Here is a 53,000-nt window from a genome sequence, read left to right on the forward strand (position 1 = left end):
GAATCATACTCACGACCGCCCCGCATCGATTTCAATATTCCCATGATACGGCTAGCCCGATCCGGGTAATGCATGCGTAACCATTCTAGCCATAAATCTTTGATCTCACCCGGCAGCCGTAACATCACATAACTACAGGAAACTACGCCCGCCCGCGCGGCCAGACCCAGAACACGTTCTATTTCATGATCATTCAACGCTGGAATAATTGGCGCCATGAGCACCGACACAGGCACGCCAAGCTCCGTAAGCTGCCGAACGGCATCCAGTCGTTTAGATGGTGTGCTCGCCCTGGGTTCCATCGCCCGCGCCAACTTCCGGTCCAAAGTTGTTACAGATATAGCTACAGATACTAAATTCTTCTGCGCCATACGCTGCAAGATATCTGCATCGCGCATCACCAGATATCCTTTGGTGATAATACCCACAGGCTGATTAAAAGCTTCACAGACTTCTAAAGCTTGCCGGGTAATTTTCTGTTCCCGCTCTATGGGTTGATAAGGATCAGTATTCGCACCAAATGCTATGACTTTGCATTCATATGTTTTTTTTGACAGCTCTTTGGCCAGCAACTCTGCGGCATCATCCTTCACATAGATCAAACGCTCAAAATCCACCCCCGGCGAATGCCCAAGATAGGCGTGCGTTGGCCTGGCAAAACAATAGATACAGCCATGCTCGCACCCCTTGTAAGGGTTGAAGGATAACTCAAAGGGAATATCCGGCGAACTATTCTTTGATATTACCGAACGACTTGGGTCTGGCGAGATCTCTGTTTGTAGCCTCGTCCCTTCGTCCAAGCTGCCCCAACCATCGTCAATCCTTTCCCGTTCATGCGTTTCAAAGCGTCCGACACGGTTTGTTATTGCTCCCCGCCCCCGAAGCGCATCGGGATGAAGATGCCCCTTTTCAAGCTTGTTCTGTTTATCCGATATTTGCTCTGTCTTTTGATCCATAAACAAGAAATACACCATCAAGAACAAAAAGAGAACAAAAAGAGAACAAAATCATTTTATTAATAATATAATTACAAAATAATTATTATAAATTAGATAATTAGGAAAAATAATACAATGAATGAGAGCTTTAAATTTTCAGCGAATCGCGTTCACTTTTACCGATAACATCCAGACGATAACCTTGCCTGAACTGCCATTATTTTCTTTTCAACAAATACCCGTAAAACAGACCACCTACGAGAGGTGTTAAATATATGGGCACCTGATACAGCGCCAGAAAGGGAAGTATTTCCTGTAGGAAAGCAATCGGAATAACGGCCGCAACAAGACCCAAATTTCTGTTCCCGGCAACCATGGAAAAGGATAAAATGCTTTCCGTTTGCATACTTCCGACAGAGCGAAACAAATGACCTATTCGCCGAATAAAAAGTCCATTGATTGAAAAAAAGAATTGGGATCCAAAGTTTGCGATGGTCACGACAATTAATAGCAAGACCATATACAAGGGATCATTTTCAATAATTTCTGATACCCCCGCCATCGCCGTTGCCACAAACAGCACCATAATAAGGGTACTTATGCCATCCAATTGGGTACTGCTTCTTTTAATGCGTTCTCGCCCCAATATTTTGCGGACAACAAACGCAAGTAAAAATGAACTGCCCACAGTGATCAGTAATTTTTGAAACAACGCCCACTGATCAAAAGTCATTTGATCCCCCAGCGTCATTCCAATAACCCATGGTGCTGTCAAAGGTATAATTGCAGTACCAGCCAAGGTGATATTAAACACCAATTCCCCATCAAGCTTTAGAAGGTATGCGAGATTTGGCGCAGACCCTAAAGGTGGGGCACACGCAGCCAATACCAACCCAATATGTATCGGAGCAGCAAGGGAGAAATAACGTGCTATCCAGTCAACACTTAAGGGAAATACAAACATCAAGCCGACAAGGAAAAGCACCAGAGAAATCGGATTTTTTAAATGACCAAAAACACGCGCCAAATCAACCCGGATCATGGCCAAAGTTATAAGGCCAATGATAATAAAGCTCATATATGGCAGAAGCACTTTGCTAACAGAAGCAGGTAGATAGGCACAAAGCGGTAGGCTAAGCGCCAAAATAATCGAAGCTCTGTTCCCAATACTCCCAAGCAGTACGGATAGTGCTCCCATAACCCTTTTTACCTTACCTCGTAAACGTCTGACAATGAGCCTGTTACTGAGACGAAACCACCACCGGCTTTCGCTTTTTTCGAACAGACAGCCAAACACCAAAGCCAATCAAAACGGCCCCGACAGCGTGATATACTTCAGGCGTTTCCCCAAGCAAAAGGATGGCCAGAGATGCCGCAAAAACGGGCAACAGATGGATAAACTGCCCCGCTAAACTAGCGCCGACGTGCTTAACCCCTTCGTTCCAGCAGATGAAGGCAACAATAGAAACTGGCACACCCGCATAGAACACAGCCAACAAATTATTACGTGTCATTTCCAGCGGGGCCGCTTCTATCCAACCGGGCAAATAAAGTGTCGCTAGGGCAACTTCGCCAATAAGCACACTCAACAGTATGAAAGAAAAAGGTGACGCCCCAGCAGGTTTCCATCTAAGCAAAAGTGAATATAGCGACCAACTCAACACAGCCCCCAAAACAAACAAATCACCGCTGTTCAGGGTCAAATTCATCAGGTTTTCCGGATGCCCTCGGACAAGAAGGGTTAGAACACCACAAAAAGAAATAACAATGCCGACAACCTGTATTGAACGAATTCTGTCGCCAAAAACCACAAATGACAGGCCTATAATAATAACCGGGATCATAGAGTTAAAAAGCGCCGCATTGGTTGCCGGGGTTGTCTGTAACCCGAAATAAAGAAGCGTGTTAAAGCTCGCGACGCTCAACAATCCCAAGATAATCATCTTGCCAATAACAGGTCGGTATAGATGCCAATCTTTCTTTAGTGAAAAGATTGTAAAAGGAAAAAGACAGGCAAGTGCTAGCGTCCAACGCCAGAAAGAAAGCGTCAGAGGTGCTATTTCTGTTGAAATGGCTCGACCAACGATAAAGTTCCCGGCCCAAAGTAATTGCGCCGTTATCAAGAACAGAACTGCCCAGCGTTGAGAAGACATGCCAACCTCATTTTCAGGCGATATTAGGGTTTATCTTCATCAGCTTTGTGGATACCGTGAAGACAAAGCGAAGCTAAGGCATAGGATCTGGTTCAGCAAGACTTGAATCAAATGAAGCAGTAATTAGATCTGACAGACTATAAATACCCAAGAAATAATCTCATGGTTCGCATCGTTTTTCCAGATTATAACAAGCCAAATTCTGTCAGAGTTCTTTCGCTGGTTTTTCGAATATCTGATGGTGAATACCCCGATTTCACCATAACACGAAGGCCGTTATAAGCGACGTTCAAGCTCATTGCCCTTGTTTCTAAAACCTCTTCATCTTGACCCTCAGGATCTTCAAGATCCTTCAAGGCACAATAAAATCCCTGCACCATTTCCCCCATCATTTGCTGACAAGCTTTCCATACATCAGGATCATGAGAGGCCTGATCAACTGCCGTATTACAAAGAAAACATCCCCGTCGATCGTTATCATCTTCGACGGCAAGAATAATCGTCTCAAACAGCATTCGAATTCGCTGTCCTCCATCTGATATTTCTTTTCCTCGAAGGAGTTGGACCGCAGGCTCAATACAGTTTTTTTCGTATTGCTTTAAGGCAGACAAATACAAATTTCTTTTATCACCAAAAGCTTTATAAAGGCTGCCCCTGGCAATTTGCATTGCCTCTAGAAGATCAGTGATCCCCGTACCTTCATAGCCTTTAGTCCAGAAGACCTGCAACGCGCTATTCAAGGCGTCCTCAACATCAAACTCTCGTGGTCTGGCCAACTTTTGCATCCCTTAATCTATGACAGGTTTCCAAACAGAATAGAGTGGGATGATCTATTCAGCTGCCAATCCAGCAGTAACAAAATCATCACGCCTTTGTGTTTTTGACTGATTGGTTCCCAACCCTATATTAATCAGGAAGCAGGATCAACACTCCATAAAAGTGCAGGCACCTTTAAACCGATTATGGCCTAGATCAGCTCAAACAATTGAACGGATCCTTCCGGAATCGTTCAGCTATTTCTTAATTGTGGAGACAAAAAGTGAACCGTATATTCAAATTTCTTGCGATAACATTCTTGGCTGCGACAACCTTCTCGATCACATCAGCACATGCAGGTGGCATCGTATCAAAAGGAACGTTTGAAGGCAGAAGCGACCATATCACCACTGGTAATGTAGAAATTAAAAAAGCAAGCGATGGCAGTTACATCGTTATTCTAGCTGATAATTTTTCTCTTGATGGTGCCCCAGATCCAAAACTTGCCTTTGGTAAAGATGGTGTCGATAAAAGCACTATCTTTGCGCCCCTCAAAAGTAAAACGGGTAAACAGGAATACAGCCTCCCCGCAAGCATCAACCCAGCGAACTTCAATGAAATCTATGTCTGGTGTGAAAAGTTTGATGTTCCTTTGGGTGTCGCCAACTTGAAATAATCCTCTGAATATTCAGAAGATAATTTTCTCCCTAGAACAGGTTGTCACTCCCCCCGAGGCAACCTGTTCAACAAACGGCTAATCATTTTCATGGTTAGCCGTTTCCTGTCTTACTAGGGGTAACCGATCAGGTGAATTAAAAAGAGGTTAGTGAGGCGTTGCCGCCACAAACCAGAACACCAACCTTCTCATTTCTCTCTGGAACATAGGCACCAGACAACAACCCGGCCAACGCCGTCGCGCCACCTGGTTCAGCAACCTGGCGGTAACTGTTCCAGAGGCAATCCTGTGCAGATTTCACATCAGCATCGTCAACTAAGACAGACTGATGAACGAAATTCTTACTGGCCTCGAAACCAAAATCGCCAATCGTACTTGCCCCCAAGGCATCAGCGGCCAGACCGGAAACAGCAACCCCAACCGGATGACCAGCATCCAAGGCTGTATGTAATGTGGCTGTTCCTTTGGTCTCGACAGCAATAATCTTGATTCTGCCACGATACCACGACGCCACACCACCAATTAAGCCCCCGCCGCCAACCGCAACCAACAAACTATCTATCTCTGGCGCCTGTTCTTCGAACTCAAGACCAACAGTTCCCTGCCCTGCAACGATTTCTTGTTGATCATAAGCATGAAGTAATTTAGCACCTGTTTCCTTTTGGCGCTCAAGGCAAGCCGAAAAGGCTTCGGAGAAGTTTTCCCCGACCACATTGATGCGTGCACCATACTGTTCCAGCTTGGCTAGTTTTGCCGGAGATACAATTTCAGGGACAAAAATTTCAGCTCTCACCCCAAGTTTGTTTGCTGCATAGGCAACTGCCGCCCCATGGTTTCCACCTGAAGCTGCGATAACCCCAGCCTCAGGAATATTCCCAGACAAAAGAGCATTGAACCCGCCTCTCGCCTTAAAAGAGCCGGAATGCTGCATCTGCTCAAACTTTAAGGTAACAGGAACATCATCAACAAGCTCACCAGCAGGGGTTCTTAAAATAGGGGTACGGCGTACGTGTTCTCGGATTGAGTCGTAAGCATTTAAAATCGTCGATTGCGTAATATGTCCGGACACAGTTTCCACCAACAAAAAATAGAGAAAGAGAGATAAGGATTTCACCTGATCACGCGTAAAAATACAATCTAATACATTATGATTCCTGAGTTATTTTTCAAGTCGCCAATCAGAATAAACAAGCACTATGACACCATTCCCCACATTGCATCTAAAGACCTGATCGTTACCTATACCTCCGCGTACGGATTAACGATTACAAACCCAATGACTATTCTCGTCTTTTTGGCAATTTTTGCGGAACTGAGGGGGATGATATTTCAAACAACGGCGAGAGGATCGTCGCCACAGGAATGTTTATGGGCTCCCTAGGCTGGTCGATTATTATTGCACTTATTGGCAACATTTTACGCACACGGGTACAGCCCAAAATAATTACCGCGATCAACATCATTTCGGGCATTATTATAGGCGAATTTAGATCCTATATTCTTTTGCCGTCATAATCACGTGCCGAGCAACTGATCAATTTAGTTGGACGGGGTGCTATCAGCAGGGCGGTATTTTTCAAGAAGCTCTTGATATTTTTGGCTTTCTGAAACCCTTGCCAACGCCAAATTAAAACTTTCGACAAAGTCAGAGGATACTGATTTCTTACTCAACATAAAATGTACTGGATCAGAATTTAGTAAATGAGGCAAAGGCCGAATAGAATTTAATCGACGAGCCTCTATTGCGTGGTGATATCCAACATACAAATCAGCAATGACGATATCGACACGATCATTCAGTAACTGTTGAATACGAGCTTCGGTCTCAGCATTTAACCTCAACACCCCAGCATCCAAAGCCCTCTGTTTTTCCTTACCGTACTCGGGACCGTACCAACCGCCCAATCCGGCTGTAAGACTCAACCTTTTATCGACTGCCTTTTTCAGAGCGTAATCTTTGTATTTTTCGTAGTCTGATGATCGAACAAACATCGCCACAGCCTCATCACGATAAGGATCAGAGAAATATGCATATACTGAGCGTTCCTCGGTAACAGATGCAGCAGGCATAATATCAATCACCCCACGTTTCAAAAGCACCTGCGCCCTCTTTGAAGGCGCCAAAACCAAGTTATATTTACAATCCAGCTCTGACATTATTGATTTCACAATATCAATATCCAACCCTGTTGGGCCTTGGTTTACAGACATAAATTGATAGGGAATATAATTGTCAGAATATGCAATTGAATATGTTTTCTCGCAACCTGCCGCCATGGTTATTTGCGACCCAAAGCATGCAAACATACCTATAATAAAAACTGAACTTACACGAGATTTCATCGCCAACCTCTTTCATCTTGATCTGCCGTACAGGCGGTTGAACCCTCTCGCGAAAAAGTATACCACAAATGGGTACCTACTTTTCGTTATTTTTAACCTGATTAACACAGTTACACACCCAAACGGGAAAAGACAATGACAACCAATGCCTTACCTTTTGAAGACTATAGTTATCGTGATGATATCCAGGTTTCAGATTTTAACGACGAAAATCCGATCATTGTTTTCGATGGTGAGTGCGCTCTGTGTTCTTCCTTTATTCAGTTTGTTATTAGACACGATAAGCCTGAAGAATTTCAATTCACGACAGGACAATCCCAATTAGGCCAAGCTCTTTTTCAACACTACGAGCTAGATAACGTTAATTTTGAAACCAATCTTTTGATATCAAAGGGCAGAGCCTATGCCAAGATGTCAGCCTTTTCCCAAACCACGTCCCTCTTGCCTTATCCGGCCAAGTTTCTCAGCCTAACCAAACTCATCCCCTCACCGCTGGATAATTGGCTTTATGACGTAATCGCAAAAAACCGATACCGTTTATTTGGACACGCTGACAGTTGCCTGTTACCGGATAGCAACATCAAAAAACGTTTGATTGAATAGCTTCTCAAAGCATCAGACCTTCAGTTCCTCTATTTTACAAAATGTCCATTGTTTTAACGTGAGCGACAATCAACTAACTCATGGTCCCCAAAAAAAGAAACACCTATGAACCTTAAACCTTAGCCTCTTTTACTTACCTTCGCCCAGAAGGCTTATTCCCCTCGATAACAGCTTTATAGCCTTCCATCGCTTCATAGAGAAAATCAAGTAAAACTCTTACGCGACGATTTTCCTTTATGTCGGCATGGACCAAAACCCACATTGTATTATCAGAAATCAGCTTGGTATCCGGAACGCGAACCAAATGAGGATCTGTATCCCCCATGTAACAGGGAAGCATGCCGATCCCCATACCATTCCTCAACATAACCTGCACAGAGCTCGCAGAAGTTGCGGTCGCAGAAATACGTGCCGGGATGACAGGTTTTGCCGCCCCTTCGTAGCTTTGTGAAATCCAACGATCCAGCTTGGGACGGTCCGCCAAATACCCTGAAGAGGCGTAACACCCCAGAGGACTCTCGGCAATTCGGCGTCCGACGGCTTCCGGTGGTGGATTACGAGTGATACGGATGACAACATCGGCTTCACGTTGCGAGAGCTTTGCCATTTGGTCAGAGCTTTCCAACACCAGTTCCACCATGGGGTAGATCTCTTGAAAAGCTGCTATGTTTAGGTGCAACAAACTTAAGAAAAGTGTTTCTGACATTGATAGCCGCACTTTTCCCGCGATTTGAGTATCTCGCGCAAAAACCCTGCGATCCAGTTCTTGCATAGAAGCTTCGGCATCTTCCGCTGCTGATAAAATTTCCCGCCCGACATCACTTAAATGCAGTCCAGTTGTGACCCGCTCAAACAAGGGAACACCAATACCTTCCTCCAAGATCCGTAATCGTCTGGAAACCGTCGCATGCGTAACGTTTAACCGTCGGGATGCTTCCCGAACGGAACCTGATCGGGTTAAGGCTAGAAAGATACGAATATCATCCCAATTAAATGACTGGATCATTTTTCATCCATAGCGGTTTAATTTTGGATAATTTCACATCCACTTACTTCATGCCATCTTTTTCTTATGCCTACTCACACAAACACAAGATGGATAGAAAAATGAAATACCAAGTAACACTAATTGAAGCCGACATTCGCGAAGCCATGAACGGCGAAATGAGCTTGGTGATCAGGGCAAATAACGAAACCTTAGCCACTCTTGATTACTTCTGGACACCAGAGCATTTCACTGCACGCTTTAATGGTTTCGCGCCCACCATGCCCAAGCCAGCCCACCCCATGATCTTCCTCGGCAAGCCGATTGAGTGCATCAATGCACTGAAACCAACACCAGAAACATCCCCAGTTGATGTCTTTAAAAACAACATCGTCGAGTTCGAAGTCTAATCACTGTCCTTCGTGATTTAACGCACATCAAATATGGAGAAAAAAATGAAATCAATGACATTACTACTCACAGCAACAGCCATTTTTGTTAGCAGTAACTCCTTGTCCTTTGCGGAAACATCCAACAAAGGTGTTCTCGCCCTGATCAATACAAACGATACCGCTGCCTATGATAGTAAACTGGAACACTTTGAAACCAAGGTTAATACCCAAGGCTGTAATATTTTGCGCGAGGGTCCGGTACTTGCTGAAGATGGTGATATAGATCTGGATCAGCCCAATCGCTTTATCTACATGGCTTGCACATCTTCATTACTGGGGCGTCCAGATGGCAGAGCGTTAATATCGGAACTGAACCAAGGTATTGAATATGCTGTTGCCGTAGAAGGGGTATCCATTTTACACGACGATACCTCTTTCAAGAAAACAGCAACGGCCCGCTCCTATATTCTCAAGGTTAGTCACTACAATAATACGGCACCCACCCAAAGAGATCAGGATTTAACAACCCTGGGGGCGCTTGTTCGCCCAAGGTCGGACACCTACAAAACAGAAGCCTTTGTCGGGGTCTCACAAGCCTATGGTATGCCCACCCCTGACGAAGCGGTTGTTATCTATTACGACAGTCCAGATGCAGGAGACCGTTTCCGTAAAAACAACCCGGATATTCTGGAGAAAGTTGTCGATTTCAACGATAAGCATCTCAACGATTTTGTTTACTACGTCGCGCAAAGCAGACGCTAATCGGAAATAGCTATTTTTCTGTTCCTCTAGGCTGTGTCTCAGCTCTTTAGCTGCTGCATAGCCCATTGGAACAAAGGGCTTTCTTTTTGTGCCAATTGAGCAACAACAGAAAGGTGATGACAATTCGCTGCGTTCATACGATCAAGCTGTTTGAGCTTAACTCCCCACACCTTCGCCAGATTATCAGATTGTTGATGAAAACCACTGCTTTCATCACCGCCAACAACGAGAAGAAAAGGGCAGATATTTTGAGGTTCAACAAACATCGGACTTAACGATTTTGCCTCATCCATATCCAATTCCAGTTTGGTATTAATGGATGTTGGAACCAGCTGCGTAAGATCAAAAAGACCGCTAATTGCGATGGCACTGTGTATTGGGTTCACATCAGCAGGCAGACCGTAGCTTGGCCAGTCTGTGGCTAATAACATGCCAACCAGATGTCCCCCTGCCGAATGCCCACTTATCTGAATTTTGCGCTGATCATAGCCATGTTCACCCGCATGATGCCAAAGCCAGACAAAAGCCTGTCTGATTTCTTCGGTAAGTTCTCTCAATGTTACTGCCGGACACAAATCATAACCAAGCATCGCAACATTCACGCCCGCATCCAGAAAAGCATCGGCCAGAAAACTTGACTGGCTTTTATCCATTGCCTGCCAATAACCACCGTGAATAAAAACGTGCAACGGCGCATCTTTATTCTCACCCAGATAAAGATCCAGCTTTGCCCGCTCTCCAGTCCCGTAAGGAAGATCCAGTATTCCAGGAACAGTCTGACTGAATCCAGCCGCACGGCGTTCCCATTCTGCAAAAATATCCATGTGGTCCGGTATCGCCGCACGGACGTTGTAAAGTTTGTCTAACTCAGGATCTATCATCACAGCTACACCCCCAGATAACGATGCTGCATATCTTCATTTGCCAACAAGTCTTCTGAACTTCCTGACCAGACAACTCGGCCCTTTTCCATCACGTAATGTCGATCGGCAATCCGGGCCATCGCCTCGGGGTGTTTATCAATCACAAGAATAGCCTGCCCCGATTTCTTGAGATTATGTTCCAGAACATGCCAGATTTCGTCGCGAATAATCGGCGCGAGCCCTTCGGTCGCTTCGTCTAGAATCATGAAGCTCGGGTTGGTCATCAAGGCACGACCAATCGCCAACATTTGTTGCTCGCCCCCCGAAAGTGTCCGGGCGTACTGTTTGGCTCGTTCTCTAAGCCGGGGGAACAGATCCATGACCATATTAACGGACCATGGATCATCAACACCTGCGTGGTTGGCTGCCGTGGCGATCAGGTTTTCAAGCACAGTCAGATTTGAAAAAACCTGCCGACCTTCGGGAACATAGCCAATACCCAACTGCGCAATATTATGACTTCTGAAGTCCTGAATAGCGACGCCACCAAAAGTGATCTCGCCCCTTTTCGCAGGTGTAAGCCCCATGATTGAACGAACGGTAGTGGTTTTCCCCATACCATTCCGCCCCATAAGGGTCACGACCTCTCCGGCCTTTATTTCCAGATCAACGCCAAACAGAACCTGACTGGGGCCATAACTGGTTTCAACGCCTGAAAGCTTCAAGTCCCCCATTTAATAGTCCCCCAGATAAGCACGTCGCACTTCGGGATGGTTCTTAATCTCGTCAGGAGCCCCCGTTATCAGAACCTGTCCTTTAACCAAGACGGTGATCATATCGGCAAGGGCAAAAACAACATCCATGTCATGCTCAACCAACAGCATGGTTACATCGCCCTTTAAAGGGCGTAAAAGTTCCATCATTCGAAGAGATTCCGACTGTCCCATCCCCGCCATAGGCTCATCCAACAACAACATGGACGGGGCTGTCGCCAAAACCATGGCTAGCTCCAATTGCCTTTGTTGCCCATGAGCCAGATCCATAACCGGACTATCGGCAAAATCAGAAAGCCCGACACGTTCCAGTATTTTCCGTGCAGGGATGCGTAAACTGTGATCTTTGCGCGCGTTATCCCAGAAGCGAAAACTGTGTCCCTGTTGGGACTGTATTGCCATCGCCACGTTATCTTCAGCGGTAAATTCAGGCAGCAAGCTTGTGATTTGATATGACCGCTGCAAGCCCGACCTCGCACGTTTATCCACGGGCCAACGGGTTACATCCTGCCCATCAAAACGAACACGCCCTGTATCGGATTGCAGTTCACCGGACAGCTGAGCAATAGCCGTGGATTTGCCCGCCCCATTCGGACCAATTAATCCGTGAATAGTGCCACGCTTCACCGAAAAAGTGAGACCGTCACTTGCAGCAATAGCCCCAAAACATTTGGTCAGACTTATGACTTCAAGAATAGGATCAGCCATTATCTGCTCCTTTTCCGATCAACAGGCCATAAAGCCCCTTACGAGCGAAAAGCACAATCAAGACCAGCATCGGCCCCAGAAAAATCATCCAGTGCTCCGTCCACCCCGCCAAAACTTCTTCCATCATCAACAAAGCGGCAGAGCCAAGAACCGGACCGATGAGCGATCCCATACCGCCGAGAATAACCATAATCATAATTTCACCAGAACCGGTCCAATGCATCAGACCGGGGCCGACAAACTCGGTATGGTTCGCCAGTAAAGCGCCTGCAAGCCCGGCGATCATGCCTGACAATACGAATGCAATTAGCTTGTATCGATAAACAGGATATCCCAGCGCCTTCATTCTAACTTCGTTCTGTCGACAGCCGCGCAGAACCATGCCGAAACGACTTTTGACAATCCGAGAACAACACCACAGACACAGAAGCAAGAGAATCAGGCAGGTGAAGTAAAAGCTTTTGGCATCATAAAGATCCAACAGGGGAATTTCACTTCTCTCCCAGATATTAAGACCGTCCTCGCCGCCATAGGTAGGAATAGAGATCATGAAAAAGTACAACATCTGGGCAAAAGCCAGCGTTATCATAATGAAATAAACGCCTGTTGTTCGCAGGCTTAATGCCCCGATAATTAACGCCAGCAAACCACTAAAAATCATTGCAAGCGGCCATTGGATAAAAGCCTGTGTTGTCCCTTGCCATTCCCCGGGCAAAAAGGCCACAGCGGTGCCTTCGTAGCTGTGATGGGTCAAGATGCCGACGACATACGCCCCCAAACCAAGAAACGCACCGTGTCCAAAACTGACCATCCCACCATACCCAAGGATGAGGTCCAGACTGACAGCCACAAGCGCATAAATCAGAATACGGCTAGCGATATCAACCAAAAAAGGCTCATCAAAGAGGTTGGCAAGAAGTGGAACAGTAAAAAGAATCAAAAGCCCAACCAGAGAAACAATCTTTGTTCTTAAGCTGGCCTCAGCACCTATAATTTTATTCAGAAACATATGCCTGCTAGCTCCCGTATGCCTGGAACAAACCACGTGGTTTCCAGATCAACACCACAGCCATCAGGACATAGATCGCAACAGACGATACGGAAGCAGCAACAGTATCAGCAGATGCAGGATCAAGAAGTTCGCGCATGATGGTTGGTAAAAAAGCACGCCCATAGGTATCAACCATCCCCACCAGTAATGCACCAACTAACGCACCACGGACAGAGCCAATCCCTCCAATAATAATAACCACAAAGGTAAGGATCAGAATTTTCTCGCCCATCCCGACCTCGACCGCAAGCATCGGCCCAGCCAAGGCCCCGGCAAGACCGGCAAGCATCGCCCCCAAACCAAAAACAATTGTATAAAGCTGGTCGATGTTCACCCCCAAGGCACCAACCATTTCACGGTGTGTTGCCCCTGCCCGTATTAACATGCCAACACGGGTATGAATAATCAGATGCCGTAGTAGTAGTGCAACGACTAGCCCCGCCCCGATAATAAAGAGTCTATAGGATGGATAGGGTGCGCCGGGAATAAATTCCAATGTTCCAGAAAGAAGTTCCGGCGTTGACAGAAACAACGCCTGAGGTCCCCAGAGGATTTTAACCAGCTCATTAAAAAACAGGATCATGCCAAAGGTCGCGAGCACCTGATCAAGATGATCGCGGTTATAAAGTCTGCGCAAGGCAGAGAATTCCAATAGCATGCCAGTCAGTCCCGCCGCCGCCAAAGCAGCAAGAATACCAAGGGCAAAGCTGTCGCTCGCCTGTGTCACACTGGCAGCAACATAAGCCCCGATCATATAAAGAGACCCGTGAGCAAGATTAATGAGGTGCATAATGCCAAAAACCAGCGTCAAACCCGCTGCCATCAGGAAAAGCATCACCCCCTGTTGCAGCCCGTTCAGCGACTGTTCCAGAAACAGCTCAATCGTTAACATGAATACATTCCATACACACCAAGTTAGGCCAGACACGCCAGAGCCGGTTGCTTTACAATTCCCGGAAAGAAAAACCTTTTCCAAGAGAAGCAACCGGCCCTGTCTATCAATTAAGGGCCTATCAAATAAGGCTTACTATATTTAAAGCTTACACTCGGCTGCATAAGCATCCTGATGAGCTGTAAAAACTTTGCTCACAATCTTGTTCGTTACGGTATCCCCGTCTTTATGAACAATGCGGACATAAATATCCTGAACCGGATGTTGGTTTGATCCAAATTTGAAATCACCCCGCACAGAGTCAAACTCAGCTTTTCGAAGTGCATCGCGGAATTTATCGTCATCGGAAAGATCACCGCCAACTGAACGCACGGCAGAATCAATCAAAAGCGCAGCATCATATCCCTGACTTGCATAAAGGGATGGGTTGCGACCGTAGGTTTCCTTGAAGGCCTTCACAAAAGATGCATTTGCCGGATTATCAATGTCCTTATTCCATTGCGATGTGTTGTAAACACCAATTGCTGCATCACCAACGGCTTTCAAAATCCCCTCATCGAAAGAGAACGCCGGACCGAAAAGAGGTGTTTCTCCGCTGAGGCCAGCTTGGGAATATTGCTTCACAAAATTGATGCCCATCCCGCCCGGTAGGAAGAAATAAACCGCATCCGGTTTCGCCGCGCGCAGGTTCGCCAGCTCCGCAGCATAATCGACCTGACCAAGTTTCGTATAAACTTCCCCTGCTACGTCACCTTTGTAGAACCGCTTAAAGCCTGCAATTGCATCTTTACCCGCAGGATAGTTCGGGGCCATCAGGTAAACGTTTTTCAAGCCTTTATCGGTCACATATTGCCCCGCAGCCTCGTGGAGATTATCGTTTTGCCACGCCACATTGAAATAATTTTTATCGCATTTTTTACCAGCCAAGGCAGATGGGCCTGCATTCGGGCTGATGTAAAACTTACCTGCTCGGGTCACACTTGGAACAACGGCCATTGCGAGATTAGACCAGACAATACCCGTCACAATATCAACGTCGTCCTGCTTGATCATGCGGGATGCGATTTGCTTCGCGTTACCAACCTTACGTGCATCGTCCACTTCAATTACTTGTGTTTCGACACCGCCAAGCTGACCATCTTTCATTTTCAGGCCAAGCATAAAACCATCGCGAATATCAATGCCAAGACTGGCACCGCCCCCGGAAAGTGTTGTGATCATCCCAATCTTCAAAGGCTCCGCAGCCTGAACGGCAGAAGATGCAAAACCTGCACTTAGTGCCATCGCACCAGCCATAAACAATGGTAACAGATGTTTTTTATTTTTCATTTTTCACCCCTTGAAAAACGAGCCAAGAACTTGTCTCGTCATTACGGCCCAAAGCCTATACAGCCCGGAACCTCCCTATATTATTATGGCGAACACCGTAATCTAAGGGGTCAGAACAGGCAACTTTTTATCACCAAGACCAATAGATACGCAGCTTTACTCCCCAATAAACGCTCTCGTTCAGGTATTGACCTGTGCCACTTTATTTATAAATGTATAGTTACAACGCATAGGGGCCATGCAAAAGATATCGGTGGATCGGGCTTGACCCAACGAGAGCCTTCCTATAGTTAAACGTCACTTCGCGAAAAATCGAGGTGTTTCGGCACGTGTTTTTTCGCTCTGATGGGATTGCGTAATAATCCCGCCTAGATCGATAGCGCTTATCCTTGTGTTGGACATTGATGTCTCCAAAAGTGCGGCGAAGAGCTAGATTGATCCAGGTATAGCCTTCACCATGCTTTTAAAGGAACTTTCCTGCATGACTCAGTTTTCCGAGCTCAATCTGATTGAGCCGCTTCAACGTGCTATCGACGCACAAGGTTTCACCACGCCGACTGCTATTCAGTCCAAGACTATTCCTGCCCTTATGGAAGGCAGAGATGTTATTGGTCTTTCCCAAACAGGTGGTGGTAAAACAGCAGCCTTCGTTCTTCCGCTACTACAGCGCCTGTACGAACAAAAAGAGCGCTATGTTGCCAACCATCCCCAGGCTTTAATACTTGCGCCAACACGTGAAATTGCGATGCAAATCGGTCACGTTCTTCGCGATCTGTCCAAGTTTTTGCCTATCCGTTACACAACGGTCACGGGTGGTGCACCAATGTTCCCACAGTTCCGCGATCTTAATCGCGGCGTAAATATTCTTGTGGCAACACCTGGCCGTTTGATCGACCACGTAAAACGTGGATCTGTTAAGTTCGATCACACAACAACCCTTATTCTTGATGAAGCAGATCGCATGCTCGATCTTGGTTTCTCGGATGAAGTGATTGAAATCGCAAACAGCCTGCCAAAAGAACACCAGACCGTTCTTTTCTCTGCGACAATGCCAAAGTCTGTTGATCGCCTGATCAAGCAGCTTTTGACAAATCCTGTTCGTATTGAAACAGCAAAAGAATCAACAACAGCCGCGAACGTTACCCAACGTGCGTTTTATGTTCACGGCGGGCAGAAACAAGCGCTTTTGAGCCACATTCTGGACAAAAATCCGGGCGAACGCGTTCTTGTTTTTATGCAGACAAAAGCAGAGTGTGACCGCTGGTCCGACGCCCTTCGCGAAGATGGCCGTCGTGTGGATGCAATTCACGGTGACAAGCAGCAACGCATTAGAACCAAGGTGATGAATAAATTCCGTCGCGGCGATATTGATGTGCTTGTTGCAACCGATGTTGCAGCCCGCGGTATCGACGTACAGGGCATTAAGATTGTTGTGAATATCGACCTACCTACTGACCCGGAAAATTATGTGCACCGTATCGGCCGTACAGGTCGTGCCGAAGCGACTGGTGATGCCTATTCATTTTGCTCACCAAAAGAAATCGGCACTCTGAAACGCATCGAAAAATCTATCCGTCAAGATATCACCGTTGAAAAGGATCACCCTTTCCACGTTGAAATCAGCATGCGCGATGCAAATTCTCAGCGACCAAATAACCGTCGTGGCAAGAGCTTCGGCAAACCCGGCGGCAACCGCGGTCGTGGTGGCCCGGGCCGTAGTGGTCCTGGTCGCAATGGTCCAGCACGTGGTCGTACAGGTAACAACGAAGGTGGATTTGGCGGACGTCAGGCTCAAAATGCCAATGGTGAAAACAGATCCCAAAAAAGATTCACCAAACGTCAGGCCGCATAAAGTACCCGGCCAAACGGTACACGAACACAAAAAAGGCTGCTCATCGAGCAGCCTTTTTTGTGTGTAGAAATAACAAAAATATTTACTTCAAGTGAATAAAATCCGTATAGGCCACAACCATATTAACGGTTTCACCATCATCCGACAGCGGTAACAAAAGAGCATCCCCTTGCCACAAATTCGGGATATCTGACGGGACACCTTCGCGATCATAAACCGGGCACTTCTTTTCAGATACAATTCGATAGTTAGTCAAAACTTCTTCAATCGTTGCACCAAAGCTTCCCTTTGCAACAGATTGCCCGGTCGGATCAAATCCGCGTGCTTCGACCTCTTTGGTGCCAACAAGACGGTATATAAAATCAAGTGGCTGTCGTTTTACGTCCACCAAAATAATGCTCGAAAGAAACGCTTTCATTTCAATGGGGTCAAGATCAGCACGCGAAGGCATCACACGCCCTTTGCGCTTTGAATCCCAATACCTATAGAATGCCCGGATAGTTTCCGGACAAGAGTCCAGAAAATCCAGTGTTGTTAATCTATCGTATTTCGGTTTCATTCTTTTAACTGGCCCATCAACTGGCACTGCAACTGCAGCTATCCATCCTGTTTCAATTCTATGCCCTGTTACATTATTGTTCATGCAACCAAACCATTATCTTTACTGAACGAGAGCAGGTAAAAATTTCAACCAGTTAACCTGCGTATCGTAATTTTATACTTACATATAGATTTCATAGCTATTCGCAATAGTACCTAGAGAATAATTTCCCAATTTTCCAAGAAGCCCTCTCCAAAAGATAAGATATTGAAATAACAAGTATATGACGGTAAAAAATTGTAATCACTCACGATTAGGGTAGCGCAAAACATGTCTCACAAAATCCCCTTACTATACAGCTTCAGACGCTGCCCTTACGCCATGCGGGCGAGACTCGGCTTACAAAGCAGCCGTCAGACCTGTGAGTTACGAGAGATTGTTTTGCGCGACAAGCCAGCTGAAATGCTTCTGGCCTCGCCAAAAGGGACAGTTCCAGTTCTTGTACTTCCAAATGGCGACGTGATTGAAGAAAGCCTGGATATTATGCTTTGGGCTCTCAATAAAAATGACCCCGAAAACTGGTTATCGCCACAATCTGGTACTCTAGAAAATATGCTGGATCTCATTAATCGGTGTGAACGCGAATTTAAGGGACATCTTGATCGTTATAAATATGCCCCGCGTTACGAAGGAGCTAACCCAATTTCCCACCGTACTCTCGCTGAAAATTACTTGAATGAATTAGATACCATGCTCACAAAAAGTAATTTTTTGTTTGGCGCGCAAAGATCTCTTGCAGATATAGCCATTGCGCCTTTTATCAGACAGTTTGCCAATGTTGATCGCACATGGTTTGATCAGACAGATTATCCGCAACTGAAAACTTGGCTCACTGAATTTCTAGACTCGCCCAGATTTAAAAGTATTTTGACAAAATATCCGCTCTGGACTGCAGGAGATCCCGTGACCTATTTCCCAGAAGAGCACGCTCTGTAAGATATCTGGATGGCGAGCTTCTAAACATTCGATAACCTTCCATAGGCTTTCATGCTTAAAATAACAAACACCATCCAGATCGCCGAAGAAGAGCTACAGGAAACCTTTATCAGGGCCTCTGGCTCTGGCGGCCAAAACGTTAACAAAGTTTCTTCGGCAGTCCAGTTACGGTTTAATGCAAAGCATTGCCCAACGATTTCGGTATTTGTCTTCAACCGTTTAAAAAGTCTCGCCAGCCACCTGATGACCCAAGATGGTGAGATCCTAATTACGGCAAACAGCCACCGTACTCAAGAACGCAACCGCCAAGATGCGCGCGACAGACTTACCGATTTAATCAAAAAAGCCACCGTTCAACAAAAATCGCGCCGCCCGACCAAACCGTCAAAATCTGCGAAAACCAAACGAACGGACAAAAAGAAACAACGCGGTGCGATCAAAAAAGACCGCGGCAAGGTTTCCAAATCAGACTACTAGCCCGACCTTCTCTTTGTAAATTATTTCAATTTCTATCAGTCTCATCGTCTTTTAACATCGGGACAAAAGTCGTTGCTTTCACGCGGGAAACGGCAATTGATGTTTGGAAGCGCCGTACATTACTGTCATTAAAAAAGAAACGATGGGTGAAAGCTTCGTAATCTTTCATATTCTTTGCGATGACAATAAGTACAAAATCAGAGCCTCCTGCCACGCAATAACAATGCTGAACCTGCGGTTCTTTTTTTGCGCGTCGTTTAAAAGCATCCGTCTCGTCAATTCGGTCACGTTCGAGATCGACAGAGATTACGGCCGTCACCTCATAACCAACAGCTTCGGGATCAACAATCGCATTTTCTGATTGGATAACCCCGCTTTCACGCAAGCGCTTTAAACGTCGCTGAACCGATGCAGTCGATGCATTTGCCTTTTCCGAAAGCAGAGCTATTGGCGTACGCGCATCCAACTGAAGCTCTTCCAATATCCGCTTATCAACATTATCCATAGCATTACAATCATAATTATGAATTATTAGATTTTATTTAATCACATATATACATTTAATGATACAAAACAATCTTTCTATCTTGATACCTTTGAAACCTCTGTAAACACTTTTTGGTAATTTTAATGAAACAAGGCTTTATAAGTATTTTGCCATTAGCTGCTGGTGCTGCCGCCTATGGATTTGTCTTTGGCGTTATTGCCGCACAACTTGATTTCCCGTGGTGGGGCATCGCCTTAATGAGTGCCTCGGTACATGCGGGCTCATCCCAGATTGTCGCGGTAGAGCAATTCGCATCAGAAGGATTTGTGATTGGTGCCGTCCTTGCTGGCTTGGCGCTGAATATGCGATATCTCGGCATCATAGCCTCACTCAATTCAGTCCTCAAAGAGGTTCCCCTTCTTCAACGCCTTTTTGCCATTCACATTACAAGTGATGAAAACTGGGCTTTAACTTTTGCCAAGAAAGCAAAAGATCCCTCAATTGGCGCCCCCTTCTTGATTGGGTCAGGCTTAACGATGTTCGTCACATGGATTGTTTCGACAACAGGCGGCGCTTTACTCGGACAATCGATACCTAATCTCATTGAATATGGCCTGGGGTTTGCCTTCACAGCGGCCTTTATCGCCATGGCCCGTGCGATGTGGCGTAACAAACAAGACACCCTGCCCTGGATTATAACGTTCATCGTAACGGTTGTTCTTATCCATCTATCCCTAGGGAGTGCCTTTGCCATCATTGCGGGCAGTATCGCTGGTGTCATTACAACAGGCCTCACACAACAGATAATGAAAAAGGTTGCAGCATGACTGACGCACAATGGCTTTTGATCGGAACACTGGCTTTTGGTGCCTATTCGATCCGATTTTTGGGGCTGGTAAGCGGGCAACTGATAAGTGAGCACAAATACCTGAGCAAGTTCCTCGCCGATTTGCCTGGCTGTTTGATTGTCGCATTGATCGCGTCCTCTCTCGCAGGGGAGAATACGATCACCTGGATAGCAGCGGCGATTACCTTGGCGATTGCTTTAATGACAAATCATGTCGTGATGACTATGGCTTTCGGCTTTATCACAATATTCACTTTAAACCATTATTTTGTATAGCTGACTTTAATATGGAGCTGGGAAAATCAAGACGACAAAGCCTCGTGTCTAGATATCCAGCTTCATAAATACCTCGTCATTTAAAGCTATAGCCCCTAGATTTTTATAAAATTTTTGAGCTGGGGAATTATTGGCCCAGACAGTCCAGACAAGGAGATCACAGTCATTCTCTCGACCAACTTGACGAAGCTCCTTAATCATCATTTTCCCAATACCCTTCGACCGCCATTCTTCACGTACGAACAAATCAGTCATGAAGATCATGCTTTGAAAACTATCAGCCCAAAATCCGAAATTGTAGATCGCATAGCCTACAGGCTTCCCCCCATTCTCTGCCATTAATGCAGAAAAAATCGGCTTATCCCCAAAGCCATGTTTTAAGAGCTGTGCGAGACTGGCCTCAGTATCAAAGCCTGATCGATCTTCTCCTAATGCGGTAAGATGGCGTGCAAATTCTTCAGCCATACTCACAAGCGCCAACATATCATTACGATTTGCTATGCGAATAAAAACACTCTCGGATACCATCTCATCTGTCCTTTTAATGGCTGAGAAAATGACGACAGAAATATTTCATATAATTAAAAAGATAGCTTTTAACACGAATTGCACAGTACAATTCATGCAGTTGACATTTTAAAGCTTGGTTATTACGCACAATGCCATCAAAAATATGCGTTAGAGAATGTATATCCCGCAGGACAAGCAGGGTTCTTTTTTTCTTTATAAGTATTTTTATATTCTTTATTTCAGTAACAAACACGCAAGCCAATGTTAAAACAATCAAGATCGGCGTCAGCCATTTTCCTCCCTTTTTTACAATAGAACAAAACCATCCCCTGAGTGGTCTTGGTATAGACCTGATCGCAGCGATGAACGACATCCAGACTGGCTATCGATTTGAAATTGTGGAATCAAGCCCACGCCGCCGTCATGCGATGTTTAAAAAAGGCTTGTATGATATCTCTTTATTTGACCATTTAAAATGGGGGTGGAACCCTGAAGAAGTTGATGCGACAAAAGTATTCCTTAGGGGCGGCGAACGTTATATCACCGCAGGCAGCCCTAAAATTACCCAAAATTTCTTCACTGATGTTTCTTCAAAAAAAATCGGTGCCATCCTAGGATATCACTATCGCTTTGCAGACTTTGAAACTGATCCGGAGAAGCTAAAAAAGCGTTTTGATATAAACTTGGTCACATACCAAGAACAGATAATCAAACAAGTTTTATCTCATCGCATACAAATTGGCGTTATCACGGAAACTTTTCTCAAAAAATATCTAAGAGAAAATAGTGAGGATCGGGAAAAAATCACTATTTCTGATACTTACGATCAGGAATACAACTTTGTCGGTATTGTCAGAAAAAAGGCTCTGATATCAGCTTCTGAGCTGGAACATATTATTATATCCGTTATTAAAAGCCCTAAATATCAGTGGGTCGCCGATCAATACGGTATAAAGTGGCAAAATTGAAGCGGAGGAGCTTAAAGAAAGCCCTAGAGTTTGTGATAGTCCCTGAGCTTCTCGTAATCACCTTCACGAAGATACTCAAACAACGTACGTCTTTCTTCTTCTCCAACACCTGCAGCCTCTAACGCCGACGCCCCCAACCTCAGACTAGCTTCAACTGTTTCCGGTATCGCGTGCGACGCACCAAGCTTTGTAAAGTGGTCGGCATCAGGCCAATCCCTGACCCTGACATGTAACGGTACATCAGGATAGAGACGCTTCATTGTGCGCACGACACCTTCGGCTGCTTTATAATTATCCAGTGTAATTACAACCAAACGCGCCCGTCCAGCCCCAACAGACTTTAAAATCTCGGGACGACTGGCATCACCAAAAAGAACATTATAACCCAGCCGACGTCCACTCGCGACTTTTTTGGCGTCCATGTCAATTGCAACCGTCGCGACATCAACCTTCCTCAGCATCCCTGCGATCACTTCACCAACGCGTCCAAATCCAGCGACAATAACGGGGCGTTCAGGTACAGGTTCCGAGACTTCCATCGCGTCTGACGCGGGGGATTTAAGCCATTCAGCCAATAGCTCCCCGGCTTTGACCATCATTGGCGTTGTCACCATGCTCAAAACGATGACAGCAATCAGGGTTTCCATCATACCTTCTGGTAATAGATTCAAGCTTTCACCCAGCGTGAACAACACAAATCCGAATTCCCCCGCTTGCGAAAGCAAAAACCCACACTTAACTGCGATCGACAATGGGGTTTTCCATATCTTTGCCAACACAATAATGACCAAGGCTTTGACAATGATGAGGGCAAGGGCACCAAGGATCACAACTTCCAGATTATCAAAGACCGTTCCCGGCACAAATGACATGCCCACGCTCATAAAAAAGAGCCCGAGTAACAAACCACGGAATGGCATGACATCTGCCTCGATCTGTTGCTTGTACTCTGATTCTGAAAGCAACACGCCCGCAATAAAAGCGCCCATCGCCATGGAAAGCCCAACCAGTTCCATAATCCAGGCAAACCCCAGTACGAGCAAAAGGGCCGTTGCGACAAAAACATCGCTATTCTTGCTATGCGCGATGGCATGTAACATCGGGTTGATTGCGTAACGCCCGGCAATCAGGACAGAAATAAAAATGCCCACCGACTGTAAAAGCGCAAACCCCATGGAAACCGAAAACCGCATCTCGCCATAGGACAACAATGGCAAAAGGATCAACAGAGGGACAACTGCTAGATCCTGAAAAAGAAGAATAGAAAAACTGGTTCGCCCCCAATGGCTTGTTGTCTGATGCTGATCCGCAAGAATTTGAACCCCAAAGGCCGTGGAAGAAAGCGCGAGACCAAAACCAACGACCAATGCTGTTTCCCGCGCAAGGCCAAAAGCAAAATAACTAAAGACCGCAATAAGCAACCCCGAAACAAAAACCTGTAGGCCACCCAAGCCAAATACCAGCTTCCGCAAAACCCAAAGACGTTGGGGTTTAATTTCGATTCCAATTAAAAACAGAAGAAAAACAACACCGAACTCACCGATATGAAGCATGTAGTCAGCATCGTTTACAAGGCCCAAACCTGCGGGACCGATAACTGCCCCTGCTGCGAGATACCCAAGAACGGACCCAAGACCCAGTCGGCTAAACAACAAAACCGCCACCACGGATGCTGCCAGCAACGATACGATCTCGATCATTCTTCTCCCTCTCCCCCGACACAAATTTATTGAGTGCTATTCATACCGGTATAATCAATTTGCGTTCAATTTTGACAAAGCGCTTTTGTCTGATTTTCTTATCATATCGTCAGAATAAATATATATGGTTAATTTCAAGAATCGGTGTTCTTTCCCTCATTCTGCCATCTGCAATTTTTTGTCAGAGCAAACCTTTGACCTCTTCCCATAAAGCCGCCAGAATAGTGGTCCAACCAAAATCGCCTTCCAAAAATCCATATAATTTACACCTAACGAGTACGCGTCATGTCACATAGTTTTTCCATTTCACAATCCGTCAAAAAACCAGCCATCAAGTCAGCGGGCGGTGTTGTTGCAGCACAACACATAACCGCAGCAAAAATAGGAACAGAAATTCTTGAACAAGGGGGTGACGCTGTTGATGCAGCCGTCGCCGTTTCTTTTGCTATGGGGGTTTTAGAACCCTGGATGAGTGGCCCTGCTGGTGGTGGCGCCATGATGATATGGCGAGAAGAAGAACAAAAAGCTTACGCACTAACCTATGGCATGAAATCACCAAAATCTCTGAACCCTAGCGCCTTCCCACTATCAAAAGACGGTAAAGCCGCCGACCTTTTCCCCTGGCGGGCTGTCGAAGGTGACCTGAATGTACAGGGACCACTTTCCATTGCCGTTCCCGGCACTGTTGCTGGCGCAGGAAAAGCCCATTCTGCATTTGGTAAAATGCCATGGAAAGACCTGTTACAACCAGCCATCAAAGAAGCAAAATCAGGGCTACTTGTTGATTGGTATGCCGCCCTTATCATTGCCTCGGCAACGCGCGCACTATCAAAAGATCCGCATGCAGCGGCGACTTTTCTCGAAGATGGCCAATGGCCAACCATCGCTGGCTGGACGGCTCTATCAGAAAAACGAATAGATCAATCCCTATTTGCCAGCACGCTCAGCCGTTTGGCCGATCAAGGACCGGACGATTTTTATAGCGGCGATATTGCGGAAACCATGGTCAAAGATATTCAAGACAAAGGTGGCTTTCTATCATTAGATGACCTTGCCTCTTATGCCATTGAATTTGAAGATCCACTGACAATCCCTTACCGAAACAGTCGTGTATTCGCAACACCGACATTGACTGCGGGGCCCACCCTTGCGGATACACTTGGGCAGATGGAAAAACTATTTACTCCGGGCTCCACACCATCACCGGAAAGCTTCAATGCCTACGCCGAAGCTTTAAACAATGCCTATAAAAGAAGACTGACATCCATGGGGGATCAGGATGCCCCCCATGCGCCATCATGTACCACACATTTTTCCGTGGTAGATCGCCACGGCAACATGGTTTCCATGACCCAAACTCTACTGTCTCTTTTCGGGTCACGTGTCGTGTCCCCCAACACAGGACTGCTGATGAACAATGGCATCATGTGGTTTGATCCTGAACAAGGGCACCCCAACTCTTTGGCACCCAACAAACGCTGCTTGATGAATGTTTGCCCGGTAATCGGCGAACAGGGTGATCGACGCTTTGCTATTGGCGCTTCGGGGGGGCGAAAAATCATGCCCGCTGTTATGCACCTGACCTCGTTCATGACCGACCATGGCATGAGCTTAGAGGAAGCCTTTCATCACCCCAGAATGGATGTGTCCGGGGGGGACGTGATCATTGCCGACGAAGACCTCGATCCGGAAATCATTTCAGCGCTATCTCAAAAACACGATGTAACGACAACAAAACGAACTGTATTCCCCTATGCCTTTGCCTGCCCCGCGGGCGTTTCCAGAGAAAACGGTGTGAATTCCGGATGTACCGAAATTATGTCGCCGTGGGGTGATGCTGTAGCAGAAGAAGGTGTGAAATAATGTCCACACGTGACGCAACCATCAAAAGGGCAGAAAGCTATTATGATGATGGTCAATTTCTCACAGATTTGGAACGTCTGATTGCCGTTGAAACTGAAAGCCAAAACCCGGATCAATACACAGAACTTCACAGGTACCTGAACGAAGCGATAACACCGCTACTCAATAAGCTGGATATCATCAGCAAGATATACGAAAACCCCGCCCCTTCAGGGGGACCTTTTTTGGTCGGTGAACGGATCGAAGCACCGGATCTGCCAACGGTTCTGACCTATGGCCATGGGGATGTCATTCGCGCACAAACAGAGCAGTGGCAAGATGGATTACATCCCTTCAAGGTAATTACGCGGGGTGATAAAATTTATGGCCGGGGAACCGCAGACAACAAGGGGCAGCACCTGATTAACCTTACTGCCTTGTCGTGCCTTCTTGAAGAAAAAGGATCACTTGGTTTTAACTTAAAAATCATCATAGAAACATCGGAAGAGACTGGCTCTGCTGGCCTCGCCGACTTCTTTGAAAGCCACAAAGAACTCCTAAAGGCCGACGTTTTGATTGCGTCAGATGGTCCAAGATTACAACCAGATACGCCAACGTTGTTTATGGGCACCCGTGGGGCAATTAATTTCGATCTATCAGTCAACTTGCGGGAAGGCGCCAACCATTCCGGGAACTGGGGTGGGTTGCTGGCTGATCCTGCTATAATATTATCCCACGCAATTGCGTCCATCACAGATGCGCGGGGTCAGATACAAATTCCTGAATGGCGGCCAACAAGCTTGACCGAGGACATAAAAAACACTCTTCAAGGCTTACCAATTGATGGTGGCCCAGAAATAAATCACGACTGGGGAGAAGAAGGACTTGATCCGGCACAACGGGCTTTTGGATGGAACTCATTCGCTGTACTTGCAATGAAAAGCGGTGTTCCCGAAGCCCCAGTTAATGCCATATCAGGTCAGGCAAATGCCCATTGTCAGCTACGGTTTGTTGTCGGAACCGATACTGATAATATATTACCAGCCTTACGGCGACACCTCGATGAAGCTGGATTTTCTGCTGTAGAAATCATTCCCAGTAAGGAAGCATTCTTTAAAGCAACCCGGCTTGATCCAGACCATCCTTGGGTTAGCTTTGCAGCAAAATCCATAGAAGAAACCAGCGGAAAGAAAGCCCACATTCTCCCAAATTTAGCTGGCTCTCTTCCCAACGAAACCTTTAGCAAAATTCTTGGCCTCCCGACGGTATGGATCCCACATTCCTATGGTGGCTGCTCGCAACATGCTCCCAATGAACATCTACTCCAACCTATTGTCAAAGATGGCCTTAGAAATATGGCAGGGCTTTTTTGGGATCTATCCGAGGCAGACTTATCCGGAGCAAACAGGGATAGCTTCTAGCCAGAAATATCTGTCCTAGGCCAGATATCGGTACGGGCATACTTGTAGTCTGTGGTTTTGGGATCATTTGGGTAAGGTCCCTCAACACTGGCATAGAGTATGTCCGACGCCACAGGCTCAAAACCATCATAAAAGTGGTTGGTGGATTTGATCGCCAAGATCTTTTTTGACTTGGGATCAACACCAAGATTTCGAAATAAACTCGGGTCAAAGCTCTGGCTGCGGTTGGAATTAAGGATAACCGTAATCCCCATATAATCAATCGCAACGCTATCCCCCAGCGGAACAATAGATTCACCAAAATCCTGTGTCGCATCCAAAACGATTTTGAGGATCTTTACATCCCCATCAATCGGCGGGCCAGCTGTATCCGACATTTTGCTACCGAAGCGTAGTTTAAGCGTCGCCCCTTCACCCGCAGAAATACACGTTTTCACAGCCATCGGATCCCAGATGGTGCCGACAGCGGCATCAAAGGCTTCCTGTTCCACCAATGTGCGGAGAAGAATTGTTGAATCACCCGGCACACCGCCCCCTGGATTATCCCAGACATCAGCAATGACAACGGGGCCATTCGGGGCTGTTTTAGCCCGAACAACAGCCTCGGTAGGTGATAAAAATTCAGGACGGGTTGTTCCGCGGAATGAAAACAATTCCCGGCTGAGATCATAAGCCAACGTTTGGGCGAGGTTCTTTTCACGATCCGCGACGATTAGTATTTTCGTCCCCATATCCGGCACATCACCAGCCATAAAACCATGAATGACCGAGATCGAAAGAATACCCTCTTTTCCTTCTAGCGACTTTATCTTGTCGACAAAGCCCCGCATAGGCTCCCGACTTGTCGGCAGCACTTCGATCATGTTGCAATCAGCCACATGAAGTTCGGGGGAAACCTGTTTCTTTACAGTTCGAACCACCAGATCAACACAATCTTCAGCACATTCGACAAAATCTGTATGTGGAAATTCCTTAAAAGCGACCAGTACATTTGCGGCATCCGTTCGCTTTTGCGAAAGATGGCTATGAGGATCAAGTGTCGCACCAATAATGACATCTGGGCCAACGATTTCCCGAACAGCCTTTAGTAGTGTTCCTTCACAATCCTGACAGTTCTGCGCCACCATTGCCCCGTGCAAACCAAGAACGACGGCATCAACAGGAAGCGCAGATCGTAATTGATCCAAAACCTCTTCTCTCAAGCCATCCCAGGTTTTTGAATTAACAATTCCTCCCGGCTCTGCCCAAGTTGCCGTTCCTTCGACAAGATCCCATCCCTCTTCCTTTGCTCGACGGCGGCAGACAGGAAACACCGCACTACACAAGGTTGGGGTTTCAGGATGATCCCCCGGTCCAGCATAAAAGCTTTCCTTAAAGTCACTGAGATCAGCACGCAGAGGAGAAAAGGTATTTGTCTCAGTCGCGATAGATGCGCAAAATATCCGCACAGGAAAACCTCTTAAATTAATATTTGAAAATACTCTAAAAGAAACCCGGGGGAAAAGCCCCCCGGATCAATCGGTAATTATTTCAGATAATTACGTGTATTGGCTTTACCCAGTTCTTCTTGAAAAAGGTCCATAAGAGTAACACCTTTTTCACCAAGCGTTTCTTCGACATGCTTCAACACAACTGGCTGTGCGGCTGCTTTAAACTCACTACGAGCTTCAGCTGATAAAGCTGTCACATCGATTTTATCTTTCAGACCGGCTAAACCACGATCAGAAGCCTCAATCACTCGACTTAATCCACGGCTAGCAACAACACAGGAATTCGCAGCATAATTAAGGACACGCTGCTCATCGGCACTCAAATCATCCCAAAATGCTTTTGACACCATAAAAGTATAAGGCGCAAACAGATGATTGGTCAGTGTCATGTACTTCTGAACTTCAGCAAATTTGGCGAATGAAATAATCGGCACTGGGTTCATCTGACCATCGATAACCCCAGTCTGCAGGCCGGAATAAACCTCGCCCCATGCCAGTGGATAGGCTTCACCACCAAGCGATTGAATAATTTTCTGATGCGAAGGCAAGGTCATTGTACGCACACGAATTCCCTTGAAGTCTTCAAGGTTTTCAATTGGGTGTTTAGAGTTCGTAACCGCAAAGAAGCCACCTGTATCCGGAAAGCCAAGTACCTTCACGCCGCTAACAGTTTCTTCGATATCCTTGGAAAGTTGTGCACCAAAAGGACCATCAAAAACATCATACGTTGCCGCGTTATGATCAAAAGCAAAAGCCAAGTTCAGAACATCGATACGCGGATAATAAGACGAAATAGCACCTGTTGAAGTCAGGGTCGCCTGAATAACGTTATCCCGTACCAATTGAACGTGTTCTTTCGCAGAACCAAGCTGGTTTGAAGGATACACTTCAACTTCAATTGAACCATTTGTATCAGCTTCGACAATGTTGGCGAAAACAGCTGTACAAGCGTGCGCAGGATTTTCAAACGGGTCCATTTTGTTGTCATGGCCGAACTTTAGAACTTTTGTATCAGCCATCGCCCCGGTGACACCGGAACAAAGCAATGCACCAACAGCAACAGAAGTTGCAACTTTTTTCAGTAATTTCATCTTATGTCTCCCTTAAGATTATATTTCTTTTTCCCAAACGTGCGTCTGTAATTTCAAAAAGGTGAAGGAGCAGTCGCCACTCCTTATCTCGCAGGATCAGGCGAACCCCAGTAATCGCGGAAGAGCCAAGGCTAGGCCCTCCCAAAAAGCAAAAATGAACAGAATGACTACTTCGGCAATCAAGAAGGGCCAAAGTTTTGCGGCAATACGCTCTAACTTCTCCCCCGTCACAGACGACAGGACAAAGAGGCACGCTCCCACAGGCGGCGTCATCAAAGATATATTCAAGGCCAAAACAAAAATGATCCCCGCATGAATAGGCTCCAAGCCTATTTGTTCCGTCAAAGGGACAAGAACGGGGGCAAGCAAGATCAATATGGCCGTGATATCCATGATCATGCCGATTGCCAAAAGCAGCACGATAACCAATGCGATAATGATGTAAGGATTGTTCGATATAGATAATATCGCTTCGGCAATTTCCTGTGGAATGCGATTAAAGCTCATCCACCAACCAAGGATCGCTGCAAAAGCAATAATGACAAAGATCACACCCGTAATTCGGGCTGTGCGTATCAACATCCCAATAAAGTCAGGAACTGTAATCGCCCGATAGACAACGACACCGATAAAAAGTGCATAACCAACAGCAATAGAGGCAGCCTCTGTCGGCGTAACAATGCCGCCTAGAATACCGCCTAGAATGATAATCGGCATAAAAAGTGCCAGAATAGAGGATTTAAAGATCTGCCAGAGTTCTTTCAGGCTGGATCGTTCCTCTGCTTCGGGAAGGTTATTCGCTTTAACTCCAACAGCAATCACAATCATACAAACAATACAGATCAATAATCCCGGTAGAATTCCCGCTGCGAACAGTCCTCCGATAGACACCCCCATCAAAGAGCCATAAACAACCATTAACCCAGAAGGCGGAATGGTTGGCCCAATAATTGATCCCGCCGCAGTCACCGCACAGGCATAATCCCGGCTATAGCCACGCTTGACCATTGCGGGAACTAACGTTTTACCAAAGGCGGCTGCATCCGCAGTCGCCGCCCCGGTCAACCCGGCAAAGAAAACAGATGCCAACATATTGGTGTGCGCCAGACCACCACGGAAATGGCCAACCAACGCCTGAGCCAGATTCACCAAACGATGGGTAATGCCGGTATGATTCATAATCTCACCCGCAAGGATGAAAAAAGGCATCGCCAAAAATGGGAAGATATTTAACCCGTTAAACATTTTACTTGGGGCAAGCGCAAAGAAAGCACCACCGCCCATGTCAATCAAGCCAATCACACCAGCCAGTCCCAGGGCAAAACCAATTGGCATACCAATCAAAACTAAAACAACAAAAGCAATCCCGACAATCATTGTACTGCCCCCGCCCCAGATGACAGGCTATCATTCGGATCAATAATCACTTCACCTTGGTCCCTCATCGCGACCAACAAAACCTGAACGGCTGCAACCGCAGAGGTCACTGGTATGGCCGCAAAGGGCATTGCCAATGTCATGCCGAAAATCATTGCTTGTCGATTACCACCCCCGATGGCGAAATCAATTCCGTACCAGCAAAGAAAAGCAAACAAAGCAAAAGTTATGACATCCACAAGAACAAGCAGTGGTCGACGAATGCCTTGGGGTAATCGATCAATTAAAATAGAGAGGCCAATGTGTTCACGCCTTGCAATACCCGCAGATATTGCTAACAGCGCAGCCCAAATCATCAGATATCGGGCTAAAACTTCCGGCCAAGGCAGTTGCCAATGGAAAAGGTAACGATCAACAACACCGAGCCATACATCCAAAACCAATAACAGCATCAGTAAGGCGACAATGCGTTCAACCGCCCAGTTCAACCTTTTGCTGGCTTTTGCAGCGAAAGCTTTCATCATTCCTCCCAGAAATGTAATTTAACTACATCTACTGCTCAGAATCGGTATATGTAAAGTAAAATTACGTAAATAAACTTCATATAGAGTCAATTTAGCGTAGTTTTATAGATATTTCCTGATATTATTACAAAAAATGATTATTTGTGTAATTTAACTACGTAGTATATTGTTTATGAACAATACGACTAGATACAAAGCAATTACACTCAGTTTACGCACAAGAAACTTAAACACGAACAACCAAGGACATACCATTGGCTGCTACTTTTGATCTCATAACTAAAATAAAAAAAATGGACGGTAGTTTTAAAGCACGCGAACAACAAGTGGCCACCTATGTACTTAATAACTTAGAAAGTGTTAGCCAAATAAGCGTTAATTCACTGGCCAAATTTAGTAACGTCAGCGAACCAACCGTTATTCGCTTCTGCCGTAAGCTAGGCTGTGATGGCTTCAAGGATTTCAAAATTCAGCTGGCGCAGAACGTTGCTGTCAGTATGCAATACCTTTCGCGCTCGGATAAAACCGTAACGTCAACAGACAGCACTATTGATCAGGTCCTTGATGCCCTAATATCAACAACTGAAGTTGCCAAAAACCAAATTAATCCAGATGAAATATCGAACGCTGTCAATGCCCTTGCTCGTACAAAAACACTTATTTTTTGTGGTGTCGGCGGCGGATCAACAACAGTTGCTTTTGACGCAGCAAACAGGTTTTTCCGTCTTGGCATTACCGCCCTATCCCTTAATGACGCCTATTTACTTAGAATGCACGCTGCAACACTAGGCCCCGATGACCTTATGTTTTTCATTTCATCAACAGGCACCCCTAGGGTTCTTATAGATACCGCAAAAATTGCCAATCAATACGGTGCCACAACCATGTGTCTGACAAAGCCAAATTCAGAACTGTCGCAGGTTTGCTCTCTCACAGTTGGTCTGGAACTTCCTGAAGACCCTGACATATATAAACCAACTGCATCTCGCCTGGTTTTTCTTGCCGTCATTGATGTCCTCGCGGCCTCTGTTGCACGTAAAATGCCCGAAAAAACCAAAGAAAAGCTACGTCGAATCAGGGCATCACTTACAGCTTTGCACGGCAACACAGACCCACAGCCAATCGGGGATTGATGGAATGGATTACTCTGTCGATACAAAACCATCAATGATCGATGAAATTTCAACACCCGCCGTCTTGATCGACGTTGCGATTGCCCAAAAGAACATAGAAAAGTTGCAAGGGCATTGTGATCAGCACGACATTCTATTACGCCCTCACATCAAAACACATAAGCTACCATGTATGGCCAAGCGTCAAATTAAAGCCGGGGCAATTGGCATCACCTGTCAAAAAATCGGTGAAGCTGAAATCATGGCAGCATCAGGCATCGATGATATTCTCATCACCTATAATATTGTTGGAGATCAAAAATTAAATCGACTGGCTCAACTCGCTCAAAAATGCACTTTATCAGTGGTTGCCGACAATGAATATGTAATTGAAGGGCTAGCAAGAACCTTCGCCACAAATCAACATACCCTAGAAGTTTTAATCGAATGTGATACCGGGGCAAATCGATGTGGCGTACAATCTGCTGAAGAGGCACTTCACCTCGCCCGCCTAATTCACAATGCAAGCGGTCTCTGCCTTGGCGGTCTGATGACCTACCCCCCTATGGGTGATCAAAGAGAAGTGAATAATTGGCTCAACAAAGCCAAAGATCTGATAGAAAATAATGGACTTCCTTGCCCCAAGATAAGTAATGGCGGAACACCAAATATGTGGCGGTCCCAAGAAGTATCTGTCGCAACAGAACATCGATCAGGCACCTATATCTATAACGATAGATCCCTGATCGAAGCTGGCTTGTGTGCGATTAGTGATTGTGCGGTTACCGTCAAAACAACCATCGTCAGTAAACCAACAAAAGATCGGGCCATCATTGACGCAGGCTCAAAAATGCTGACATCCGACCTATTGGGCATGGAGAGTTTCGGTTTAATCAAAGAAGCACCAGATGCAAAAATCACCAGCCTTAGCGAAGAACACGGCACCCTTGACCTTAGTAACAGCTCATGGTCACCCAAAGTTGGGGATCAAGTTCATATCATCCCCAACCACGTCTGCGTCGTGTCCAATATGGTTGATCATGTATATCTGTTAGAGACAGGAAACATCGTAAAAACACCCGTCCTTGCTCGCGGCTTGGTAACTTAATCAAAATTCCACCCAAATCCTACGGAACACCACAACAAGTCTCTTGAGACGAAAATACTATTGATTGACACACGGATAACTTTAGCATACCAGATATAGATATCGAGGTTCTTTCGAAATTCATTCGGAAGCTAAGAGGGAATTCGGTGCGTGATACAATCGCAATCCCGAAGCTGCCCCCGCAACTGTAAGCAGTTAGCTACTGTCATTTATGCCACTGATGTCATTTTTTGCATTGGGAAGGCGGACAAAAGCATTGATCTGCAAGCCAGGAGACCTGCCCCGATAAAAGTCAATTCCGCGGGCGGGGTGCTCCGATGGTGTTGCTGGCATCATGGACTCTCTGTTCATGTTATCCGCAAATCATTTGGCCCTGTCCTTACACAGACAAAAAAGGCCAATGCATGTCTCTCATAGAATCAAACGAATTACCGGGTGAGGTAATTTCCAGCGCCAATCAAGACACTCCTGTTACTTCTGGTACAGACTACAAAGTGATCCGCCGGAATGGGAAAGTCTCCCCTTTTGAACCCGAAAAAATCACCACCGCGATCACCAAGGCATTTATCGCCATAGAGGGCTCTAATGCTGTTGCCTCCCCTCGGGTTCACGATACCATTCACACCCTCTCGGAAGAGATCACTAGGTCCCTTACTCAAAGAGACACCTCGGGACGTACCTTTCACATCGAAGATATTCAGGATCGGGTCGAGCTTGCATTAATGCGCGGCGGCCACCAGAAGGTTGCACGGGCCTACGTTCTTTATCGTGAAGAAAGAAACAAGGACCGCCAAACTGAAAATAACGCCCCGTCAGAATCACAACTAGACTTTAGTGTCACACAACCAGATGGATCAAAAGTTGACCTAGACCAAAATCGCCTAGAGACCATCATGGCCGAAGCTTGCGATGGATTAAAGAACACCTCTAAAGAAAAGATTTTATCGGAAACAAAACGGAATATTTATGATGGCATCAGTTCTTCTGAACTGGCACTTGCACCAATCCTCGCAGCAAGAACCCTGATTGAAACAGAACCTGAGTATAGCTATGTTTCGGCAAGGCTTTTACTCGACAAACTTCGCACAGAGGTTTTGTCATTTATCTTTGAGCGAAATCAAACAGCAACCCAGAGCGAAATTGCCGATATTTATCCAGATTACTTCCGGGCATATATAAAAAAGGGGCTGACATCAGAACTTTTGGACCCTGAACTCGCTAGATATGACTTAGACCGCTTAAGCGCAGCAATAAAACCAGAACGAGACACGCTCTTTCAATATCTGGGCCTACAAACCCTCTATGATCGTTATTTTCTTCACCAAGATGAAAACCGCATTGAATTGCCACAGGCATTTTTTATGCGGGTCGCCATGGGCCTTGCTCTGCGCGAAACAGATAGAGAAGAAAAAACTATCGAATTTTATGACCTCTTATCCTCGTTTGATTTCATGTGTTCAACCCCCACACTCTTTAACTCGGGCACACAACACCCCCAATTATCATCTTGTTTTTTAACAACCATCTCAGATGACTTAGGGGATATATTCAAGTCGATCAAAGATAATGCACTGCTGGCAAAGTATTCTGGCGGCCTCGGAAATGACTGGACTTCTGTGCGGGGTCTCGGTGCACACATCAAAGGCACAAACGGCGAAAGTCAAGGTGTGGTGCCATTCTTAAAAGTTGCCAATGACACGGCCATTGCTGTGAATCAGGGGGGAAAGCGTAAAGGAGCAGTTTGCGCATACCTTGAAACATGGCATTTGGATATAGAAGAATTTCTCGACTTAAGAAAAAATACCGGAGATGATCGTCGCAGAACCCATGACATGAATACCGCCAACTGGGTCCCCGATCTTTTTATGGAACGTGTCAGGGAAGACGCCTCATGGACTCTTTTCTCGCCTGATGAAACACCGGATCTCCATAATCTCTATGGTCGAGACTTCCAACAAACCTATGAAAATTACGAGACAAAAGCCGAAAACGGGGAACTTCGTGCCCACAAAAAAATACGTGCGATAGATCTATGGCGCCGGATGTTAACAATGCTTTTTGAAACAGGACATCCTTGGATCACCTTCAAGGATCCCTGTAACATTCGGTCACCTCAAAATCACATTGGCGTCGTCCATTCGTCAAATCTTTGTACGGAAATTACACTTAATACTTCCAATGACGAAGTTGCCGTTTGTAATCTGGGTTCTATTAACCTTGCCGCGCATACCACTAAAAACGGTATCGATCATAGCAAGCTAGAGAAAACAACAAAAACAGCGATGCGCATGCTCGACAACGTCATCGATATCAATTTTTACACCATCCCGGAAGCCCGCAAATCAAATTTGAAACATCGTCCCGTCGGCCTTGGACTAATGGGCTTTCAAGATGCATTGCAAAAACAACGAATTCCATACGGTTCTGATGCTGCAATTACCTTCGCTGACGAAAGTATGGAAGCAATATCCTTTCACACAATAACAGCATCAAGCAATCTTGCTGAAGAAAGGGGAAGCTATGCGAGCTTCAAAGGTTCTCTGTGGTCAAAGGGTATTTTACCACTAGATTCCATGAAACTTCTAGAAGAACAACGCACCAATTTTCAATACGATACCAGCAGCAAACTTGACTGGGAAAAACTTCGAAAGCGTGTCAAAAAAATAGGAATGCGTAATTCAAATACAATGGCAATTGCGCCCACGGCAACAATCTCAAATATCTGTGGCGTTTCCCAATCAATTGAACCTTCCTATCAAAACCTTTTCGTAAAATCCAACATGTCAGGTGAATTCACCGTCGTTAACGCATCTTTGGTAAACGACCTCAAAGCCTTAAACCTTTGGGATGACGTCATGATTTCTGACCTTAAATACTATGATGGCAGTATCGGAGAAATCGACCGTATTCCTCAAGACCTTAAAACCCTTTATGCTACAGCCTTTGAAATTGATTCCGCCTTTTTGATTGAGGCCGCTGCACGAAGACAAAAATGGATTGATCAGGCACAATCCCTAAATCTCTATCTGGCCAATCCCAGTGGGAAAGCTCTTGATGCGCTCTATCAGCTGGCATGGGAACGTGGCCTAAAAACCACCTATTACCTCAGGTCAAAATCAGCAACTCACGTAGAGAAATCCACTCTTAAAGGAACAGATGGGAAACTAAATGCCGTCGCAACAAACATGACAACGCCAATAAGCACAGGGCAAGTTTGTTCGATCGATGATCCAGAATGTGAAGCCTGCCAGTAACCAAGCCTCATCAAATAATGAAACAGGAATATAAATATGCTTGATTGGTCGGAACCAACAACCAAATCAAATGCCCAACGAACTCATCCGAAAGACAATGTACCAACCACAGACACCACTGGTTTGGGGACCATTGACCGCGGAGCTGCACGCGTTTCTGTAGATGACAAGTCAATGATTAACGCTCGTGCTGATGTTAACCAGCTTTTACCGATGAAATACCATTGGGCATGGGAAAAATATCTCTCGGGCTGTAATAATCATTGGATGCCGACAGAAGTTTCAATGCAGGCCGATATTGCGCTTTGGAAATCCAAAGACGGCTTAACACCCGACGAGCGCAAAATGTTAAAACGTAATCTCGGTTTTTTTGCCGCTTCGGAATCTCTCGTTGCCAATAATATTGTTCTTGCAATCTACCGCCACCTGACAAATCCAGAATGCCGACAGTATCTATTACGGCAAGCCTTCGAAGAGGCGGTCCACACACATACGTTTCAATACATCGTGGAAAGTCTGGGCCTTGAAGAAGGTGAACTATTCAACATGTATCGCGAAGTTCCGTCGATAACTGACAAGGCGGCATGGGCACTGAAATACACGCAAAGCCTAGATGATCCAAACTTTGAAACGGGCACCCCCGAAGCAGATCAGGCCTTTTTAAGAGACCTGATTGCTTTTTATGTCGTTTTTGAAGGTATGTGGTTTTATACAGGGTTTGCCCAAATTTTATCATTGGGTCGCCGGAACAAAATGGTAGGGATCGCGGAACAGTATCAATATATTCTTCGTGATGAGAGCATTCACCTGAACTTCGGTATTGATGTTATCAATCAAATCAAAGCAGAGAACCCTCACCTTTGGACCGAAGAATTTCAACAAGAAGTAAAGGGAATGCTGAAAGAAGCCGCTGAAATTGAAGCAGCTTATGGCCGCGATACGATGCCCAAGGGATTATTGGGCCTGAACGCGCATCTATGCGAACAATATATGCACTTCATCGCGAACCGCAGATGTGGACAACTCGGTTTGGAACAGATCTATCCGGCCACAGAAAATCCGTTCCCCTGGATGTCAGAGGCCATGGACCTAAAGAAAGAAAAAAACTTCTTTGAAACCAGAGTCATTGAATACCAGAATGGCGGCGCACTAAGCTGGGATTAATCCATCCTACACGCGACAGCTCGTTGCTATCCGTTATGGGGATTTAAGAAATCCCCATAACTTCTGGTAAAGGTGCCAGTTCAAATCCGGCCTGTTCCAGCCTTTCTTTTACACGACGAGCAATTGCGACTGCTTCGGCAGTATCCCCGTGCACACATACACTATGTATCGGGGTATCAATCCGCTTCCCTGATGGCGTTATAATTTTACCCTCTTGTACAAAAGAGAGAATTTGATCTGCCGATTGTTCGGGGTCATGAATAACGGCATGGGGTTCAGACCTTGGGGTCAAATTCCCGTTCTCATCATAGGTTCTATCAGCAAAAATTTCGCCGGCCGTGGGCAGACCTAATTCAAGACCAGCCTTGCATAGACAGGACCCAGCTGTTGCCAACAGGATGAGAGACGGATCAACCGCGGCAATGCCACGCGCTATGGCAAGCGACATTTCCATATCAACAGCCGCCATATTATTGAGCGCACCATGAGGTTTCACATGGGTAACTTTCGTTCCCTGGCTCTTTGCAACGGCCATCAAGGCACCGATTTGATACACGATCATTGCTTCCAATTCAGAAAGCGGAATATACATTTTACGCCGGCCAAAGCCCTGTAGATCTGGAAAGGCTGGGTGCGCGCCGATGCTCACACCCTTTTCTTTGGCAGAGCGCGTAACGTCAGACATGACCAAGGGGTCACCCGCATGGTAACCACAGGCAATATTGGCTGACCCGATTATATCCAGCATCGCAGTATCATTCCCGATGGAATACATACCAAAGCCTTCGCCCATATCCGCATTTAAATTAATTTTTTCCATGTGTAGTTTCCTCTTGCTGGCTAAGCTTCTAGATGACCGGGGAAATGTCCGGTCAAACTGGCATCAACAACACCGCCGATTAAATTTACCTCATACAAGGCTTTTAGATCCATAACTCCCTCACCAAAATAATCCTGAATAGAGGAAATGGCCCGATCCAGCTCTAATTTCTGTTCTTCTCGGGCAGCCTGTGCTTCATCAAGGGAAACGTACTGGAACTTAATATCATTACCCGGCACCAGTTGCCCTAAAAGAGGAAGATCAGATGTAATCACAGCACCAATTTTGGGATAGCCTCCAATTGTCTGGCAATCCACAAACAAGATAATAGGCTGCCCGCTACCCGGCACCTGTATAGCCCCCGGAACTATTCCATCAGAAATAAGGTCACTTCCCTTTTCCGGCAAAGGTTTCAATTCGTCGCCTTCAAGACGAATGCCCATACGATCTACGTCAGAGCTAACCTTATAATTTTGATCCGTGAATTTGGCGATCATGTCATCAGAAAAATAATCATCCTGGGGCCCCGCCATTACACGAATTGTTTCTGCCGTTGTTAGCATCGGTGCAGATACAATTTTTTCCAAACCATCCCGTGGGTGCGATAGTCTAACCTTGATAGAATCCCCCGCCTGTAACGGAAGACCGTTTACCCCCCCCAACTTTGCGCGCGCATAGGTCGAGCAACTATCAAGAACCGGGGCTAAATCAAATCCTCCTTCGACGGTTAAATAGCCCGTCGCCCCATTTTTCAGAGGCTCGACAGAAAGGACATCTCCATCGTCAAGCGTGACAGACTGCCAAGGTTTTATCGCAATACTATCGCCACCATCTGCGAGATTAAGTTCGGCGGTTACATCCCCCGCAAGGCCCAGACGTATTCGTCCACCTTCGGCGATTACCTTTGGTCCCAAAAACCGAAATTCTAGCGCCGTTTCAAAGGGGGCATTCCCCACCAAAGCATTCCCCAACCGCAATGATAACGTATCCGCAGCCCCGCTCCTTGGAACACCAAAGCCAGCAAATCCTTTGCGACCCTCATCTTGAAGAGATGATAAAATACCTGGCGAGAGGATTTTTAGAACAACCGACATCAGCCCTCTCCCTCCATTGTTAAAAAGCTTTGTGGTGCAATACGTTCAGCAGCTAAATCAGCAGCAAGGTCACCATATTCTTCTGTTGTTATTGGTCTGAATTTCACAGCCCCACCCGGAGAGAGCAAACTGGGCTGTGCCCAGGAACTGTCAAAAAAGGGAACTGGGCAACGCGCAATCAAGTGCCATCCCCCAGGGCTTTCCCACGGATACACAGCCGTTTGTTCGTTGGCAATACCAACTGATCCTGCGGGAACCCTCACCCTCGGGCTTGTTCTTCTTGGAAACTGTAGTCGCGCATCAATTTCCCCCATAAAGGCAAAACCGGGCAAAAAACCAATGAGAAAAATATCATAAATAGCCGAACTATGTACATTAATGACTTCCTCTACGGACAGCCCGCTACGCTGTGCAACCTCAGCTAAATCAGGCGCCAACTCCCCCTCGTAACAAACAGGCAAGACCCAGAGCTCCTTGTGCCCATCTTCCTTACTCAAAGGCTTTTGTGCCAATGCACTTACGTGTTCAACGACATGATTAAAGTTCGCAATATCCGGGTTCAAACACACCGTCAGGGAACGGCTTGCCGAAATAATATCAAACACACCGGGCAGTCGTCCTTCGTCAACTTCCTGTTCAATACAGCCTCTCAATGCGCGAACAGAGCGCGCACCAATAGCCCCTTTTAGCTTAGGAAATTCAATCGTAAAGGCGCTATCGCCTAATGTTAGGACTCGGATATCCAAATTAGCTCTCTTAGGTTTTTTCTTTATTGAACTACAGCCTTAGATACACATCAACTATAAATCGTTATTGTTTTATTGACTTTTTGTCAACATAACGTCATCGTAAATTTATGCGTTAATGATGACACAGGTATTTTTGGCTCATTAATCACGCTGTATTGCTCAAATCTTCCTGACTTTAAACAGTGAGAATTGAGCCAAAAAGAACGTTTAAGGCCCTGAATATATAAAAAACATCAAGGCCAACACATAGAAACCCCTGGGAGGTTTTAAAAAATGAAACTTTTACGTAACTTCACCGCTGGTGTTGCTGCCCTTGCTATGGGCGGAATTGCCACTTCTTCCGCTGACACTTGGGATATGCCAACACCATATCCGGATAAAACTTTTCACACAGCAAACATCATTGAATTTGCCAAGGATGTAGAAACAGCAACTAACGGCGACCTGAAAATCAAAATTCATTCCGCCGGTTCGCTTTTTAAACACCCGGAAATAAAAAATGCCGTTCGTAGCGGCCAGGTGCCAATTGGTGAATTTTTCCTGTCACGCCTGTCGAATGAACATGCTGCCTTTGGTGCAGACTCGCTTCCTTTCCTTGCAACAAATTATGACGATGCAGGAAAACTTTGGGCAGCTCAAAAGCCTGTTATCAGCGCACTACTGGACAAACAGGGCTTAATGCCATTGTTCTCTGTTCCGTGGCCACCACAGGGACTTTATACAAAAAAAGAAATCAAGACCGTTGATGATCTTAAAGGCCTAAAGTTCAGAGCTTACAATGCAACGTTGGAAAAATTCGCCCAACTTACAGGCGCAGCACCGACACAGGTCGAAGTTCCTGATATTCCACAAGCCTATGCAACAGGTCGCGTTGAAGCAATGATCACATCGCCATCAACGGGTGCAAACAGCAAAGCTTGGGATTTCGTTTCTCACTACACACACATTCAAGCGTGGGTACCGAAAAACATTGTTGTCATTAACAAAAAATACTGGCGTAAGCTTGATGACGCCACACAAAAAGCTGTTCTTGCTGCGGCAGAAAAAGCAGAAAAACGTGGCTGGGCAATGAGCCAGGAAGAAACCGCTGCTAAAATCAAAATCATGCAAGACAATGGCGTAACAATTGTAAATCCGCCTGCGGCTGAATTGATGACAGGTTTGAAAAAAGTTGGCACTGATATGCTTTCTGATTGGAAAGCATCTGCAGGAGATGAAGGATCTGAGATCCTGAGCTCATACGGCAACTAAGCTCCCTGTTGGGCGGTTCATTTCACTATCTTATCGTGTGATGAACCGCCCCTTTTTATATGGATCCAGCCAGAATGAATGCCCAAGGGCCTATTCATTACTCGGGGATGTGTGCGACCATGAGACAGATACTCAATAAAATATATACGACAAGCGGATGGTCAGCGGCCTTTTTTCTTGTGGCCATTTGCCTGACAGTTATGGCACAGGTGGTTTTGAACCTGCTTGACCGCGTTAGTAGCCTGATTACAGGTGAAGCAATTGGATTGACGATCCCTTCCTATGCCGACTTCACAGGTTTCTTTCTCGCCGGCGCCTCTTTTCTCGCCCTCGCCTACACACTAAGAGACGGCAGCCACATTAGGGTGTCACTGGTTTTGCAACACCTCTCCCCCAAACTGCGTCACATCGTTGAAATTTGGTGCCTGAGTATTGCCGCTGCAATGGCGCTTTATTTCACCACCTACACAGGTTTCCTCGTTCACGAATCATACATCTATAACGACCTGTCTCCAGGCATGATTGCCGTGCCAATCTGGATCCCCATGACGCCTGTGCTTGTTGGATTAGCCATTCTGTCCATCGCCTTGATTGATGAACTTGTTTGCGTCATCTCCGGCGGCGAACCGAGTTACGAAGGCAAGGGTGAGAATTTACTAGAGCAAGATCACGCCGATCTTCACGCTGAATAAGAAGGGCAAAACCAATGTCAGAAATTTATTTAACCCTTCTTCTCATGCTTACACTCTTTGCTCTTTTAGGGTCTGGGGTCTGGGTTGCCTTCTCCCTGTTTGGTGTCGGTATCTTTGGGATGGCCCTCTTCACTGACGCCCCTGTTGGCGATGTCCTCGCAACAACCGTTTGGGGTGCCAGTAATCACTGGGCGCTTGCAGCCCTTCCACTATTTATCTGGATGGGTGAAATCCTGTTCCGATCTCGCTTGTCCGAAGACATGTTCAGTGGCCTGTCCCCCTGGATGGGAAAGGTGCCGGGCAAACTGCTCCACGTAAATATTTTTGGCTGTGCTATCTTTGCAGCCGTATCTGGCTCGTCTGCAGCAACAGCGGCAACCATCGGGAAAATGTCAATTCCAGAATTGTCAAAGCGCAAATACCCCGAAAGCATGATGATCGGAACTCTGGCCGGATCAGCCACCCTTGGCTTACTTATACCCCCATCTATCATCCTGATCGTTTATGGCGTTGCTACCGAGCAATCCATCGCCCGTCTTTTCATCGCAGGTGTCATACCCGGCCTACTTCTCGTCGGCTTGTTTGTCGGCTTTGTTATTATTTGGGCACTAATGAACAAAGACATTTTGCCAGATGTAATCGAAGAAATCTCATTGGGCGAAAAGCTTAAGCGCGCAAAAAGTCTCCTTCCTGTTGTCATACTGATTAGTGGCGTCATCGGTTCAATTTATACCGGAATCGCTTCACCTACAGACGCTGCGGCTGTTGGCGTTGTTCTTGCTCTTCTTTTGTCTTGGTTTACGGGCGACTTGAACAAAACAACATTTTTCGAAGGGCTGATGGGCGCGACGAAAACATCCTGTATGATCGCTTTTATTCTAGCCGGCGCTGCCTTTTTAACGGTTGCAATGGGCTTCACAGGCATTCCCAAGCTATTGGCAGAATGGATTGGCGGCCTAGAGCTCAGCCCCTACGCTCTTCTAGCTGCACTTACGGTATTCTTTGTTGTACTGGGCTGCTTTCTCGACGGCATCAGTGTTGTCGTTCTAACCACATCCGTTATCATGCCAATGGTAGAACAGGCCGGAATTGATCCACTTTGGTTTGGTATCTACATTGTGATTGTTGTTGAAATGTCACAAATCACACCACCGGTCGGCTTCAATCTTTTTGTCTTACAGGCCTTAACCGGGCGAAATATCTTAACCGTTGCAAAGGCTGCCCTACCGTTCTTTGGTCTGCTGGTTCTTGCGCTGGCTATTATTATTGCCGTACCAGAAATCGTCACCTATCTTCCCAATAATATGTAAGCAGGTTTTAACACCATCCACGAGATAACCCGTTCTATTAATCAAAAGGTCCCAGTATGTCTGACACACCCAAAACCCCGCGCCACATCGTTTCATCGGAACACCTGGCCAGTGATCAAGGGTGGCAGATGAGCGAACTGGAATACGGTTTGATAATTGCCTTTAACGGTTTTTCCCGCTGGATGGTGCGTTGTATGAATGCTGCGGGGCATCAAGACTTTAATCCGCTTGATGTTCTGGTGCTCCACAACGTAAATCATCGCAACAGGGAAAAGCGGCTAAACGACATCTGCTTTGTTCTTAATGTTGAAGATCCGCATACCGTGAACTATTCTCTGAAGAAGCTGATCAAGGGTAAGCTGGTCAAGGGCACAAAAAAAGGGAAAGAGATTTTCTATTCTACCACAGAAGAAGGCGCAGAAGCCTGCTCTGAATACAGAAAAATTCGCGAACTCTGCCTGATTGATCCTGCGGTAGCGACAGATACCCGATTTGACGAAGTTGCCCACACAGCACAGATTTTACGTAGCATTTCAGGCCTTTACGACCAAGCCTCCAGAGCGGCGGCGTCTCTTTAGCCCCTTAAAAATCAAACGCATTCTGCCTATTTAGTTTCGTCGCACCCTTTATTGACTCGTAAAATTTGCGAAATGATCCCACTTGTTCTAACGTAAATAAATAATAAGAATACGAGAACAGGCGTATTCAGTGGAACAAAGTTCCACATAAAAAATAAAGGGATTAGTGAAACCATAAAAATAATGGTGCACTAGAAACGTCAGGAATAGAGCAACCATTCAAGATACAGCTTTGTATTTTCTTGTGAATTGCTCTTGGGGCAACGAACATGGGATCGACCAGTAACCACGCAACACATGTGGAAAATACATTAGAAACAAATGGTGCCGCACAAACCGAAATCGCGGCGTCTTGGCGGCGCTCGAAACTATTGCATCATCTCTCCCCTGATTACAGGCGCCCCCCTGAACGCATATCTTCGCACGAACTGAAACAAGCCCGTGAAAAATTGGGCCCGCTGATTCACACAGCAGAAACCAGTTTAGACAATCTGTATCTTGCAGTGGGAAATGCAGGTTGTTGCGTTGTCCTTGCAGATGCAAGCGGCATTGCCGTTGATCGGCGCGGCGCGGGCAGCGACGAAAAGACTTATGATGAATGGGGCCTTTGTACCGGGGCTTTATGGAGTGAAGAAAGTGAAGGCACCAATGGTATTGGCACCTGTATCGTTGAACAACGCGCGTTAACAATTCACAAAGACCAACATTTCCATAGCAAGAACATAAACTTGTCTTGTAGTGCGGCCCCCATATTTGATCACGAAGGTCATCTATTGGCGGCCATTGATGTTTCCTCCAGTCGCGCGGACCTGACACCAGATTTTGCGAGGATTATTTCGCTTTCTGTGATCAATGCGGCAAGACAGATTGAATCAGAGTACTTTCGCCAAACCTATCATAACGCAGACATCGTATTAGCGACGCCACCTGCCGAACAAAAAAAATCTTCAACAAACTTACAGACGGCCCTATTGGCAGTTGATCAAGACGGCATTGTCATTGGCGCTTCACGGGGGGCACGCCGCATCTACGGACTTAAAAACGGCCCCTTGAAAGAACCCATTTTGCTTGCTGATTTACAGGGCAAACAGGTTAATCACGCCAAAGAGTATGAATTGGCTGAACGTCGGGTTATTTTGCAAGCTCTGGCACACACTGGTGGCAATATCTCTGCCGCAGCCACCGCTATGGGGATAAGCCGCGCCACGTTACATCGGAAAATAAAGTTTATGAAGTTGGCGATCTAACCAGATCAATAAAACGCCTTCCCTTATGCCAATCTGGTTCTTGCGCCAATCAAGGCCACTTTTACTTTGAACGAACAGGCACATCGTACTTCTTTAGAAGCCGTCGAAATTGATGATAACTCAACGACAAGGCTTGCGCGGCATCAGTTTGGTTAAACTGATACTTTTCTAGTGTTTGCGTAAGAATTTTTCGCTCAAAGCCCGAAACTGCTTTCGCAAAGTCATCAATGGCCAGACTCTTGTTCTCGACAAGTCCATCTTGTTTCTTATCAGTTGCCCCAAAACGCCATGGGCTGTCAAAGGGGTCAATATATATCTCATCAATAGCGACGTCAGAAACTGGCAACCTGCAAATCGTACGCTCAACAGCATTCTTAAGCTCTCTGACATTACCAGGCCAAGCATAGCCAACAAGCTGTCTTCGCGCCTGCTCCGAAAAGCCGGAAAAAAGATCACGCCCCACCTCCCGCGTAACTTCCAGAGCAAAGTGATGAGCTAAAGTCAAAATATCCCGCGGCCGAACTCGTAAAGGCGGTAGCGTAACAACATCAAAAGCCAATCGATCCAGCAAATCAGCACGAAAACCACCTTCCTCGGCCAAAGCAGGTAAATCCACATTAGCAGCCCCAATTACTCGGACATCAACCTGGAGTGTTTCGCTACCCCCTACCCGCTCAAATTCACCATATTCAATAACACGCAGCACTTTCTCCTGCACCGCACTGGACGCTGTGGCAATTTCATCCAAAATGAGTGTCCCACCATCTGCCCGCTCAAATCGCCCGACATGTGTCCGCTGTGCCCCGGTAAATGCCCCCCTCTCATGCCCAAACAGTTCACTTTCCAGCAAGCTATCGTTTAAGGCAGCGCAGTTAATCTTAACCAAAGGACCATCCCAGCGACGGGACAGGTAATGTAAACGAGACGTAAACAACTCTTTGCCTGTTCCCCGCTCCCCGACCACAAGACAAGGCTTATCAATCATGGCTAGCTGAGATGTCTTTTCGACCACATCCAAAAAATGAGGATCTTCACCGATTATGTTAACTAGAGAGTCCATATAATTAGCTATAATAGTTATCGATTTTCACCATTAAATATCGATAATAATAATTAACATTTCAAGCAATTCTTTTAAACTATTGTTTTTATACGAAGATTAAAACTGGCACACCTCGTGCAATCTATCTAAGTATTCTTACTCCTCGAAAGGAAATTGTTATGAGTATCTTTTCCCGTCTGACCGACATTGTTAATTCCAACATCAATTCATTGTTGGACCGTGCGGAAGAACCGGAAAAAATGGCCCGTCTTATGATTCAGGAAATGGAAGATACCTTGATTGAGGTACGCTCATCTTCTGTAAAGGCAATCGCCGATAAAAAAGATATCGAAAAGAAGCTAACCGCACTTGAGACATCTAGAGCTGAATGGGCCACCAAAGCAGAATTCGCCCTATCAAAAGGCCGTGACGATCTTGCCAAAGGTGCCCTTTTGGCAAAAAGAAAAATTGAAGAGCAAGCCGGCGCCCTTCAAACGGAGTTGGGTTATATAGAAGAAAGCCTCGCCAAATCTAGCGACGACCTTTCAAAGCTTCAGGTAAAGCTCGACGAAGCCAAGGCAAAGAAAAAGTCGATGGAAATCCGTTTAAACACAGCGGAAAAAAGAGTTAAACTTCGCAAGACAACCTACGACGGTCGCGTTGACGATGCTCTGGCCCGCTATGATAATCTGGAACGTAAAATCACAGAGCTTGATGCCGAGGCTGATTCATACGATCTTGGAAAATCCAAGACACTTAATGATGAGTTCTCTGAATTGGAAGCTGAATCAGAAATTGCCGATGAACTCGCGGCACTTAAAGCAAAAATGGCCAAGCCTAAAAAGTGATGCCTTCACCTATAACGGTCCAGAGCGGCCGGGATTTAGAATAAACAGATTTTAACTGAGAAAGAATTTAAAACAATGAGCTTCGCTGTAGCTTTCTTCGTCCCCTTGGTAGTGTTTTTATCTATCGTTGCCCCGCTCTGGATCATTTTTCACTACATCACAAAGTGGAAAACAATGAAAAAACAAGATCTGGGAAATGGTATGGTTGCCGTCCCCAAAGATGAGCTTTTAAAAATGCGTGACGTTGCGAGAAAGTTGGCAGATCGCGTTGCCACGCTTGAAAAAGTGCTCGAACAGGATTGATCGTCAAGCCTTTCATCCACGCAGCAGCAACTTCACCGCAATAGATTAAGCGACCGGAAGAGAACGGGATATTAAGATGCAAAATCATAGAAAAAAATCAGGCTGTCACAGTTACCAGGCTCACCACCACCAAGGGCCTGTAAAAAGAGTCACACGCGCGTTGGCTGACCGTTTTGGCGTCCCAAGGAAGCTTGTTCTGGCCGCCTTTATCATTGGCTTATTCATTAACTTTGTTTTGACCTTAATCGTTTTTTTTCTCTCCCTCTACTGGATAAATAACCCCGGTCGGTTAGAGGAAAAGTTCAACAAAATGGCTAACAAAACAAAAAACTGGATGAACGGAACAAGCTCTCGCAGCACTCAGACACAATATGCCTACGCAGGCGCACAACAAACATCATCCCGTCCAGACGGTCATGATAACCACGACAGTGATGATTTGGATTTCTCTGAACTTTGTCGCGAGTTCGAAGATCTGGAACGGCGAACAGCTGATATGGAAAAGCACGTATCTTCTGAAGAATACAAACTCAATAAAGAGTTCCAAAAAATGAGAAAAGATGGCGACGCTTAACACTCATCGATCTTTTCCAAACAATACCTATTTGATTATCCGTACAAAAACCGCTCTGGAATTCAGGGCGGTTTTTTGTGCAACACCACAATATTAAGTATAATATCACATAGAAATTACCCCGAATATTCCCAATCCATCTCAAGCTTTTCACGCCACGCAAACTTATCAAGATGAATGGTAATAATTCCTTCGATCTTTTCTAACCTGACGCTATCCTCCGCTTGGCAAAAAAAGGATAATGTATTTTCATTGGCCTCTATCACACAGTCACCAATGCCAAAATCGACTGTTCCCTTTTCCGGCGTGTATTGAACCGAAACTTTATGCGCAAAGTGTTTACAAAGCTGCTGTAAATATTTCGAAGCATGTTCGGTTTTGACCGACGCCTTCATCGTCATTGGCAAAATTTAAATCTCCTGGTTTTTATAATTTTACGGATTGAACCGCTTTTCGTCTTTTACCGTTATCTTCACAACATACTTATACGTTATGAATTTTATTTACCCTGAACGGATGCAGCCCAATAGACACCATCTAGAGGAACCGGCTGAAACCGATCAAAATACGTGCCTAGTGTTTCTTCTGGCGCCAAAAACCTGAAACGGTCAGGGTGAAGCCACTTTGCCATAACCTGTACGGCAACAACGTTCATCGGGCTATTATAGAAATGATGCCAAATAGCATAGGCCTTTCCTTGTTTAACAGCCTCTAGCTCTCTCAATTCAGGGCGAGAAAGCGCCGACGTTAAGCTTTTTTCAGCCCTGTCTTTATCCGTATTAGCCCCCAACTGAATAAACTGCGGGAAACGTTCTTCGGTCATGGTAGATCCAATCGCCGTGCCGATATAAACCTCAGGTTCGTTCAGCAGCAGATACTCACGACTAACCGAACCATGTGTCCCCAGTATCATCTCTCCAAAGACGTTCCGCCCCCCAGCAGCGTCAATAAACCGCCCCATCATACGCTCTCCGATGGCCTCGCAACACTCAGCTCCCAGACCGACCCGAGATTCCATAAATACCGTTGGACGAATGAATTCATTCGGCAGAGCATCTGTAACAAGATCAAGTTGTTCTCGGTAAAAGGCTAAAAACTCTTCTGCCTCGTTCTCTCGCCCCAACAGCTTACCAAGAATCTCAATACTCTTAGGTGTGTTCACCAGCGGATCGATCCTGAAATCCAGAATAACAACGGGAACCCCCGCAGCCTCTAACGTCGCAAGAAGCTGTTTGTCTTTATCATTTGGGCCGTGACCACTTGATAACCCAAAAAATGCAACATCCGGCGCCACAGACAAGGCCTGCTCTAAGCTAAACGATGATGAATTACTGCCCCCAATCCGCGGGATATCGTCAAGCCGTGGATATCGACGGCTATATTGGCCATATGATGCAGGATCATATTTTTCAAATTCGCCCATCATCCCGACAACACGCTGTGTCGGGTCTTTCCTATCCAGTATCGCCAAGCTAGGAAGGTAGCGTCCCTCTCCCAGGATTAACTTTTCTACTGGCACATTAATTTCTACAGACCGACCCGCTAAATCAGTTATTGTCACGGTCTGGCCTGCATTCGCTTGCCCCAAGAACAAACACCCAAGTAACAAAGCTATGGAAAATTTCCCAAACACATACCCAAACCTATACATCGACATTAAAACTCATACTTTGCAGCAAGAAGGAATGTACGTCCCGGGTCGCCATAGGGTGTATATCGCGAACTGTCATACCCAACATTCGCACGATCTACATAATCTTTATCAAACAGATTTTTGACATCAACACGCAATGACAAACCATCAATGTCTTCCGGGTACCATTCGGCATAAAGACCCGCGACAAAATAGCTGTCCAATGCATTGCCGCCATTCTTCTTGGTATCATCATTTTCCAAGGCACCTTCGCCGGTAGCTCCCGCACGTAAGCCAAGATCAGGCCAGGAATACCCTGCCTCAAGACCATAGGTATCCCCCATGAGAATCCCTTGGTAGGCAAGGGTACTCACGGGAACATCCCCGTCGACACGCACATGCGTTTTGGAATAAGACCCCCGCACAAACCCATCCCCAAAGCTATATTTTGCAGACGCATTTACACCTTTGCTGACAACATCGTGCTGGGTACCACGGTTACTGTTCGAAACATCATGTGAATCATCAATCTTGGTGTAGAAAACATTACCATCAAAGGTAAAATTTCCCTCTTCGACCACGAAGCCCGCTTTGTAATTAAAAGAACGCGAGGGAGCCAGATCGTCATAGTTCCAACGCACACCAAATGCACTCCAGTAATTCTGAACCCCGATTTCAGTCATCGGCACACCACCCCAAGCGGTACCAGCACCCGCGTACCCCATAAGCCAGGGGGTAACATCATACTCGCCGCTAAAGTTACCGCTCAACCCGGCATTATCCAGGGTGGTTCCTTCATTACCTTCCAGATGATTATAGTCAAACCTACCTCCAAAAGAGACCCGGGCTTCGTCCGTCAGGGATAGTCGCGCCTGCGTAAACACACCGATATCGTACACTTCTTCTTTATAGTTAGCATCATTTTCACGCCCGCCTTTTCCCCTATCAATATAGAAGTCCGCGCCCGAGGTGATTTTTCCAAAACCCGTTGTGAAGGTATTAGAAGCCTTGCCGTTTATTGTGGTGATATCTGAAACAATGCCTTCGCCAACTGGTGTATTTTTAATATCCGCAAAGAGAGATGTATCCGTATAGCTCAGACTAAAACGTGGATCCCAAAGGTCCGTTGGTGTCTCGTCCCCAATAGAAAGCGAGAATGATTTTCTCTCATAATCAACACGCTGAGGTACGTCAGATGGATTACTTGAACCACCAAAGTTAGCCCGTACCGGACGAATACCATCATCTTTGGTAAACCCACCCGTCAATTTAACCCGGTATCCATTATCAGCACTGTACCCCACCTTTAGAAGGCCGCTTTGCATCTCGGGCTTTGTCCCCGCGACTTCATGCCCTTTCCCGTCAGAATAATTATCGCCGCTGTCATTAGAGCCATACACCAAGACGTCAAAGTTATTATACTGTGCAGCCAGCGCCATATTCTCTGAAAATCCGCCGGTATTACTGTTAAAGGTCAGCTTTCCATAACCACCAAAGGCTTCATCGATATCCAGAAAATCGCGCCCGTCCTTTGTTTCATAAGAAATAGAACCTCCTAACGCTTCTGGTCCTGCATCTGCCGGAGCAACCCCTGTTTCAATCTTCACAGCCTTAAGCAACTCGGGATCAATAATCGCAGTACCAATATGGTGAAAAGTTTTTGTCACCTGCCGTGCCCCATCGACATCAACAGCTAATTTTGTATCTTCTATCCCGTTCACATAAACCTTTTGCCCAATAGCAATCGGCGAACTCACCGCGACGCCGGGTTCTTGCCGGAACACATCCTTGATGTCTTGCGGATTAATACGCTCCAAGGCTTCCTGATTCACATGGACACCGCCCGTTAGAACATCTGCCTTACCGTCAATATAAACCGGGTCAAGAAGAATACCCTGGTCATCGTTGGCGGCCTCAGACTCAATGATAAGAGGATCTTTTTCCACTTCCTGTGCCACAGCACCCGAAGGCAAAGCGATCAATGCCGCCGTTCCCAACAAAAGCCCCTTTAGATTACTTTGGCTAAAATCAAATAAATGTTTAGAAACAAGTTTGGGGCGTGTTCGCATAGCAACCTCAGCAATCAAAAATCTTTACTAATTGAGAATGCTTCTTATTATTACCTACTCAGATTTAACACCAGACAGAATGCTTTTGCAAAAACGTTTCTTTCATTTGCAACAAACGCTTTTACATACATCAAATTCGCATGGAGCCCCTATGCCGTCCTCAGAAATCAGCAACCACACCATGCGCAAGAACCTGACTTATGAAAATCAGATAAAAGAAACCACCTTGTTAAAAATGGGAACACCTGCGCTGAACAAACCAACACCTGAAGACAAATCAGTTGCGTCTGATAGGACAATCCTAAAAGGCAACATAAGCAACAATCGATACGCTTCATCCCTACAGGTGCATGCGACAGACACTATCGAAGTTCATAATCATCAAGCAGAGGCGATTGTAGGGCCAAGCCTAAAAATATGCCTGATTATTCATGGTAAAATAGAGGGAACCCTGGGTGATGATCATTATTCTCTGGATGCAAATAATGGCCCTAAAGGATACATCTGGGCATTACCACGTCCTATCCTC

The 53,000-nt window shown here is 46.0% G+C and carries 53 protein-coding genes and 1 riboswitch; of the genes, 25 read left to right on the plus strand and 28 right to left on the minus strand.

All coding sequences use genetic code 11. The features are described from left to right. From Q0241_RS02260 to Q0241_RS02275, 4 genes are all read right to left on the minus strand, one after another. A partial coding sequence (locus Q0241_RS02260) for a PA0069 family radical SAM protein (protein ID WP_299372404.1) occupies positions 1 to 956 on the minus strand: 956 nt, incomplete at its 3' end. 199 nt (positions 957 to 1,155) lie between these two features. After that, positions 1,156 to 2,136 (minus strand): hypothetical protein, encoded by a 981-nt coding sequence (locus tag Q0241_RS02265; RefSeq protein ID WP_299372407.1) that lies wholly within the window; start codon positions 2,134 to 2,136, stop codon positions 1,156 to 1,158. A 43-nt stretch (positions 2,137 to 2,179) separates the two neighbouring features. After that, complete coding sequence (locus Q0241_RS02270; protein WP_299372410.1) at positions 2,180 to 3,091, minus strand: DMT family transporter; 912 nt, start codon at positions 3,089 to 3,091, stop codon at positions 2,180 to 2,182. Between the two features lie 185 nt (positions 3,092 to 3,276). Next, a complete protein-coding gene (locus Q0241_RS02275) occupies positions 3,277 to 3,867 on the minus strand; it encodes a TetR/AcrR family transcriptional regulator (RefSeq protein WP_299372413.1) in 591 nt (196 codons plus the stop codon). 263 nt (positions 3,868 to 4,130) lie between these two features. Here Q0241_RS02275 and Q0241_RS02280 point away from each other — a divergent pair, with 263 nt between their 5' ends. After that, entirely contained in the window at positions 4,131 to 4,523 is a 393-nt protein-coding gene (locus Q0241_RS02280) for a DM13 domain-containing protein (RefSeq protein WP_299372416.1), read from the plus strand. A gap of 136 nt (positions 4,524 to 4,659) precedes the next feature. On the opposite strand, the gene Q0241_RS02285 is transcribed toward Q0241_RS02280, so the two are convergent. Together Q0241_RS02285 and Q0241_RS02290 are read right to left on the minus strand one after the other, a co-directional pair. Further along, on the minus strand, positions 4,660 to 5,592 hold the full coding sequence (locus Q0241_RS02285; RefSeq protein WP_299372419.1) for a threonine/serine dehydratase: 933 nt from the start codon (positions 5,590 to 5,592) through the stop codon (positions 4,660 to 4,662). Positions 5,593 to 6,062: 470 nt separating this feature from the next. After that, the gene (locus Q0241_RS02290) at positions 6,063 to 6,866 is read right to left on the minus strand and encodes a transporter substrate-binding domain-containing protein (protein ID WP_299372422.1); all 804 of its coding nucleotides are present in this window, start codon (positions 6,864 to 6,866) and stop codon (positions 6,063 to 6,065) included. 135 nt (positions 6,867 to 7,001) lie between these two features. On the opposite strand from Q0241_RS02290, the gene Q0241_RS02295 reads away from it, so the two are divergent. Then, positions 7,002 to 7,469: a thiol-disulfide oxidoreductase DCC family protein gene (locus Q0241_RS02295; protein WP_299372425.1), complete on the plus strand. Its 468-nt coding sequence runs from the start codon at positions 7,002 to 7,004 to the stop codon at positions 7,467 to 7,469. A gap of 133 nt (positions 7,470 to 7,602) precedes the next feature. Here Q0241_RS02295 and Q0241_RS02300 read toward each other — a convergent pair whose 3' ends face one another. After that, the gene (locus Q0241_RS02300; protein WP_299372427.1) at positions 7,603 to 8,475 is read right to left on the minus strand and encodes a LysR family transcriptional regulator; all 873 of its coding nucleotides are present in this window, start codon (positions 8,473 to 8,475) and stop codon (positions 7,603 to 7,605) included. Positions 8,476 to 8,576: 101 nt separating this feature from the next. Between Q0241_RS02300 and Q0241_RS02305 the strand changes: the two genes are divergently transcribed. Together Q0241_RS02305 and Q0241_RS02310 are read left to right on the plus strand one after the other, a co-directional pair. Further along, a complete protein-coding gene (locus tag Q0241_RS02305; protein ID WP_299372430.1) occupies positions 8,577 to 8,864 on the plus strand; it encodes a hypothetical protein in 288 nt (95 codons plus the stop codon). A gap of 45 nt (positions 8,865 to 8,909) precedes the next feature. Next, positions 8,910 to 9,608 (plus strand): hypothetical protein, encoded by a 699-nt coding sequence (locus Q0241_RS02310; RefSeq protein WP_299372432.1) that lies wholly within the window; start codon positions 8,910 to 8,912, stop codon positions 9,606 to 9,608. Positions 9,609 to 9,646: 38 nt separating this feature from the next. On the opposite strand, the gene Q0241_RS02315 is transcribed toward Q0241_RS02310, so the two are convergent. The 6 genes from Q0241_RS02315 to Q0241_RS02340 all read right to left on the minus strand — a co-directional run bounded on the left by Q0241_RS02315 (position 9,647) and on the right by Q0241_RS02340 (position 15,224). Further along, positions 9,647 to 10,489, minus strand: coding sequence for an alpha/beta hydrolase (locus Q0241_RS02315; RefSeq protein ID WP_299372564.1), 843 nt, complete (start codon positions 10,487 to 10,489; stop codon positions 9,647 to 9,649). A 5-nt stretch (positions 10,490 to 10,494) separates the two neighbouring features. Further along, the gene (locus Q0241_RS02320; RefSeq protein WP_299372435.1) at positions 10,495 to 11,205 is read right to left on the minus strand and encodes an ABC transporter ATP-binding protein; all 711 of its coding nucleotides are present in this window, start codon (positions 11,203 to 11,205) and stop codon (positions 10,495 to 10,497) included. Continuing rightward, positions 11,206 to 11,952, minus strand: a complete 747-nt coding sequence (locus Q0241_RS02325; RefSeq protein ID WP_299372438.1) for an ABC transporter ATP-binding protein — start codon at positions 11,950 to 11,952, stop codon at positions 11,206 to 11,208. It abuts the gene before it with no gap. Then, positions 11,945 to 12,961, minus strand: a complete 1,017-nt coding sequence (locus Q0241_RS02330) for a branched-chain amino acid ABC transporter permease (protein ID WP_299372441.1) — start codon at positions 12,959 to 12,961, stop codon at positions 11,945 to 11,947. The genes Q0241_RS02325 and Q0241_RS02330 overlap by 8 nt, the downstream gene beginning before the upstream one ends. A 7-nt stretch (positions 12,962 to 12,968) precedes the next feature. Continuing rightward, positions 12,969 to 13,895, minus strand: coding sequence for a branched-chain amino acid ABC transporter permease (locus Q0241_RS02335; protein ID WP_299372444.1), 927 nt, complete (start codon positions 13,893 to 13,895; stop codon positions 12,969 to 12,971). A 141-nt stretch (positions 13,896 to 14,036) separates the two neighbouring features. Then, on the minus strand, positions 14,037 to 15,224 hold the full coding sequence (locus Q0241_RS02340; RefSeq protein WP_299372447.1) for an ABC transporter substrate-binding protein: 1,188 nt from the start codon (positions 15,222 to 15,224) through the stop codon (positions 14,037 to 14,039). Between the two features lie 481 nt (positions 15,225 to 15,705). Between Q0241_RS02340 and Q0241_RS02345 the strand changes: the two genes are divergently transcribed. Continuing rightward, positions 15,706 to 17,076 carry a DEAD/DEAH box helicase gene (locus Q0241_RS02345; RefSeq protein ID WP_299372450.1) on the plus strand — a complete coding sequence of 457 codons (1,371 nt, stop codon included), beginning with the start codon at positions 15,706 to 15,708 and terminating at the stop codon, positions 17,074 to 17,076. 82 nt (positions 17,077 to 17,158) lie between these two features. Here Q0241_RS02345 and Q0241_RS02350 read toward each other — a convergent pair whose 3' ends face one another. Continuing rightward, on the minus strand, positions 17,159 to 17,719 hold the full coding sequence (locus Q0241_RS02350; protein ID WP_299372453.1) for a PAS domain-containing protein: 561 nt from the start codon (positions 17,717 to 17,719) through the stop codon (positions 17,159 to 17,161). Between the two features lie 228 nt (positions 17,720 to 17,947). Between Q0241_RS02350 and Q0241_RS02355 the strand changes: the two genes are divergently transcribed. Together Q0241_RS02355 and arfB are read left to right on the plus strand one after the other, a co-directional pair. Beyond that, complete coding sequence (locus Q0241_RS02355) at positions 17,948 to 18,613, plus strand: glutathione S-transferase (RefSeq protein WP_299372456.1); 666 nt, start codon at positions 17,948 to 17,950, stop codon at positions 18,611 to 18,613. Between the two features lie 51 nt (positions 18,614 to 18,664). Next, positions 18,665 to 19,090 (plus strand): alternative ribosome rescue aminoacyl-tRNA hydrolase ArfB, encoded by a 426-nt coding sequence (gene arfB / locus Q0241_RS02360; protein ID WP_299372459.1) that lies wholly within the window; start codon positions 18,665 to 18,667, stop codon positions 19,088 to 19,090. Positions 19,091 to 19,115: 25 nt separating this feature from the next. On the opposite strand, the gene Q0241_RS02365 is transcribed toward arfB, so the two are convergent. Then, positions 19,116 to 19,595 (minus strand): Lrp/AsnC family transcriptional regulator, encoded by a 480-nt coding sequence (locus tag Q0241_RS02365; protein WP_299372462.1) that lies wholly within the window; start codon positions 19,593 to 19,595, stop codon positions 19,116 to 19,118. A gap of 125 nt (positions 19,596 to 19,720) precedes the next feature. On the opposite strand from Q0241_RS02365, the gene Q0241_RS02370 reads away from it, so the two are divergent. Continuing rightward, positions 19,721 to 20,404 (plus strand): AzlC family ABC transporter permease, encoded by a 684-nt coding sequence (locus Q0241_RS02370; RefSeq protein WP_299372465.1) that lies wholly within the window; start codon positions 19,721 to 19,723, stop codon positions 20,402 to 20,404. Beyond that, positions 20,401 to 20,700, plus strand: a complete 300-nt coding sequence (locus tag Q0241_RS02375; protein WP_299372468.1) for an AzlD domain-containing protein — start codon at positions 20,401 to 20,403, stop codon at positions 20,698 to 20,700. The genes Q0241_RS02370 and Q0241_RS02375 overlap by 4 nt, the downstream gene beginning before the upstream one ends. Positions 20,701 to 20,748: 48 nt before the next feature. Here the strand turns inward: Q0241_RS02375 and Q0241_RS02380 are convergent, their stop codons facing one another. After that, entirely contained in the window at positions 20,749 to 21,228 is a 480-nt protein-coding gene (locus tag Q0241_RS02380; protein WP_299372471.1) for a GNAT family N-acetyltransferase, read from the minus strand. 131 nt (positions 21,229 to 21,359) lie between these two features. Between Q0241_RS02380 and Q0241_RS02385 the strand changes: the two genes are divergently transcribed. Next, complete coding sequence (locus tag Q0241_RS02385) at positions 21,360 to 22,178, plus strand: transporter substrate-binding domain-containing protein (RefSeq protein ID WP_299372474.1); 819 nt, start codon at positions 21,360 to 21,362, stop codon at positions 22,176 to 22,178. Positions 22,179 to 22,201: 23 nt separating this feature from the next. Here the strand turns inward: Q0241_RS02385 and Q0241_RS02390 are convergent, their stop codons facing one another. Continuing rightward, the gene (locus Q0241_RS02390) at positions 22,202 to 23,878 is read right to left on the minus strand and encodes a monovalent cation:proton antiporter-2 (CPA2) family protein (RefSeq protein WP_299372477.1); all 1,677 of its coding nucleotides are present in this window, start codon (positions 23,876 to 23,878) and stop codon (positions 22,202 to 22,204) included. A 285-nt stretch (positions 23,879 to 24,163) separates the two neighbouring features. Here Q0241_RS02390 and Q0241_RS02395 point away from each other — a divergent pair, with 285 nt between their 5' ends. Both Q0241_RS02395 and Q0241_RS02400 read left to right on the plus strand, forming a co-directional pair. Then, on the plus strand, positions 24,164 to 25,741 hold the full coding sequence (locus tag Q0241_RS02395; RefSeq protein WP_299372480.1) for a gamma-glutamyltransferase: 1,578 nt from the start codon (positions 24,164 to 24,166) through the stop codon (positions 25,739 to 25,741). After that, positions 25,741 to 27,141, plus strand: a complete 1,401-nt coding sequence (locus Q0241_RS02400; protein ID WP_299372484.1) for a M20 family metallopeptidase — start codon at positions 25,741 to 25,743, stop codon at positions 27,139 to 27,141. Before Q0241_RS02395 ends, Q0241_RS02400 begins: the two co-directional genes overlap by 1 nt. On the opposite strand, the gene Q0241_RS02405 is transcribed toward Q0241_RS02400, so the two are convergent. The 4 genes from Q0241_RS02405 to Q0241_RS02420 form a co-directional block, all read right to left on the minus strand. Beyond that, positions 27,138 to 28,589 carry a M81 family metallopeptidase gene (locus Q0241_RS02405; RefSeq protein ID WP_299372488.1) on the minus strand — a complete coding sequence of 484 codons (1,452 nt, stop codon included), beginning with the start codon at positions 28,587 to 28,589 and terminating at the stop codon, positions 27,138 to 27,140. The genes Q0241_RS02400 and Q0241_RS02405 overlap by 4 nt on opposite strands. Before the next feature lie 77 nt (positions 28,590 to 28,666). Next, the gene (locus Q0241_RS02410; RefSeq protein ID WP_299372491.1) at positions 28,667 to 29,722 is read right to left on the minus strand and encodes a DctP family TRAP transporter solute-binding subunit; all 1,056 of its coding nucleotides are present in this window, start codon (positions 29,720 to 29,722) and stop codon (positions 28,667 to 28,669) included. Positions 29,723 to 29,818: 96 nt separating this feature from the next. Then, positions 29,819 to 31,099 carry a TRAP transporter large permease gene (locus tag Q0241_RS02415; RefSeq protein WP_299372494.1) on the minus strand — a complete coding sequence of 427 codons (1,281 nt, stop codon included), beginning with the start codon at positions 31,097 to 31,099 and terminating at the stop codon, positions 29,819 to 29,821. Beyond that, entirely contained in the window at positions 31,096 to 31,620 is a 525-nt protein-coding gene (locus Q0241_RS02420; RefSeq protein ID WP_299372497.1) for a TRAP transporter small permease, read from the minus strand. The genes Q0241_RS02415 and Q0241_RS02420 overlap by 4 nt, the downstream gene beginning before the upstream one ends. A gap of 257 nt (positions 31,621 to 31,877) precedes the next feature. Between Q0241_RS02420 and Q0241_RS02425 the strand changes: the two genes are divergently transcribed. The 4 genes from Q0241_RS02425 to Q0241_RS02440 all read left to right on the plus strand — a co-directional run bounded on the left by Q0241_RS02425 (position 31,878) and on the right by Q0241_RS02440 (position 38,261). Then, positions 31,878 to 32,756, plus strand: a complete 879-nt coding sequence (locus Q0241_RS02425; RefSeq protein WP_299372500.1) for a MurR/RpiR family transcriptional regulator — start codon at positions 31,878 to 31,880, stop codon at positions 32,754 to 32,756. A gap of 4 nt (positions 32,757 to 32,760) precedes the next feature. After that, complete coding sequence (locus Q0241_RS02430) at positions 32,761 to 33,843, plus strand: D-TA family PLP-dependent enzyme (protein WP_299372503.1); 1,083 nt, start codon at positions 32,761 to 32,763, stop codon at positions 33,841 to 33,843. A gap of 88 nt (positions 33,844 to 33,931) precedes the next feature. Further along, a riboswitch (cobalamin riboswitch) is annotated at positions 33,932 to 34,143 on the plus strand. A gap of 104 nt (positions 34,144 to 34,247) precedes the next feature. Further along, positions 34,248 to 37,097 (plus strand): ribonucleoside-diphosphate reductase subunit alpha, encoded by a 2,850-nt coding sequence (locus Q0241_RS02435; protein WP_299372506.1) that lies wholly within the window; start codon positions 34,248 to 34,250, stop codon positions 37,095 to 37,097. Positions 37,098 to 37,133: 36 nt separating this feature from the next. Next, positions 37,134 to 38,261: a ribonucleotide-diphosphate reductase subunit beta gene (locus Q0241_RS02440; protein WP_299372509.1), complete on the plus strand. Its 1,128-nt coding sequence runs from the start codon at positions 37,134 to 37,136 to the stop codon at positions 38,259 to 38,261. A 43-nt stretch (positions 38,262 to 38,304) separates the two neighbouring features. Here Q0241_RS02440 and Q0241_RS02445 read toward each other — a convergent pair whose 3' ends face one another. The 3 genes from Q0241_RS02445 to pxpB are packed head-to-tail and all read right to left on the minus strand — an operon-like array spanning position 38,305 to position 40,921. Continuing rightward, a complete protein-coding gene (locus tag Q0241_RS02445) occupies positions 38,305 to 39,081 on the minus strand; it encodes a LamB/YcsF family protein (protein ID WP_299372512.1) in 777 nt (258 codons plus the stop codon). Positions 39,082 to 39,101: 20 nt separating this feature from the next. Beyond that, a complete protein-coding gene (locus Q0241_RS02450) occupies positions 39,102 to 40,175 on the minus strand; it encodes a biotin-dependent carboxyltransferase family protein (RefSeq protein ID WP_299372515.1) in 1,074 nt (357 codons plus the stop codon). Beyond that, positions 40,175 to 40,921: a 5-oxoprolinase subunit PxpB gene (gene pxpB, locus Q0241_RS02455; protein WP_299372518.1), complete on the minus strand. Its 747-nt coding sequence runs from the start codon at positions 40,919 to 40,921 to the stop codon at positions 40,175 to 40,177. The genes Q0241_RS02450 and pxpB overlap by 1 nt, the downstream gene beginning before the upstream one ends. 276 nt (positions 40,922 to 41,197) lie before the next feature. Here pxpB and Q0241_RS02460 point away from each other — a divergent pair, with 276 nt between their 5' ends. From Q0241_RS02460 to Q0241_RS02480, 5 genes are all read left to right on the plus strand, one after another. Then, positions 41,198 to 42,175 carry a TRAP transporter substrate-binding protein gene (locus Q0241_RS02460; RefSeq protein WP_299372521.1) on the plus strand — a complete coding sequence of 326 codons (978 nt, stop codon included), beginning with the start codon at positions 41,198 to 41,200 and terminating at the stop codon, positions 42,173 to 42,175. Positions 42,176 to 42,294: 119 nt separating this feature from the next. Continuing rightward, positions 42,295 to 42,867: a TRAP transporter small permease gene (locus Q0241_RS02465; RefSeq protein WP_299372524.1), complete on the plus strand. Its 573-nt coding sequence runs from the start codon at positions 42,295 to 42,297 to the stop codon at positions 42,865 to 42,867. Positions 42,868 to 42,881: 14 nt separating this feature from the next. After that, complete coding sequence (locus Q0241_RS02470) at positions 42,882 to 44,177, plus strand: TRAP transporter large permease subunit (RefSeq protein ID WP_299372527.1); 1,296 nt, start codon at positions 42,882 to 42,884, stop codon at positions 44,175 to 44,177. Positions 44,178 to 44,233: 56 nt separating this feature from the next. Beyond that, positions 44,234 to 44,755 (plus strand): winged helix DNA-binding protein, encoded by a 522-nt coding sequence (locus Q0241_RS02475; RefSeq protein ID WP_299372529.1) that lies wholly within the window; start codon positions 44,234 to 44,236, stop codon positions 44,753 to 44,755. Positions 44,756 to 45,024: 269 nt separating this feature from the next. Further along, complete coding sequence (locus Q0241_RS02480; protein ID WP_299372532.1) at positions 45,025 to 46,002, plus strand: helix-turn-helix domain-containing protein; 978 nt, start codon at positions 45,025 to 45,027, stop codon at positions 46,000 to 46,002. 61 nt (positions 46,003 to 46,063) lie between these two features. Here the strand turns inward: Q0241_RS02480 and pspF are convergent, their stop codons facing one another. After that, on the minus strand, positions 46,064 to 47,062 hold the full coding sequence (gene pspF / locus Q0241_RS02485; RefSeq protein ID WP_299372535.1) for a phage shock protein operon transcriptional activator: 999 nt from the start codon (positions 47,060 to 47,062) through the stop codon (positions 46,064 to 46,066). Positions 47,063 to 47,223: 161 nt separating this feature from the next. Between pspF and pspA the strand changes: the two genes are divergently transcribed. From pspA to Q0241_RS02500, 3 genes are all read left to right on the plus strand, one after another. Further along, the gene (pspA, locus tag Q0241_RS02490) at positions 47,224 to 47,892 is read left to right on the plus strand and encodes a phage shock protein PspA (RefSeq protein ID WP_299372538.1); all 669 of its coding nucleotides are present in this window, start codon (positions 47,224 to 47,226) and stop codon (positions 47,890 to 47,892) included. A 75-nt stretch (positions 47,893 to 47,967) separates the two neighbouring features. Then, positions 47,968 to 48,195 carry a hypothetical protein gene (locus Q0241_RS02495; protein ID WP_046509633.1) on the plus strand — a complete coding sequence of 76 codons (228 nt, stop codon included), beginning with the start codon at positions 47,968 to 47,970 and terminating at the stop codon, positions 48,193 to 48,195. Between the two features lie 76 nt (positions 48,196 to 48,271). Beyond that, positions 48,272 to 48,769 carry a hypothetical protein gene (locus Q0241_RS02500; RefSeq protein WP_299372550.1) on the plus strand — a complete coding sequence of 166 codons (498 nt, stop codon included), beginning with the start codon at positions 48,272 to 48,274 and terminating at the stop codon, positions 48,767 to 48,769. A gap of 116 nt (positions 48,770 to 48,885) precedes the next feature. On the opposite strand, the gene Q0241_RS02505 is transcribed toward Q0241_RS02500, so the two are convergent. The 3 genes from Q0241_RS02505 to Q0241_RS02515 all read right to left on the minus strand — a co-directional run bounded on the left by Q0241_RS02505 (position 48,886) and on the right by Q0241_RS02515 (position 52,471). After that, a complete protein-coding gene (locus Q0241_RS02505; protein ID WP_299372552.1) occupies positions 48,886 to 49,170 on the minus strand; it encodes a DUF2218 domain-containing protein in 285 nt (94 codons plus the stop codon). Between the two features lie 98 nt (positions 49,171 to 49,268). Then, a complete protein-coding gene (locus Q0241_RS02510) occupies positions 49,269 to 50,426 on the minus strand; it encodes an ABC transporter substrate-binding protein (RefSeq protein ID WP_299372555.1) in 1,158 nt (385 codons plus the stop codon). Beyond that, positions 50,426 to 52,471 (minus strand): TonB-dependent receptor, encoded by a 2,046-nt coding sequence (locus Q0241_RS02515; RefSeq protein ID WP_299372558.1) that lies wholly within the window; start codon positions 52,469 to 52,471, stop codon positions 50,426 to 50,428. The genes Q0241_RS02510 and Q0241_RS02515 overlap by 1 nt, the downstream gene beginning before the upstream one ends. Before the next feature lie 151 nt (positions 52,472 to 52,622). Between Q0241_RS02515 and Q0241_RS02520 the strand changes: the two genes are divergently transcribed. Then, positions 52,623 to 53,000: hypothetical protein (locus Q0241_RS02520; protein ID WP_299372561.1), on the plus strand; the 378-nt coding region annotated here is incomplete at its 3' end.

Origin of the sequence: uncultured Kiloniella sp. (genome assembly GCF_937128705.1) — a bacterium.
In the GTDB taxonomy this organism is placed as follows: domain Bacteria; phylum Pseudomonadota; class Alphaproteobacteria; order Kiloniellales; family Kiloniellaceae; genus Kiloniella.

What these genes read in the sequence shown, in the direction of transcription:
- Q0241_RS02460 (WP_299372521.1), top strand. Translation starts at nt 41,198, where the DNA reads ATGAAACTTTTACGTAACTTCACCGCTGGTGTTGCTGCCCTTGCTATG.
- Q0241_RS02505 (WP_299372552.1), bottom strand. Translation starts at nt 49,170, where the DNA reads ATGACGATGAAGGCGTCGGTCAAAACCGAACATGCTTCGAAATATTTA.
- Q0241_RS02465 (WP_299372524.1), top strand. Translation starts at nt 42,295, where the DNA reads ATGAGACAGATACTCAATAAAATATATACGACAAGCGGATGGTCAGCG.
- Q0241_RS02375 (WP_299372468.1), top strand. Translation starts at nt 20,401, where the DNA reads ATGACTGACGCACAATGGCTTTTGATCGGAACACTGGCTTTTGGTGCC.
- Q0241_RS02345 (WP_299372450.1), top strand. Translation starts at nt 15,706, where the DNA reads ATGACTCAGTTTTCCGAGCTCAATCTGATTGAGCCGCTTCAACGTGCT.
- Q0241_RS02470 (WP_299372527.1), top strand. Translation starts at nt 42,882, where the DNA reads ATGTCAGAAATTTATTTAACCCTTCTTCTCATGCTTACACTCTTTGCT.
- Q0241_RS02290 (WP_299372422.1), bottom strand. Translation starts at nt 6,866, where the DNA reads ATGAAATCTCGTGTAAGTTCAGTTTTTATTATAGGTATGTTTGCATGC.
- Q0241_RS02420 (WP_299372497.1), bottom strand. Translation starts at nt 31,620, where the DNA reads ATGAAAGCTTTCGCTGCAAAAGCCAGCAAAAGGTTGAACTGGGCGGTT.
- Q0241_RS02265 (WP_299372407.1), bottom strand. Translation starts at nt 2,136, where the DNA reads ATGGGAGCACTATCCGTACTGCTTGGGAGTATTGGGAACAGAGCTTCG.
- Q0241_RS02315 (WP_299372564.1), bottom strand. Translation starts at nt 10,489, where the DNA reads ATGATAGATCCTGAGTTAGACAAACTTTACAACGTCCGTGCGGCGATA.
- Q0241_RS02495 (WP_046509633.1), top strand. Translation starts at nt 47,968, where the DNA reads ATGAGCTTCGCTGTAGCTTTCTTCGTCCCCTTGGTAGTGTTTTTATCT.
- Q0241_RS02415 (WP_299372494.1), bottom strand. Translation starts at nt 31,099, where the DNA reads ATGATTGTCGGGATTGCTTTTGTTGTTTTAGTTTTGATTGGTATGCCA.
- Q0241_RS02390 (WP_299372477.1), bottom strand. Translation starts at nt 23,878, where the DNA reads ATGATCGAGATCGTATCGTTGCTGGCAGCATCCGTGGTGGCGGTTTTG.
- Q0241_RS02340 (WP_299372447.1), bottom strand. Translation starts at nt 15,224, where the DNA reads ATGAAAAATAAAAAACATCTGTTACCATTGTTTATGGCTGGTGCGATG.
- Q0241_RS02325 (WP_299372438.1), bottom strand. Translation starts at nt 11,952, where the DNA reads ATGGCTGATCCTATTCTTGAAGTCATAAGTCTGACCAAATGTTTTGGG.
- Q0241_RS02330 (WP_299372441.1), bottom strand. Translation starts at nt 12,961, where the DNA reads ATGTTTCTGAATAAAATTATAGGTGCTGAGGCCAGCTTAAGAACAAAG.
- Q0241_RS02500 (WP_299372550.1), top strand. Translation starts at nt 48,272, where the DNA reads ATGCAAAATCATAGAAAAAAATCAGGCTGTCACAGTTACCAGGCTCAC.
- Q0241_RS02445 (WP_299372512.1), bottom strand. Translation starts at nt 39,081, where the DNA reads ATGGAAAAAATTAATTTAAATGCGGATATGGGCGAAGGCTTTGGTATG.
- Q0241_RS02475 (WP_299372529.1), top strand. Translation starts at nt 44,234, where the DNA reads ATGTCTGACACACCCAAAACCCCGCGCCACATCGTTTCATCGGAACAC.
- Q0241_RS02385 (WP_299372474.1), top strand. Translation starts at nt 21,360, where the DNA reads ATGCCATCAAAAATATGCGTTAGAGAATGTATATCCCGCAGGACAAGC.
- Q0241_RS02515 (WP_299372558.1), bottom strand. Translation starts at nt 52,471, where the DNA reads ATGCGAACACGCCCCAAACTTGTTTCTAAACATTTATTTGATTTTAGC.
- pspA (WP_299372538.1), top strand. Translation starts at nt 47,224, where the DNA reads ATGAGTATCTTTTCCCGTCTGACCGACATTGTTAATTCCAACATCAAT.
- Q0241_RS02440 (WP_299372509.1), top strand. Translation starts at nt 37,134, where the DNA reads ATGCTTGATTGGTCGGAACCAACAACCAAATCAAATGCCCAACGAACT.
- Q0241_RS02450 (WP_299372515.1), bottom strand. Translation starts at nt 40,175, where the DNA reads ATGTCGGTTGTTCTAAAAATCCTCTCGCCAGGTATTTTATCATCTCTT.
- Q0241_RS02435 (WP_299372506.1), top strand. Translation starts at nt 34,248, where the DNA reads ATGTCTCTCATAGAATCAAACGAATTACCGGGTGAGGTAATTTCCAGC.
- Q0241_RS02320 (WP_299372435.1), bottom strand. Translation starts at nt 11,205, where the DNA reads ATGGGGGACTTGAAGCTTTCAGGCGTTGAAACCAGTTATGGCCCCAGT.
- Q0241_RS02350 (WP_299372453.1), bottom strand. Translation starts at nt 17,719, where the DNA reads ATGAACAATAATGTAACAGGGCATAGAATTGAAACAGGATGGATAGCT.
- Q0241_RS02295 (WP_299372425.1), top strand. Translation starts at nt 7,002, where the DNA reads ATGACAACCAATGCCTTACCTTTTGAAGACTATAGTTATCGTGATGAT.
- Q0241_RS02430 (WP_299372503.1), top strand. Translation starts at nt 32,761, where the DNA reads ATGGATTACTCTGTCGATACAAAACCATCAATGATCGATGAAATTTCA.
- Q0241_RS02400 (WP_299372484.1), top strand. Translation starts at nt 25,741, where the DNA reads ATGTCCACACGTGACGCAACCATCAAAAGGGCAGAAAGCTATTATGAT.
- arfB (WP_299372459.1), top strand. Translation starts at nt 18,665, where the DNA reads ATGCTTAAAATAACAAACACCATCCAGATCGCCGAAGAAGAGCTACAG.
- Q0241_RS02270 (WP_299372410.1), bottom strand. Translation starts at nt 3,091, where the DNA reads ATGTCTTCTCAACGCTGGGCAGTTCTGTTCTTGATAACGGCGCAATTA.
- Q0241_RS02300 (WP_299372427.1), bottom strand. Translation starts at nt 8,475, where the DNA reads ATGATCCAGTCATTTAATTGGGATGATATTCGTATCTTTCTAGCCTTA.
- Q0241_RS02355 (WP_299372456.1), top strand. Translation starts at nt 17,948, where the DNA reads ATGTCTCACAAAATCCCCTTACTATACAGCTTCAGACGCTGCCCTTAC.
- pspF (WP_299372535.1), bottom strand. Translation starts at nt 47,062, where the DNA reads ATGGACTCTCTAGTTAACATAATCGGTGAAGATCCTCATTTTTTGGAT.
- Q0241_RS02335 (WP_299372444.1), bottom strand. Translation starts at nt 13,895, where the DNA reads ATGTTAACGATTGAGCTGTTTCTGGAACAGTCGCTGAACGGGCTGCAA.
- Q0241_RS02365 (WP_299372462.1), bottom strand. Translation starts at nt 19,595, where the DNA reads ATGGATAATGTTGATAAGCGGATATTGGAAGAGCTTCAGTTGGATGCG.
- Q0241_RS02310 (WP_299372432.1), top strand. Translation starts at nt 8,910, where the DNA reads ATGAAATCAATGACATTACTACTCACAGCAACAGCCATTTTTGTTAGC.
- Q0241_RS02410 (WP_299372491.1), bottom strand. Translation starts at nt 29,722, where the DNA reads ATGAAATTACTGAAAAAAGTTGCAACTTCTGTTGCTGTTGGTGCATTG.
- Q0241_RS02380 (WP_299372471.1), bottom strand. Translation starts at nt 21,228, where the DNA reads ATGGTATCCGAGAGTGTTTTTATTCGCATAGCAAATCGTAATGATATG.
- Q0241_RS02395 (WP_299372480.1), top strand. Translation starts at nt 24,164, where the DNA reads ATGTCACATAGTTTTTCCATTTCACAATCCGTCAAAAAACCAGCCATC.
- Q0241_RS02305 (WP_299372430.1), top strand. Translation starts at nt 8,577, where the DNA reads ATGAAATACCAAGTAACACTAATTGAAGCCGACATTCGCGAAGCCATG.
- Q0241_RS02510 (WP_299372555.1), bottom strand. Translation starts at nt 50,426, where the DNA reads ATGTCGATGTATAGGTTTGGGTATGTGTTTGGGAAATTTTCCATAGCT.
- Q0241_RS02480 (WP_299372532.1), top strand. Translation starts at nt 45,025, where the DNA reads ATGGGATCGACCAGTAACCACGCAACACATGTGGAAAATACATTAGAA.
- Q0241_RS02370 (WP_299372465.1), top strand. Translation starts at nt 19,721, where the DNA reads ATGAAACAAGGCTTTATAAGTATTTTGCCATTAGCTGCTGGTGCTGCC.